The sequence below is a fragment of the Paenibacillus sp. P4_E11 genome, from assembly GCF_056401635.1.
This window is the reverse complement of record NZ_JBFUIX010000023.1, coordinates 1-57,671: the sequence shown is the minus strand read 5'-3', so window position 1 is coordinate 57,671 and position 57,671 is coordinate 1. Positions and strand designations below refer to the sequence as shown.

53 protein-coding genes and 1 pseudogene (1 of these 54 running past the window's edge) are annotated in these 57,671 nt (G+C 51.5%); 31 read left to right on the top strand and 23 right to left on the bottom strand.

The window, feature by feature from the left end:
• From AC1DWB_RS11755 to AC1DWB_RS11745, 3 genes are all read left to right on the top strand, one after another.
• Positions 1-237: the 3' portion of a (2Fe-2S)-binding protein gene (locus AC1DWB_RS11755; RefSeq protein WP_477541250.1), read on the top strand. It extends 564 nt beyond the left edge of the window; 237 of the gene's 801 nt are visible here — the last part of the coding sequence; its start codon lies off the left edge, out of view; it ends in the stop codon at positions 235-237.
• Between the two features lie 120 nt (positions 238-357).
• Entirely contained in the window at positions 358-1,374 is a 1,017-nt protein-coding gene (locus tag AC1DWB_RS11750; protein ID WP_477541249.1) for an ABC transporter substrate-binding protein, read from the top strand.
• A gap of 11 nt (positions 1,375-1,385) precedes the next feature.
• Complete coding sequence (locus AC1DWB_RS11745) at positions 1,386-3,449, top strand: iron ABC transporter permease (RefSeq protein WP_477541248.1); 2,064 nt, start codon at positions 1,386-1,388, stop codon at positions 3,447-3,449.
• Positions 3,450-3,557: 108 nt separating this feature from the next.
• On the opposite strand, the gene AC1DWB_RS11740 is transcribed toward AC1DWB_RS11745, so the two are convergent.
• Complete coding sequence (locus AC1DWB_RS11740; protein ID WP_477541247.1) at positions 3,558-4,460, bottom strand: amidoligase family protein; 903 nt, start codon at positions 4,458-4,460, stop codon at positions 3,558-3,560.
• Positions 4,461-4,732: 272 nt separating this feature from the next.
• Here AC1DWB_RS11740 and AC1DWB_RS11735 point away from each other — a divergent pair, with 272 nt between their 5' ends.
• The 4 genes from AC1DWB_RS11735 to AC1DWB_RS11720 all read left to right on the top strand — a co-directional run bounded on the left by AC1DWB_RS11735 (position 4,733) and on the right by AC1DWB_RS11720 (position 9,155).
• The gene (locus tag AC1DWB_RS11735; protein ID WP_477541246.1) at positions 4,733-6,592 is read left to right on the top strand and encodes a hypothetical protein; all 1,860 of its coding nucleotides are present in this window, start codon (positions 4,733-4,735) and stop codon (positions 6,590-6,592) included.
• Positions 6,593-6,657: 65 nt separating this feature from the next.
• On the top strand, positions 6,658-7,404 hold the full coding sequence (locus AC1DWB_RS11730) for a class I SAM-dependent methyltransferase (protein WP_477541245.1): 747 nt from the start codon (positions 6,658-6,660) through the stop codon (positions 7,402-7,404).
• A gap of 23 nt (positions 7,405-7,427) precedes the next feature.
• Positions 7,428-8,426 (top strand): MBL fold metallo-hydrolase, encoded by a 999-nt coding sequence (locus AC1DWB_RS11725; RefSeq protein WP_477541244.1) that lies wholly within the window; start codon positions 7,428-7,430, stop codon positions 8,424-8,426.
• Positions 8,427-8,465: 39 nt separating this feature from the next.
• Entirely contained in the window at positions 8,466-9,155 is a 690-nt protein-coding gene (locus AC1DWB_RS11720) for an AlkZ-related protein (protein WP_477541243.1), read from the top strand.
• 227 nt (positions 9,156-9,382) lie between these two features.
• Here the strand turns inward: AC1DWB_RS11720 and AC1DWB_RS11715 are convergent, their stop codons facing one another.
• The 4 genes from AC1DWB_RS11715 to AC1DWB_RS11700 form a co-directional block, all read right to left on the bottom strand.
• Positions 9,383-9,685: a hypothetical protein gene (locus AC1DWB_RS11715; protein ID WP_477541242.1), complete on the bottom strand. Its 303-nt coding sequence runs from the start codon at positions 9,683-9,685 to the stop codon at positions 9,383-9,385.
• A 124-nt stretch (positions 9,686-9,809) separates the two neighbouring features.
• Positions 9,810-10,370, bottom strand: a complete 561-nt coding sequence (locus AC1DWB_RS11710) for a PadR family transcriptional regulator (protein ID WP_477541241.1) — start codon at positions 10,368-10,370, stop codon at positions 9,810-9,812.
• A 23-nt stretch (positions 10,371-10,393) separates the two neighbouring features.
• Positions 10,394-11,233, bottom strand: a complete 840-nt coding sequence (locus AC1DWB_RS11705) for a lysophospholipase (protein WP_477541240.1) — start codon at positions 11,231-11,233, stop codon at positions 10,394-10,396.
• A gap of 40 nt (positions 11,234-11,273) precedes the next feature.
• Entirely contained in the window at positions 11,274-12,110 is an 837-nt protein-coding gene (locus AC1DWB_RS11700; protein WP_477541239.1) for a hypothetical protein, read from the bottom strand.
• A gap of 227 nt (positions 12,111-12,337) precedes the next feature.
• Here AC1DWB_RS11700 and AC1DWB_RS11695 point away from each other — a divergent pair, with 227 nt between their 5' ends.
• The gene (locus tag AC1DWB_RS11695; protein WP_477541238.1) at positions 12,338-13,585 is read left to right on the top strand and encodes an S-layer homology domain-containing protein; all 1,248 of its coding nucleotides are present in this window, start codon (positions 12,338-12,340) and stop codon (positions 13,583-13,585) included.
• Between the two features lie 63 nt (positions 13,586-13,648).
• Here the strand turns inward: AC1DWB_RS11695 and AC1DWB_RS11690 are convergent, their stop codons facing one another.
• Positions 13,649-14,245 (bottom strand): TetR/AcrR family transcriptional regulator, encoded by a 597-nt coding sequence (locus tag AC1DWB_RS11690; RefSeq protein ID WP_477541237.1) that lies wholly within the window; start codon positions 14,243-14,245, stop codon positions 13,649-13,651.
• 152 nt (positions 14,246-14,397) lie between these two features.
• Between AC1DWB_RS11690 and AC1DWB_RS11685 the strand changes: the two genes are divergently transcribed.
• Both AC1DWB_RS11685 and AC1DWB_RS11680 read left to right on the top strand, forming a co-directional pair.
• Positions 14,398-15,279: an ABC transporter ATP-binding protein gene (locus tag AC1DWB_RS11685; RefSeq protein ID WP_477541236.1), complete on the top strand. Its 882-nt coding sequence runs from the start codon at positions 14,398-14,400 to the stop codon at positions 15,277-15,279.
• Positions 15,276-16,088, top strand: a complete 813-nt coding sequence (locus AC1DWB_RS11680; RefSeq protein ID WP_477541235.1) for an ABC transporter permease subunit — start codon at positions 15,276-15,278, stop codon at positions 16,086-16,088. The genes AC1DWB_RS11685 and AC1DWB_RS11680 overlap by 4 nt, the downstream gene beginning before the upstream one ends.
• On the opposite strand, the pseudogene AC1DWB_RS11675 reads toward AC1DWB_RS11680, so the two are convergent.
• The 3 genes and pseudogenes from AC1DWB_RS11675 to AC1DWB_RS11665 all read right to left on the bottom strand — a co-directional run.
• A pseudogene (locus tag AC1DWB_RS11675) lies at positions 16,078-16,239 on the bottom strand (STAS domain-containing protein); the annotation flags it as partial. The gene AC1DWB_RS11680 and the pseudogene AC1DWB_RS11675 sit on opposite strands and share 11 nt — an antisense overlap.
• Positions 16,240-16,245: 6 nt before the next feature.
• Positions 16,246-16,551, bottom strand: coding sequence for a hypothetical protein (locus AC1DWB_RS11670; RefSeq protein ID WP_477541234.1), 306 nt, complete (start codon positions 16,549-16,551; stop codon positions 16,246-16,248).
• A gap of 131 nt (positions 16,552-16,682) precedes the next feature.
• Positions 16,683-17,057: a hypothetical protein gene (locus AC1DWB_RS11665; protein ID WP_477541233.1), complete on the bottom strand. Its 375-nt coding sequence runs from the start codon at positions 17,055-17,057 to the stop codon at positions 16,683-16,685.
• 555 nt (positions 17,058-17,612) lie between these two features.
• On the opposite strand from AC1DWB_RS11665, the gene AC1DWB_RS11660 reads away from it, so the two are divergent.
• The gene (locus AC1DWB_RS11660) at positions 17,613-18,569 is read left to right on the top strand and encodes a cation diffusion facilitator family transporter (RefSeq protein WP_477541232.1); all 957 of its coding nucleotides are present in this window, start codon (positions 17,613-17,615) and stop codon (positions 18,567-18,569) included.
• A gap of 189 nt (positions 18,570-18,758) precedes the next feature.
• Positions 18,759-20,105, top strand: a complete 1,347-nt coding sequence (locus AC1DWB_RS11655; protein ID WP_477541231.1) for an Nramp family divalent metal transporter — start codon at positions 18,759-18,761, stop codon at positions 20,103-20,105.
• 173 nt (positions 20,106-20,278) lie between these two features.
• Here the strand turns inward: AC1DWB_RS11655 and AC1DWB_RS11650 are convergent, their stop codons facing one another.
• Complete coding sequence (locus AC1DWB_RS11650) at positions 20,279-20,812, bottom strand: phosphatidylglycerophosphatase A family protein (RefSeq protein WP_477541230.1); 534 nt, start codon at positions 20,810-20,812, stop codon at positions 20,279-20,281.
• Positions 20,813-21,027: 215 nt separating this feature from the next.
• On the opposite strand from AC1DWB_RS11650, the gene AC1DWB_RS11645 reads away from it, so the two are divergent.
• From AC1DWB_RS11645 to AC1DWB_RS11620, 6 genes are all read left to right on the top strand, one after another.
• The gene (locus AC1DWB_RS11645; protein ID WP_477541229.1) at positions 21,028-22,068 is read left to right on the top strand and encodes a GerMN domain-containing protein; all 1,041 of its coding nucleotides are present in this window, start codon (positions 21,028-21,030) and stop codon (positions 22,066-22,068) included.
• Between the two features lie 173 nt (positions 22,069-22,241).
• Positions 22,242-23,006 carry a ribonuclease PH gene (gene rph / locus AC1DWB_RS11640; RefSeq protein ID WP_477541228.1) on the top strand — a complete coding sequence of 255 codons (765 nt, stop codon included), beginning with the start codon at positions 22,242-22,244 and terminating at the stop codon, positions 23,004-23,006.
• Complete coding sequence (locus AC1DWB_RS11635) at positions 22,990-23,739, top strand: non-canonical purine NTP pyrophosphatase (protein ID WP_477541227.1); 750 nt, start codon at positions 22,990-22,992, stop codon at positions 23,737-23,739. The genes rph and AC1DWB_RS11635 overlap by 17 nt, the downstream gene beginning before the upstream one ends.
• 358 nt (positions 23,740-24,097) lie before the next feature.
• Positions 24,098-24,529 (top strand): GNAT family N-acetyltransferase, encoded by a 432-nt coding sequence (locus AC1DWB_RS11630; RefSeq protein WP_477541226.1) that lies wholly within the window; start codon positions 24,098-24,100, stop codon positions 24,527-24,529.
• A 4-nt stretch (positions 24,530-24,533) separates the two neighbouring features.
• The gene (locus AC1DWB_RS11625; RefSeq protein WP_477541225.1) at positions 24,534-25,073 is read left to right on the top strand and encodes a GNAT family N-acetyltransferase; all 540 of its coding nucleotides are present in this window, start codon (positions 24,534-24,536) and stop codon (positions 25,071-25,073) included.
• Positions 25,074-25,225: 152 nt separating this feature from the next.
• On the top strand, positions 25,226-25,729 hold the full coding sequence (locus tag AC1DWB_RS11620; protein WP_477541224.1) for a hypothetical protein: 504 nt from the start codon (positions 25,226-25,228) through the stop codon (positions 25,727-25,729).
• 70 nt (positions 25,730-25,799) lie between these two features.
• Here the strand turns inward: AC1DWB_RS11620 and AC1DWB_RS11615 are convergent, their stop codons facing one another.
• Together AC1DWB_RS11615 and AC1DWB_RS11610 are read right to left on the bottom strand one after the other, a co-directional pair.
• Positions 25,800-27,404, bottom strand: a complete 1,605-nt coding sequence (locus AC1DWB_RS11615; RefSeq protein WP_477541223.1) for a sensor histidine kinase — start codon at positions 27,402-27,404, stop codon at positions 25,800-25,802.
• Positions 27,401-28,099, bottom strand: a complete 699-nt coding sequence (locus AC1DWB_RS11610; RefSeq protein WP_477541222.1) for a response regulator transcription factor — start codon at positions 28,097-28,099, stop codon at positions 27,401-27,403. Before AC1DWB_RS11610 ends, AC1DWB_RS11615 begins: the two co-directional genes overlap by 4 nt.
• A 115-nt stretch (positions 28,100-28,214) precedes the next feature.
• Here AC1DWB_RS11610 and AC1DWB_RS11605 point away from each other — a divergent pair, with 115 nt between their 5' ends.
• The 5 genes from AC1DWB_RS11605 to AC1DWB_RS11585 all read left to right on the top strand — a co-directional run bounded on the left by AC1DWB_RS11605 (position 28,215) and on the right by AC1DWB_RS11585 (position 34,467).
• Positions 28,215-29,087: a carbohydrate ABC transporter permease gene (locus AC1DWB_RS11605; RefSeq protein ID WP_477541221.1), complete on the top strand. Its 873-nt coding sequence runs from the start codon at positions 28,215-28,217 to the stop codon at positions 29,085-29,087.
• Between the two features lie 236 nt (positions 29,088-29,323).
• A complete protein-coding gene (locus AC1DWB_RS11600; RefSeq protein ID WP_477541220.1) occupies positions 29,324-30,208 on the top strand; it encodes a carbohydrate ABC transporter permease in 885 nt (294 codons plus the stop codon).
• A gap of 34 nt (positions 30,209-30,242) precedes the next feature.
• A complete protein-coding gene (locus AC1DWB_RS11595) occupies positions 30,243-31,412 on the top strand; it encodes an efflux RND transporter periplasmic adaptor subunit (protein ID WP_477541219.1) in 1,170 nt (389 codons plus the stop codon).
• Between the two features lie 44 nt (positions 31,413-31,456).
• Positions 31,457-32,962: an ABC transporter permease gene (locus AC1DWB_RS11590; protein ID WP_477541218.1), complete on the top strand. Its 1,506-nt coding sequence runs from the start codon at positions 31,457-31,459 to the stop codon at positions 32,960-32,962.
• 71 nt (positions 32,963-33,033) lie between these two features.
• Complete coding sequence (locus AC1DWB_RS11585; RefSeq protein ID WP_477541217.1) at positions 33,034-34,467, top strand: ABC transporter substrate-binding protein; 1,434 nt, start codon at positions 33,034-33,036, stop codon at positions 34,465-34,467.
• Between the two features lie 128 nt (positions 34,468-34,595).
• Here the strand turns inward: AC1DWB_RS11585 and AC1DWB_RS11580 are convergent, their stop codons facing one another.
• Complete coding sequence (locus AC1DWB_RS11580; RefSeq protein ID WP_477541216.1) at positions 34,596-35,468, bottom strand: helix-turn-helix transcriptional regulator; 873 nt, start codon at positions 35,466-35,468, stop codon at positions 34,596-34,598.
• 95 nt (positions 35,469-35,563) lie between these two features.
• On the opposite strand from AC1DWB_RS11580, the gene AC1DWB_RS11575 reads away from it, so the two are divergent.
• Positions 35,564-36,373: a hypothetical protein gene (locus tag AC1DWB_RS11575; RefSeq protein ID WP_477541215.1), complete on the top strand. Its 810-nt coding sequence runs from the start codon at positions 35,564-35,566 to the stop codon at positions 36,371-36,373.
• A gap of 86 nt (positions 36,374-36,459) precedes the next feature.
• Here AC1DWB_RS11575 and AC1DWB_RS11570 read toward each other — a convergent pair whose 3' ends face one another.
• On the bottom strand, positions 36,460-37,971 hold the full coding sequence (locus AC1DWB_RS11570; RefSeq protein WP_477541214.1) for a sulfatase family protein: 1,512 nt from the start codon (positions 37,969-37,971) through the stop codon (positions 36,460-36,462).
• A 141-nt stretch (positions 37,972-38,112) separates the two neighbouring features.
• On the opposite strand from AC1DWB_RS11570, the gene AC1DWB_RS11565 reads away from it, so the two are divergent.
• Positions 38,113-39,036: an AraC family transcriptional regulator gene (locus tag AC1DWB_RS11565; RefSeq protein WP_477541213.1), complete on the top strand. Its 924-nt coding sequence runs from the start codon at positions 38,113-38,115 to the stop codon at positions 39,034-39,036.
• Here the strand turns inward: AC1DWB_RS11565 and AC1DWB_RS11560 are convergent.
• The 3 genes from AC1DWB_RS11560 to asnB all read right to left on the bottom strand — a co-directional run bounded on the left by AC1DWB_RS11560 (position 38,997) and on the right by asnB (position 41,640).
• Positions 38,997-39,218: a CD3324 family protein gene (locus AC1DWB_RS11560; RefSeq protein WP_477541212.1), complete on the bottom strand. Its 222-nt coding sequence runs from the start codon at positions 39,216-39,218 to the stop codon at positions 38,997-38,999. The two genes, AC1DWB_RS11565 and AC1DWB_RS11560, sit on opposite strands and share 40 nt — an antisense overlap.
• Positions 39,219-39,228: 10 nt before the next feature.
• Positions 39,229-39,708 carry a hypothetical protein gene (locus AC1DWB_RS11555; protein ID WP_477541211.1) on the bottom strand — a complete coding sequence of 160 codons (480 nt, stop codon included), beginning with the start codon at positions 39,706-39,708 and terminating at the stop codon, positions 39,229-39,231.
• An 81-nt stretch (positions 39,709-39,789) separates the two neighbouring features.
• Positions 39,790-41,640 carry an asparagine synthase (glutamine-hydrolyzing) gene (gene asnB / locus AC1DWB_RS11550; RefSeq protein WP_477541210.1) on the bottom strand — a complete coding sequence of 617 codons (1,851 nt, stop codon included), beginning with the start codon at positions 41,638-41,640 and terminating at the stop codon, positions 39,790-39,792.
• A 317-nt stretch (positions 41,641-41,957) separates the two neighbouring features.
• On the opposite strand from asnB, the gene AC1DWB_RS11545 reads away from it, so the two are divergent.
• Positions 41,958-42,863: a helix-turn-helix domain-containing protein gene (locus AC1DWB_RS11545; protein WP_477541209.1), complete on the top strand. Its 906-nt coding sequence runs from the start codon at positions 41,958-41,960 to the stop codon at positions 42,861-42,863.
• 76 nt (positions 42,864-42,939) lie between these two features.
• Positions 42,940-43,941 (top strand): phytanoyl-CoA dioxygenase family protein, encoded by a 1,002-nt coding sequence (locus AC1DWB_RS11540; RefSeq protein WP_477541208.1) that lies wholly within the window; start codon positions 42,940-42,942, stop codon positions 43,939-43,941.
• A gap of 95 nt (positions 43,942-44,036) precedes the next feature.
• Here the strand turns inward: AC1DWB_RS11540 and AC1DWB_RS11535 are convergent, their stop codons facing one another.
• Positions 44,037-45,761, bottom strand: a complete 1,725-nt coding sequence (locus AC1DWB_RS11535; protein WP_477541207.1) for an ABC transporter ATP-binding protein — start codon at positions 45,759-45,761, stop codon at positions 44,037-44,039.
• Between the two features lie 310 nt (positions 45,762-46,071).
• Between AC1DWB_RS11535 and AC1DWB_RS11530 the strand changes: the two genes are divergently transcribed.
• Both AC1DWB_RS11530 and AC1DWB_RS11525 read left to right on the top strand, forming a co-directional pair.
• Entirely contained in the window at positions 46,072-47,076 is a 1,005-nt protein-coding gene (locus AC1DWB_RS11530) for an N-acetyltransferase family protein (RefSeq protein ID WP_477541206.1), read from the top strand.
• Positions 47,077-47,287: 211 nt separating this feature from the next.
• A complete protein-coding gene (locus AC1DWB_RS11525) occupies positions 47,288-48,592 on the top strand; it encodes an extracellular solute-binding protein (protein ID WP_477541205.1) in 1,305 nt (434 codons plus the stop codon).
• A 55-nt stretch (positions 48,593-48,647) separates the two neighbouring features.
• Here the strand turns inward: AC1DWB_RS11525 and AC1DWB_RS11520 are convergent, their stop codons facing one another.
• The gene (locus tag AC1DWB_RS11520; RefSeq protein WP_477541204.1) at positions 48,648-49,550 is read right to left on the bottom strand and encodes a D-alanyl-D-alanine carboxypeptidase family protein; all 903 of its coding nucleotides are present in this window, start codon (positions 49,548-49,550) and stop codon (positions 48,648-48,650) included.
• A 214-nt stretch (positions 49,551-49,764) separates the two neighbouring features.
• Between AC1DWB_RS11520 and AC1DWB_RS11515 the strand changes: the two genes are divergently transcribed.
• Positions 49,765-51,660 carry a ligand-binding sensor domain-containing protein gene (locus AC1DWB_RS11515; protein ID WP_477541203.1) on the top strand — a complete coding sequence of 632 codons (1,896 nt, stop codon included), beginning with the start codon at positions 49,765-49,767 and terminating at the stop codon, positions 51,658-51,660.
• A 77-nt stretch (positions 51,661-51,737) separates the two neighbouring features.
• Here the strand turns inward: AC1DWB_RS11515 and AC1DWB_RS11510 are convergent, their stop codons facing one another.
• The 4 genes from AC1DWB_RS11510 to AC1DWB_RS11495 all read right to left on the bottom strand — a co-directional run bounded on the left by AC1DWB_RS11510 (position 51,738) and on the right by AC1DWB_RS11495 (position 56,766).
• Positions 51,738-53,126: an ABC transporter substrate-binding protein gene (locus AC1DWB_RS11510; protein ID WP_477541202.1), complete on the bottom strand. Its 1,389-nt coding sequence runs from the start codon at positions 53,124-53,126 to the stop codon at positions 51,738-51,740.
• Positions 53,127-53,242: 116 nt separating this feature from the next.
• Complete coding sequence (locus AC1DWB_RS11505; RefSeq protein WP_477541201.1) at positions 53,243-54,901, bottom strand: SGNH/GDSL hydrolase family protein; 1,659 nt, start codon at positions 54,899-54,901, stop codon at positions 53,243-53,245.
• 67 nt (positions 54,902-54,968) lie between these two features.
• Positions 54,969-56,072 (bottom strand): sensor histidine kinase, encoded by a 1,104-nt coding sequence (locus AC1DWB_RS11500; protein ID WP_477541200.1) that lies wholly within the window; start codon positions 56,070-56,072, stop codon positions 54,969-54,971.
• Positions 56,062-56,766: a response regulator transcription factor gene (locus AC1DWB_RS11495; RefSeq protein WP_477541199.1), complete on the bottom strand. Its 705-nt coding sequence runs from the start codon at positions 56,764-56,766 to the stop codon at positions 56,062-56,064. Before AC1DWB_RS11495 ends, AC1DWB_RS11500 begins: the two co-directional genes overlap by 11 nt.
• Before the next feature lie 451 nt (positions 56,767-57,217).
• Here AC1DWB_RS11495 and AC1DWB_RS11490 point away from each other — a divergent pair.
• The coding region (locus AC1DWB_RS11490; RefSeq protein ID WP_477541198.1) for a serine aminopeptidase domain-containing protein at positions 57,218-57,671 on the top strand (454 nt) is incomplete at its 3' end.

Genomic DNA, 57,671 nt, shown 5'->3' with positions numbered 1-57,671 from the left:
TATCAAGTGTTGACGGAAGGCATCGAGCCTTCGGTGTTTAACCGTCGGCGAAACCCTTTTCGCCATCTGAAGCCAGTCTACTTGGACAGTCCGCATGAAGCAGGCAAGAAAGTTCTGCTACGATCTTCCTGTTGCATGTATTATTGCCGAGAGGGTGGGGAGTTGTGCTACAATTGCCCCCGAATGACGGAATCCGAGCGGCTGCAGCGGAAAGAAAAGATAGCGAGTGGCAAATGACTCTGACTCAAGAAAGGTTTTTCGTGTAGAAAATGGGTCGAAACACATCTTTTGATGATAATAATAATCAATATCAATAATAGTTTTAATCAAACAATACCTAGCTGGAGGTTCTGATTCATGTTATCTCGTATTCGGATTACTTCTTTATTGCTCATAGCCATTTCTATCTTTCTGGCTGCTTGTGGTGGTGGAGCTGACAAGCCTTCTTCATCGACGAACGGATCAACTCAATCACCAAGCCCAACTGCGTCAACCGAAACTGCCCGTTCGATCAAGGATGCGCTTGGAACGGTTGAAAATAAAGGCACCCCGAAGCGAATTGTTACACTTGAATGGACTTATACTGAGAATGTGTTAGCGCTTGGCGGCCAATTGGTGGGTCATGCAGACATTGCGGGCTTTAACAAAAATGTGAAAATTAAAACGGCCCTCCCAGCTGATGTCCAGGACGTAGGAACTCGCGAAGAGCCGAATTTGGAGAAAATTGCGGCCCTGAAACCCGATCTAATCGTTGGCGTTAAATTCCGTCATGAGAAAATAATAAATCAATTGAAGGCGATTGCGCCTACACTGTTGTTCGATCCTTATTCTGCGACTGCGTCAGCAGACCAGTACAAGGAAATGGAAGAAACGTTCCTTACTATGGGCGATGCTCTGAACAAGAAGGTGGAGGCTCAGAAGGTGTTAAGCGACCTGTCGACTGTGATCAGCAAGGGTGCGGAGAAGTTGAAGGCTGCGAATAAAGCGAATGCCGAATTTGTATTGACCCAAGCATTCAGTTCCCAGAACACAGCATCGTTCCGGCTGTTCACGAACGAATCACTGCCGGTCAAGGTACTGAGCAAATTGGGATTGAAGAACGGCTTCAGTGCTAGCAAGATCGAGACATACGGATTCAGTACAGCAGGTGTAGAAGCATTGACGGCTGTCCAGAATGCCAGTCTGTTGCACATGGTACAGATGCAGACCGATAATATATTCGAGAAATTCCTGAACACTAACCCGGTGTGGAAAAGCTTGACCTTTGTCAAAGAAAACCGTATCTACGCTTTAGGCGGCGACACTTGGCCGTTCGGCGGCCCGTTCTCGATGGAAACATTCGTTGATCGCGTTGTCACCACCTTTGCCAAATGAGCACCAGTAGGATGATGATACCGGCAACCGATCGTCCCTCCGGACTGTTGCTAACATGGCTCCGATATTGCTTGGTATTCGGTGGGGGATTGATCCTGCTCCTCGTCTTGTGGCTGTTACATATAACCCAGGGCGAGGCGCATATAAGTGCCAAGATGGTTCTGGAAGCGATCTTCTCGCCTCAGGATTCCGCTGAACACCACGTCGTGAGGACTCTTCGAATGTCGAGGGCAACGTTGGGGGTCATAACGGGGGCGGCGTTAGCTGCTGCAGGTGTGTTACTGCAGACCATTACACGCAATCCACTGTCTTCCGCTTCTACATTAGGTATTAATTCTGGCGCATTTCTGGCGGTTACGGTTGGGCTAATCTTCTTCCCTACCTTCTTGAGCAACCATGCGCTGGCGGTAGCATTCATCGGAGGAATCGCAGCCTTGGGGCTCGTATATGCGATGTCGGGCGGGCGCTCGGCTTCACCTGTGCGGTTGACATTGGCTGGTATGGCGATTACGATGGCGATCGCGGCAGTAACTGGTGCGCTGCAACTGCTGTACGAGACAGAGACTGCTCGATTGTTCCTCTGGGGGTCGGGTTCACTCCATACAACGGATTGGAGCGGGGTTGTATTCATTGCTCCCTGGATTGCAGGAGCGGTAGTTATTGCCCTAGGGCTGGGCAAGTCGTTGGACCTGTTCCAGATGGGCGATGAGATGGCCAAAGGCCTGGGACAACGTGTAGGCCTAGTTCGAGTCGCGACACTGCTAACCGCTGTCATGCTCGCCGCTACAACAGTAAGTGTGGCAGGCGGCATCGGATTCATCGGCCTGATCGCCCCTCATCTGGTCAGGCTCTTCGGGATACGACGTCATCTCCCGCTCTTGATCGGCTCTATGATATGGGGGGCGGCGGTTCTGGTCGGAGCCGACGTATTCACCCGAATGTTCCGTGATGCTTATGGTGAGCTACCCGTAGGGGCGGTCACGGCTATGATCGGAGCTCCGTGGATGATATGGCTGGCCCTGCGAGCGCGAAGTGGTGGCAAGCCCATCCAACAGTCGAACGAAACTAGCCTCACGTCCAAGATGGCAGGCAGGTTGCCTTATCCTTTGTTGGTCAGTCTCTTGTCGGCAGGAGCTCTAGCAATCTTGATCGCAGGCCTTGCGCTCGGTGGTTTGCGTCTGCCCCTTGCTCAGGTTGTCGACGTCTTAACTGGCGGCGGCGAGCCGCTGTCCCGCAATATTATGCTTAACATGCGCCTACCCCGCATGCTCATTGCCGCCTGCGCCGGAGCCGCACTGGCTATTAGTGGTGTGCTGCTGCAGGGCATCGTACGCAATCCGATGGCTGATCCTTCGATTGTCGGCGTCACTTCGGGCGCAGGTGTAGGTGCGGTATCGCTGCTTATATTATGGCCGACTGTCGGGATATCCTGGATCCCCGTGGCAGCGTTCGCCGGGGCAATAGTAAGCGCCGCAGTCGTCTACCTAGCGGCTAGACGGAGTGGCTTGCAGCCTGCGCTGCTGGCCTTGGTCGGGATCGCGGTGTCGGCGCTAGGATCAGCAATCATTCAATTGCTAGTCGTGAAGGCGCAGTTCCGTGTCGGCTCCGCGCTCGTCTGGTTGGCGGGCAGCACGTATGCCCGTACATTGCCGCAGCTGTGGCCTCTGCTAGTCTGGCTCATCGTGCTGCTGCCGATGGCATGGTCGCTGCACCGCAAGCTGGATCTACTCGGGTTGTCCGACGAAGCTTCGACGGGGCTCGGCATCCGGGTGCCCCGCACACGGCTGTGGGCCGGAGTTGTCGGAGTAGCGTTGGCCGCCGCGGCCGTCGCTACAGTCGGTGCAGTCGGCTTCATTGGGCTGATCGCACCGCATGCGGCCAGGCTGCTCGTCGGGCATAACCACCGACGGTTGCTGCCGGTCGCTGCGATCATGGGGGCGCTGCTGCTGATGGGCGGCGACCTGGTCGGTCGGGTGGTGCTCAGCCCGAAGGAAATTCCGTCGGGGCTCGTCGTAGCCCTGCTCGGCGCCCCGTACTTTATCGGGCTGATGCGTGCCTCGCAACGCGGCAAATAACGGAAAAGCCTTGCAGCTCATAGTCCGAACGGATCATGAGCTGCAAGGCTTTTTGCATGTTACAGGATACACAAGTGGTTATCCCCAATCAGATTAGTAGCTATTGCGCTATTCTCGCAGGAGCTCCCAGCCTGAGGAGGTTGGCCGGAACAAGAATCGCCGGAGTTCGCCGGCTCCAACCTCAACGGCCACCAGTATTCCATCCGGCACGGGCAGGATGTGATGCACTTCACCACGGTCCACAAGAGGCTCCACAAGCGGGCTCAACACAGGCAGCAGCGCCTCCTCAAGCCAGATTCGCTCCTTGTACCACTGGGGTGGCGTAGAGGCAGGGGGATAGCCGCTTACTGGCACACCCAGCTCGCTGGCTAGCTGTGCAGGATCATTTGGAAGCGTCCGTCCCGCGCCGATCGCAGCAACGAACCGCAAACATAACTCGACGGTGCGTATGACTTCGTCATAATCCACGGAACCATTCGCATAGCGAATCTCCACGGTTTGCACATCGAACCAGGCCGCCGCATTGATTCCGCAGCGGTGCGACTGAGGACGTCCCCAATGGCGCAGTGTTAAGCGGTCATCGGGATTCATGACGTACTTCTGTACCATCTCAGTCGTCATAGCCGGGCAATAGATCAGTCGGTGCGTGCTCGTCTGTAGTAGCGTTCTCAGACCTTCCTGCATCGTCAAAGCCGCTTCCGCCAAAGGCTGTACTATCGCTTGCCCCCATGGCTCCAAGCCGACATGGACATGAAGGCCGCAGCTCCAGTTGGCCTCGGCACCTTGTTCTTGCAGCCGTCGAAGCATCTCCCGGATCTGCTCCCGCTCGGTCCAGCGCAGGGGAGGCGGCTTCAGCTCGCTTCCGGATTCGACGCCAGTCACATCCAACTGCCGCTCATCTAGTGACATGATCCACCCGGGCAGCAGCTCAAGTTCTTCCGGTCTTCCATTAATAAACTCTATCTCCACTCCAAATCGTAAATCTTGCCAATCTACACGGTTCGGCCACATCGATAATCCACCTCATCTTCATCATAATAGTTCGTTCCAAGCTTGAAGAGTGAGGATGATGGCGGACCACGGGCTTAGCGGGGAATGTGCTCAGGTGTCATAGCTGGCTCCTCCTATAGGCGTTCCTCTATTAATGTCAGTGTACACGAAACCCGTTCATTTTGCACAATTAAGTGGGGCGGAGCAGATCCAAAATAGTCGCACTTAGACCGGAACTATTTTCCAAATATATGCGTCAATACAGATGTGGATACACAGAGGGAGGATGTAACATGATGCGAAAGTCGATTGCTGCGCGCGGGATTGTCTTGCTATCTATGGTCTCGGTGTTGTTGCTGCTGTCCCTACTGCTGGACTCGATCATCAATCAAAAAAGTGAACCGACTGTTGAGCCGATTAGCACCCCGAATCTTGTTCAAGGTGGAATGTCGATCGTGCAGCCTGCTGAAATCCTGACATTAACTCCAACTGCTTCACCAGTTCCAACTTCGACGCCGCAGACTACTTTCCGCACAGCTTTGCGGGAGCTGTCTTTTGGGCAGATCAGTGATAGGCTTGGATATGTCTTTCGTACACTTCAATACAATGAGCTCCCGAATCAGCCGTATGCTATCGTTCGACATTTGGATATAGAATTCAATATAGGTGTTACCTTGGATGCTGTTGGCGGGAAGCAGTGGGAGGAACTGCTTCAGGATATACGAGTGGAGGGTAAAGCCAAGCTGGTCATCGAGGGCAGAGATGCGTATCGTGTGCTGCGATTGTCCGAGATGGGGGATTCGTTCAAGGTGATACTGGGCGATATACCTCCTATTGTGGTGACGAAGCTGCCTCCGTTGACGATTACATTGCAGAGAGAGCGTACTTCGGATAACTTGACCGCGATGTTCGCGTACCCTCCATCGGACCAATTGACACGTGCAACTGCCTTTGTACCGAGTCAAGAGAGAGCGATTGTGATACGATTCTCAGAGGAAATGGATACGTCTTGGACGAGGGGGCTGCCGCCGGGGAAATGGCTGGATAATCGCAGGTTCTCTTGGGATATAGGGGGCGAAATACTTCCACATGGCCCTGAACGTGTAGGTACCGGGACGAGTGTGGAAGGGTTTCGGTCGACACGGGGCAATTATGTGGGTGCTTATGGCTGGGAAGTACAGGTACAGCGGGTGCAGGCTGGGGAGTGGAAGTCCTTGCTCACGGATGAACGGGTTGGCTGGTCCGAATGGGATACCTATTATGAAACGATGACGTTCTCTCCTGATGGGAGCCGTTATATCGGTGCAGCGATGGTGGCAACCCCGGAAGGTGACGGTAGCGGATTGTATGAGACACTCGTACTTGAACAGAAGGGGAAGCCACCGGTCACAATCGAATCTTCGATCTACTTGAACGTATTCCATGCAGGTGCACCCATCCAGTGGATCGATGACAATCGCATCTTGTACGCGGATTATCGGAACGTCTATGTCTATTCCTTGACTGACGGAAAGAGGCGGGTCGTGTACGATTCGATGAATACGGGGTCGTCCGTGATGTATGCGGCTTATGACCGGTATTCTAAGGAATTGAATGTGTTGACACAGACGTATGAAGTAACGAAGGAAGGGGAAGAACGTTTGCCTGTCGATCTGTACGTATACGAGGATGTAGATCGATTGAAGAAGATGGAAAAGCGCTGGTCGGAAGCTTATTTTACCCAAAGTTATGTAAGGCCATTGGTGGTCTTCCCGGTTCAGAACGGTGTATTCCGTACGGTAGTCAAGGAAAGGAAGACATGGACGCTGTACGAAGCCAGGGATGGTAGTGTGAAAGAGCTGCCCGGCGAAGTCCGCTATGCCGACAATCAGCTTGCGCTGTTGCTCGAAGAGACGCCAACGGCCCAAGGATTGGAGCAGAAGTTATGGGTGTGGCAGAAGGGGTCCGAGCCTGTCCTAGCGCCTTCTCCCGGTGGTGAGACTTGGATTCGTTTTGCCGGCAATCGGGCGATTGTTGAGATGGAGTCGACCTACCTGATATATGACATGGCAAGTAACAGTTGGATAGAGTGGGGGCAAGGCAGCGGTATATTGGCCGTCTCTCCCCAGACCGCGATGGGGATGTACAAAACAGCCGTCCAACCGAATCGTTGATCGGGTGAATGGATTGCGTATAGGTGTCCATATGGTGTTAAATAGAGAACGGAGGCGATAAACGGATGAAGGCTTGGTATGAAGAAAGTTTCGGTAAAGATTATTTACTTGTATATAAACATAGGGATGTAGCAGGTGCCTATGCAGAGGTGCGCACTATGATCGGCTGGCTGGATCTTCCGCAAGGGGCATCCGTGTTAGATCTATGCTGCGGGATGGGACGTCATTCACTGGCGCTTGCTGATGCGGGCTATCAAGTATCGGGCATTGATTTGTCGGGGGTGCTGCTGAATGAAGCTATGAAGTTGGATGAGCAGGAACGTGTCGAGTGGCATCAAGGCGACATGCGGCAGTTACCGTTTGGCGGAATAGACAAGGATAAGGAAACTTTCGACGCCGTTGTGAATCTGTTCACCTCATTCGGCTATTTCGATCTGGATGCGCAGAATGTCCAGGTGTTGAAGGAAATGCATCGGGTACTGAAGCCCGGTGGACGATTTATTATGGATTTTCTGAATGCCGAATATGTTCGTACACGTCTAGTGCCTCATTCGGTCAGAACGGACGAGGGACTTACAATAGAAGAGAACCGCAGGATTGAAGACGGATTTGTTCGCAAGCAGATTGTTGTACGGGAGCAAGATCAGCCGGACCGCTTGTACAGTGAGCAGGTAAAGTTGTACGGCTTGTCGGATTTCCGCACCATGCTGCAAGCGGCTGGATTAAGCTTGGACGATGTGTTCGGAGGTTATGATGGACAGCCCTTCGATCCGGCGAAATCGCCGAGACTGATCTTGATTGGAACGAAATAGCAAGAGAAAGGGACATATCAGACATGATGCGAACGACAAGATCTGTACTACGGGATGGCCTAATTCAAGTAAAGGTGCCGCTGCCGTTCCCGCTTCGCTGGGTGAACAGCTACGCTATTCACGGCGTTGACGGCTGGACGATTCTCGATCCCGGTCTACATACGCCAGAATCTGAGGCACTCTGGGTGGATACGATGACAGAGCTAGGGATTGGCATGGGCGATATTCGCCAGATCGTGCTTACACATCATCATCCCGACCATTACGGGCTTAGTGGATGGTTCCAGGCGATGAGCGGCGCACCCGTCTACTTATCCGAGATCGGTCAGCAGCAAGTGCGTGCGTTATGGGGGGAATCGGAACCGATGAATGATCGGCTGATGCAGGTGTTCTTGCTTCATGGCTTGGACAAGCAGCTGGCGGAGCCAATGCGCGATCATATGCACAGCTTTATCCCGCAAGTATCTCCACAGCCGGAATTGTCGCTGATCGAACCAGAGGTGCCATTCCAACTCGGGGCACGGCTATACAGGCCTATCCATACACCGGGCCATGCTGAAGGGCACTTGAGCTTTTTCGACGAGGAACGAGCTGAGTTATTCTGCGGTGACCATGTTTTGCCGCATATTACACCGAACGTCGGCTACTTGCCCGGGTTCGATCCGAACCCGCTCGGCACGTTCCTCACGAGTCTGCGAGAGTCGGCGCTGCTGCAAGTAGAGCGAGCGTTTCCAGGTCATCGCGAGCCGTTCACCGGCTATGCGGAACGGGCGATAGACATTATTCGGCACCATGAAGAGCGACTGCAGAAGATGCGTGCGCTGTTGGAGGAGCAGCCTCTCAGCGCTTATGCGCTTTGTCGGGCTCTGTTCGGCGACAGGCTGTCTGTGCATCAGCTTCGGTTCGCCTTGTCGGAGACGATCGCGCATGTGATTTATATGCAGGAGCAAGAGCAAGTCCGCGAGTTGCAAGCCGAAGACGGCACTCTGCTGTATAGGAGTCGCGCAGTTGGCCGGGAGTAAGAATGTTCGTGATTAAGAGATTGAGGGGAGAAGGAACTCATGGCAACGCAAATGATGGAATGGAACACGATTGAGTCGTATGAGGAAGCAGCAGCAGTGATTGCCAAGGTAGGCATATTGCCATTATCCGGCTTGTTCCCTGAATATCCATCACTTGAGGCGATCACTCACCGTGAAGCATGGCACACGGGTCAACAGACTGATCCATGGCTGTGGCGAGACCGATTCGCAGGAGAAGGAGTTGCTGCCTACGGTCGGTTCATGGCGAAGAAGCCGATACTGGTCGATGCGGCGTGGTTTCCACTGCTGCAAGCGGCGCTTAAGCCGGTCAAGAGCTTGCGCAGCCGCTATGAAGACGGAGTCGTCTCGAAGGACGTGCTGCGGCTCTACGATCTTATCGAAGCGCACGACGGTATTGATGTGAGGGAGCTTCGCCGTTCAGCCGGTCTGCAGAACAAAGAGTCGAAGAAAACGTTCGATGATGCGTTGATTGACCTGCAGAGTACGGGTGACATCGTCATCTCGGGCATCTCGGAGCGTCTGAATGAGCTCGGCAATAAGAATGGCTGGAACAGTACCTGCTACTCGCTGTCCAGCCATTGGATGGCTCGACACGGCATCGAGCCCCTGCGGCTGGATCGTCAAGATGCGAAGGACGAGCTGCTTGCCCGATTCGCCGAGGCTGCGAGCGAGGCAGCCGTGCAGAAGCTTGCCAAGCTGCTGCGCTGAGTCCGTAGCTGTAATGGCTGGGCTATACGGCCGGTTTCAAGCTGTCGAATAACTGTGGATAGAAGCTAAGACGGCCGTTCCGAGTGAAAAAGGACCCTTCTGCTCAAACATCTTGTTTGAACCTCTTTGATTGTATAAGGGATTCAGCGGTGGGAGGTTCAAGCCAAAACTCGCCAGGGTCCTCTTTTTCACTCTCCACTCCTCTTGTCCACAGTTAATCGACTGTCTCAATTCCGGCCATCGAGCACTGCGAGAAGCGGATTCACGAGCTGAAAGGCCGATTTTCGGCCTTCGAGCGCCGCAAGAAGTGGAATCACGAGCTGCAAGGCCGAATTCCGGCCTTCGAGTGTTGCGAGAAGCGGATTCACGTGCTGTAAGGCCGATTTCCGGCCTTCGAGCGCTGCGAGCAGCGGATTCACGAGCTGCAAGGCCGAATTCCGGCCTTCGAGCACTGTGAGAAGCGGATTCACGAGCTGCAAGGCCGAATTCCGGCCTATGAGTGCAGCAGGTAGCGGAATCACGAGTTGCAAGGCCGAATTCCGGCCTTCGAGCGCTGCGAGCAGCAGGAGTGGAAAGTGAAAAGAGGACCCGGCGAGTTTTGGCTTAGTTTGAGCTCACGAGGTCCTTTTTCACTTGGAACGGCCGTTTCCGCTTCTAGTTCTCCTTTCCCTCCGAATTCCCCAAAATCTGAAGCATCCATTCAATCCATTCCAGGTTCGTACGAGTAAGCATTAGGCCGCGTTGTACCAAGGCATAAGCTCCGAAATACCGGGAGTTCATCTGGAGATACTCGGAACCTTCCTCGACCATGCCATGGATTTTGGCCATTGACTTCTCCAATCGACACATCTTGTTCCGATACATCGTTTCCCGTTCCAGCAGCAGCTGCCTGGCGGACTGAGGGTCGCTGATCCATACGCAGAACAGCTTGAGCGTGAATTCGTCACGAGTAACCGGATCGGCAGTGGGCTGCGGAATCCAACTCCTCACAGCGGCTTCTCCGCTCTCTGTGATGGAGTAGACTTTCTTATCCGGCTTATTCGTTTGCTCCACAAGCTCGAATTCAACCAAGCCTTGGCGTTCCAGCTCGGCAAGCAGCGGGTAGATTTGACTATGTTTGGCTTGCCAGAATAGATGGATGTTCAACATCAAGTCATACCCGGAGCAAGGAGCTACCGTCAAGATACTCAACAATCCGTATGAAAGTGTATTCAAATTAGGATGATCCCCCGTTGCCATTAATGTAGATGTTGATCCAGCCATTCGACCATGGCGGCGAACACATTCGTCCGGTTCTGTTCGTTATGCAGCTCATGCTTGAATTGAGGCCATTCTCTGAATTCGCATTGCTTGTCGGCCTGCTCGGCGAACTGCTTGCTCGCCTTGATGGACGTCACTTTGTCGTCCCCACCATGCATAAGCAGCAGCGGGACGGACAGCTCGGAAGCGTGCTGCAACGCCCAGTTCCCAGCACGTACAACTCCGAAGAAGTACTTGGCTGTAATGTATCCGTGCCGCTCAGTATCTTCCTGAATGCGTCGAAGCATCTCCGGATCTGAGGTTAGATTGTGCGGTTTCATGGGCCGGTGGTTCGAGAATCTAGGGTAGATCGACTCGAGTACTCTCGCGACAGCCAGCATGGCAGTGGGTGGTTCGAATGCAAGCTTCAACCAAGGGCCAGACACAATCGCCCCTTGAAGGGCGGGTTTGCGCCTTAGCAAGTAATTAAGGGTAAGATTTCCCCCCATACTGTGGCCATACAGAAATTGGGGTGCACCGGGATACCTCAATTCAGCTTCGTGCAGAAGATGATCTATTCCTTCAAGTAAATGCTCATAGGAAGGCGTATGGCCGCGCTGACCTCTCGTACGTCCATGCCCGCGTTGATCGAACATTAGAACCGCATAGCCATGTGCATTGAACATCTCTGCTACATGGAGATACAGGTCGGTGTGCTCTCCCATTCCGTGTACGATACCAATTACTCCCTTGACCGAACTACGCTCCTCTGGGTTTGAGGCGCATGCATACATAAGCGTCCCGTCCTGACACTGCCACTCGAATGATTCGTATGCCATTTCCGTCACCATTCCTTTCTGTACGTCATACGTTCCTGCTCTATTCCTTCAAGGTAAGCATCTGATACACTTGACGGTGGTCTCCTGCAAGATGCGCTTGCTTGCTGTTCAACTGGGAGGAGCCGTCACCGTCTAGGAAGATTCCGTCCACGAGATGGCGTTCACCAAGCTTTTCTATGATCGCGGAGCGGAACTGTTCGATAGTGCAAGGGGTCGGTGTTACTATCATGTATATATTTTGTTGAGCGTCGTATACGAGTCCAGTACGCATATGCGCTTCCTCATAAGCTGGCATCTGCTCGGGGATCATGCTCTGGTCCCAGGTTCGTTCATTGGATAGTCCCATGCTGACTCCGCCTTGTGCCCAATAATGCTGTTTGTCGGTTACCTGGAGTTCTCCTGCTTCTAGGACGACCTGGACGGAGAATCGTCTTGCGATTTCGTCCCATACGAGTGTGCCCCGCTTCAAATCAGCCTGAACCCCCGTATTGTACCAACCGGACCCATAGTCACCGGGCAGCCCCTTCAACGGTTGATCGTTCACAACTGCAATGCTCAATAAAGCGCCTTCCCAGAAAAAACCGCCATTGATTCCATAATAGGGGGTTCCGGTTACATTCGTTTCGATTGTGCGCAGTTGGACATTGTCCGGCGTCGTCTCGAGGGTGTACAGCACTACACCGTTCGCCGCCCGCAGCTTCCGGTATTCATACTGCTCTGGATAGTTGTCATCGTGTCGGATGTTATAGAACAAGAGGACGGATAGCAGTAAACCAACGAGGAAGCCGGCTACGAGAATAGCGGGGTACCATCTAGGCTGGAACGGCAGTCGCTGGACAACAGTGGACCAGAATGGCGACAATTGGGATCGTTTCAAGGGTCAGTTCCTCCAGACTTTGCTACTTCGAATTATACTGTATTTTTCCATACATACAAAGCTTGAAAGTGCCGCTACGAAAGACCTATATCGACATCGTTCAACAAACGACAGGAATGTACCAGGTTCGACAAGATAGGTATTAAGCAGCGTTCCCATTCCGGGAAAAACCGATTATTCTAGTTGATGGACTACTCGGATACGGAACAGACAACGGAGGCTGCAAGATGTTTAGAAGAATAGGGGTTATGGTAATTACGCTCGTGATGCTGCTCGTGTCCGCCCGGATAGAGGGGGCTGCGGCTGCCGATTTACAGGGCGCGAACTTCACGGATATTAAGGGCCACTGGGCGGAGCCGACGATTGTGAAATTGGTGAATGAAGGTATTCTTGACGGCTATCCGGACGGTACGTTCCGAGCGAATGAAACGGTTACAGTGGATCAGTTCCTGAAGATCCTGTTGCTGTCATTCTCCCAGAAGCATCCGAACGGGGAACGCAGCTGGACGCAATCGTTCAAGATGTCGTTAAGCTCTGCCAATCAAAGTGTATTGAACCAGGACTATCGGGATTTCAACTTCAGACCGAACATAGTGGGCTATTGGGCGAAGCCTTATATCGATCTGGCAAGCGACTTGAATCTGATCAGTAAGACCCAGTTTCCTGATTTCAAAGCGAAGCTGACCCGTGAGAAAGTAGCGGAAATCGTCTATTACACGATGAAGGAAACAGAGTTTCTTGAGGACGAGTCTTACGGCAAGCTGCTTACAAGCGCAATCGGTGATTTCCAAAGCGCAACGAGCCGGGAGCAGAAGTTCATCTCCGAAGTGTTCGCGAAGGGGATTATGGAAGGATACCCGAATGGGTATTTCGGAGTGGGAGTGTTCGTATCTCGTGCAGAAGCGTTGACCGTAATGGAACGGATTATCGATAAGAGCAAACGGATTGTGGTAAAAGGGGATTCGAAGGTTCGGTATGAGACGGTTGTGCCTACCCGAGATGGAAGTTACAAGAAAATTATGTTTCCGAGCGAAACGATGTTGAAGGCGTATAACGTCATGCTGGAGGCGGGCAAGCTCCGGGGCACGAACTATGATATGTCGGAAACAACCTTGCGGCTGTTCAAGAATGCTGATACCAAAACAAATGCATTAAGCCTCCATCCTGATCCGGCCATTCCGGCTGATGAAGCTTCACTTTGGTTGGAGCCTGCGTATCATACATATGGCATCACTTTAAGTATGCAGGACGGAGCATGGGCTCGCAATCAGGAAGTGATCCGAACATTCGTCCGCTATTTGTTCAGTTACGACGCTGCGAAATTCGAGGAGACGATCGATAGCGTATACAACAAAGTGTCGAATAAACAAAAAGTTGAAGATTTCTCGATTGTACTGGGCGGCTATACAGTTGAGATAAAAGTAGCGAACAGTCAAGGTCAAGCAATCGTGTTCAGCATCGTACCGAAGAAGTAAGCCATAGAGTCGAATAGAGCCTTTCATGCAGATGAAGCATGGAGGCTCTTTCTTTTGCCGTGTTCACTCATTCTGCTGGTTCAATAGACCGTAGAAGAACAGATCGATTAGCTCCTCTAGCCCGCCTGGCTGTCCCATCCGAGCCATCTCCTCTTCCGTTACAAGCGATACCGCGTGGCTGAACATGTTCAGATAGACCAATAGCATCTCATCGTGCACATTACTGCGCAACCGGCCGCAAGCCCGGCCTTCCTGAATGAATCGCAGGAAGAGGGGAATGGAATTCTCATGGGAATAATGCTGGACGAATGATTGCATTTCGGCATCGGCATTCAACAGTTGGACGTATGTGTCGGAATGGACTTTAGTGGACGCGATTCGCTTGATCAGTACGATTTGCTTCAGCTTATCATCGAATGGAAGAGGGCTGTCTATTAGATCCTTGAAATGCGTAAGCTGCTCGTCGAACAGACGTTTAAGCGCTGCTTTCAATAAGGCTTCTTTGCTCCCATAGTAATTGTAGATCGTGACCTGGGAAACCCCTGCTTGAGCGGCAATTTCCGCTATCGTTATTTCCGGGATCGGCTTGATGAGAAGCTCGATCGCGCATTGCTCAATCTGATCCATCTTAGCTTTCGTCCGTTTTTGGAATCCGTTCACCGGTTCACCCCCTGATAGCTCAACTATAGCATATTTTGAAATATATTTGCATTCAGAGTTTAAAACCTCTTCACAAGTGAAGGGAGTTGATGTATATTATGCTTATGTTTTGAAGTTTAAGTGACATTATATTTCAAAAGTAGGTGTGGGAAATGATCAAGCTGGATCGGTTGACACGTGCTTTCAAGAATGGCAAAGGGATTTTCGACGTTTCGTTCGAGGTGCGTCGAGGAGAAGTGTTCGGTTTCATTGGTCCGAATGGGGCAGGGAAGTCTACAACGATTCGCCATCTGATGGGCTTCACCAAGGCGGATCAGGGCAGAGCTAGCGTGAATGGGTTGGATTGCTGGAAGGATGCGACGGAGATTAAGAAGCATGTCGGCTATTTACCCGGCGAAATCGCGTTCCTTGAACGGATGACTGGAAGTGAATTTCTTCAGCTGTTGGGCGATATGCGGGGATTGAGGACGACGAAGAAACGCGGAGAGCTGATCGATCGATTCGAATTCGACCCAGGAACGCCTATTACGAAGATGTCGAAGGGGATGAAGCAAAAAGTCGGCATCGTGGCGGCATTCATGCACAACCCGGAGACGGTGCTGCTGGATGAACCAACGTCGGGCCTCGATCCGCTCATGCAGCAACGATTCGTGGAACTGATTACGCAGGAGAAGCGGGAAGGGAAGACGATATTCATGTCCTCTCACATATTCGCTGAGCTGGAGAAGACGTGCGACCGTGCGGCTATGATTAAGGAAGGCCGAATCATCCTGGAAGAGACGATCGAGTCGATTCGCGCGAAGCGGAAGCAGAAGCTGCTCGTGACCCTGGAAGATACAGAGGGGTTGGCTCGATTAAGTGATAATCCGTTAACGGTATCCGTTCAAGATCGTGTCGCAGAGTTCCACATCGAAGGCAACTTGAATGAGATCATCCAACTTCTCGGTACGGTACAAGTAGCGAAGATTCATACGGTGGAACAGGATCTGGAAGATTTGTTCCTGAACTATTACGGGAAGGGGGGAGCGAAATGAGCTTAGTCTTATTCAGAGCACTGCTGAAACGAAATTTGAAATTAATCCTGGGATACGGTCTGGGATCATCGCTCTACTTGCTATTGATGGCTTCAATCTATCCTAGCATGAAGGAGACGATCGAAGCGAAGATGGAGATGATGACCGACATGCCGGAAGGCTTCCGGGTTGCCTTCGGGATGCAGCAAGGGGCAGCAATCAGCAGCGTAACGGACTTATTGTCTTTGCAATATTACAGTCTTATCTTCCTGCTGCTGATGACGTTGTTCACCCTGTCGCTTGCTGCGAAGATGCTGGCCCATTTCGTCGAACAGGGTAGTATGGCGTATTTATTGTCCGTTCCGGTTAGCCGGCTGAAGGTGCTAGGAACTTGTATCGCTGTCTTCGTCGCCTCTCTATTCGCCGTCATTGTTCTGAACGTGGTTTTCTGCTTCGCTGGAGGTTATATGGCAGGGGAGCCGATTGAAGCCGTCGGCCCGTTCCTCGCCCTGAACGGGATCGGCTACCTGTTATTCCTGGCCATTGGTGGTTACTGCTTCCTTCTTGCAGCGTTCACAGTAGATGAGCGTAAGGCTGTAGCATATGCAGGCGGGTTGACACTGTTGTTCTATGCGTTGGACTTAATCGGCAAGCTGAGCGAGAGCTTAGCCTCGAAGCGATACGCTTCCATCTTCTACTGGTTCCAGCCTGCAGAAATACTGGCGGGTAATCAGTCACTCTTGCCTGCCGTGCTAGTATATTTGGGCTTGGGTATACTGGGCTATGCCATCGCCCTGTATGTGTTCCATCGCAAAAATCTTAATTTGTAGGAAAGGCAAGTCTCGATTGTTCTACTAACCGTCGACTTTCATCATTCAACCCCGATATGTGTACCTCTTTGCCTAGCTGCCTGTATTTGGCGACCACTTTGACGATGGCTGTCACCGCAGAGTGGTCCCATACATGCGAGGCGCTGAAATCGTTTGTTCACGATACACTCCGAATCAACGCCGCGCAATGGTCACGAATATAATCACGGACAAGCTCTTCTTCGGCTGGGGTAAATTGATACTCACTGTCGCAGCCTTCGTCCTGAATCACGATTTGAACCACTTCACCTATCGGCACACAAATCACGAGTACGCTTGGGGAGACAAGCCCTTCGGGCATTATTTCCCCGTCTGCAAGTTGCATCGCCAGCTCGACATCCACCCATTGTCCGCGTTTCTCTACTCCGAGACAACGAAGCGTGAACGACTGCGCGTCATAGCGTTCTTGGCCGTATTTTCTCATTAGTGTCGTTCCTCTCCTTCTCTGTATTATCCGCTACAGACTTACTTATTCTAGCACACCTTTGTTTTAGGCGGACGTAGTCCACCAATTCTCTAGTCGTCGCTAGCGTTCCGGTTGAATATAGCTCTGGATCAGTTAGGCAGAGTAAAGATAGAAACACTCAACTCCCCGGTTGATTCTGACATTGTCCAAAAGTGTACTTCATCTCCGACGACATATGGAATCTGGAACTCATTCAGGATATTCTTATAATCTCCTGTATTTTGTCCTGAATCAGGATCAACGGTTACTAGATTCATCGTAGTCTGACCTTCATTGGTAGCAGCATAAAAATGATATAGCATATGATTTCGATAAAAAAGTTGTCCGCCTATAACTTTGTTCTCAGTTGGAGCTTTCGGGTAGACTTGGTCAAGTAATCCTGTTTGAATATTCAAGCGTACCACAATTGATGTATTAAAGGGATCTCCCTGGAAGGTCAGATAGGTATGGGTTTCGTCCAACATGGTTGGAAGTCCACTCCTAAGATTAGAAAGATACTTGGCATAGAAGGGGGAATCTATGATTGGGATTGGTTGATCTAATCTATCGAGAAAGTATATATGTCGACCATTCTCTTGTCCCCAAATCACGCCTTGCTTAGTAAATTAATGTTAATTGTTAGATCAGTATCATCTGCATAGGAAGGTGATGAAATACCTAGACAAACAATTGAAAGTAAAAGGAATAATACGACCGTATTCTTCAAACTAATCCCCCTCAGAAATCATCTAAATGCCAATAGAATAACAAAACATTCTACAGTGCCTTGTTTATTCCCTCTAATGATGTAAGCAAACTTTTTCTGGGTGAAGGTGATAGGCGACTCCTTGAACATCAATAGGCACTACAGTGACTCGGAGGAAACGAACGACCAAAACGATTGACAGATTGATACAATTCCATTATAACTAATATATGATCAATTGTTCATGTGTTTGTCGAGAAGTTATGGGAATCCTATATACTTCCTGCAGCATACGTAATGCCATATCGTTTATTAAGGAGGCGTCATCCCTACTATGTCACACAACCATTCACATCCAAACAGCCACAACCATAGCCACGATCATGATCATAGTCATGGTCATCATGGACACCACCATCACGGATCAGACGGAAGCCGCAGAGGATTGGTCATCGCGCTTATCATTACGGCTGGCATCATGTTTCTGGAATTCGCAGGAGGGTTGATTACCGACAGCTTGGCGTTGTTATCCGACAGCGGTCATATGCTTAGCGATTCGGCTTCACTGTTACTTAGTCTAATCGCGATCGGATTTGCAGCCAAGCGACCATCCGCAGGCAAATCTTATGGGTATTATCGGTTCGAAATATTGGCTGCACTTATTAATGGCATCACACTTGTGGCTGTATCCGGATTTATTGTATGGGAAGCGATTGGGCGGCTGCAACAACCACCTGTTGTTAGCAGTAGTACGATGATTGTCATTGCCTGTATCGGGTTGTTGGCTAATCTGGCAAGTGCATGGTCACTCTTAAGGCAGGGCAACATAAAGGAAAATATTAATGTTCGAAGCGCTTATCTGCACGTTATTGGCGATGCCCTAGGTTCGATCGGTGCGATTGCAGCGGGTATCGTGATGTCGCTATTCGGTTGGTATATTGCCGATCCCATCATCAGCATGATCGTGGCCTTGCTTATTCTGAAAAGTGCTTGGGGCGTATTAAGCCAATCCGTGCACATTCTTATGGAAGGTACACCGTCCCATGTCGATCAGACGGAAGTTAAGAAGGCGTTACTCGGAATCGAAGGAGTGGTGAATGTCCATGATTTGCATATATGGTCGCTTACTTCCGGTATGGATACGTTCAGCTGTCATCTGCTAATCGACGATCATGCAGACAGTCAATCCGTCCTTCAGGCTGCAATAGAACGGATGGCACGTCAGTTCAATATTACACACACCACCATTCAAGTGGAGATGGCMCATATTCAGCATACGGATCTGCACTAGAGAAACATTGGAATTAACCCAAAAAGTTGCGTTTGACAAACTTTCTTTGCTGAGTACAATAAAGATAGGAAACATTATGCGGGCTACAGAATATGCTATTATAAAGGCTTCATTTTTTTTGTCGCAAAAGTTGGTCTTGGCCAACATTATTAGTCTAGCACAATTCATAATAAATCGAGGTGAGTATCGATGAGTGAGAACTCTTCAACTATATCAACACCGGAACCAGGGTGGCAGCAGGCAAGAACGACCCAATCGCTTCCTGAAGTACATCGTTCCATGCGTATTCCTACCAAAGGTTCTGTTTTCAAAAAGTTTCTGGCATTTGCAGGACCGGGTTATTTGGTTGCCGTTGGCTATATGGATCCTGGTAACTGGGCAACCGATATAGCAGGCGGTTCTATGTTCGGCTATGCCCTGTTATCTGTCATTCTTCTTTCCAACCTGATGGCCGTGCTACTTCAGACCCTTGCAAGTAAATTAGGGATCGTCACGGGCCGGGATTTGGCACAAGCCTGTCGCGATCATTATAGCAAGCCAGTCTCAATGGTCCTCTGGGTATTATGCGAGTTGGCAATTGCAGCGTGTGATCTGGCCGAGGTCATCGGTACCGCCATCGCCTTGAATTTACTATTCGGCATACCGCTCATATGGGGCGTCATCATAACAGCTGTTGATGTACTGGTCGTTCTCCTTTTGCAAAATAAAGGCTTCCGCTACATCGAGGCTCTTATCATCACACTGATCGGTACTATCGGCGTCTGCTTCCTCGTTGAAGTGATCTGGTCGAGACCCGATGTTGGGGGCGTTCTGCAAGGATTTGTCCCTACCATGGAAATCATCAAAAATCCGGAAATGCTCTACATCGCTATCGGCATCCTGGGAGCAACGGTAATGCCTCATAACTTGTATCTGCACTCTTCCATCGTGCAGACGCGCCAGTATGAACAAACTCCGCTCGGGAAGCGGCAGGCGATCAAGTTCTCGACATGGGATTCAACCATCGCTTTATTTTTTGCCTTGTTAATTAATGCGTCGATTCTGATCGTATCTGCAGCAGCGTTCCATACAGCTGGTTATACGAATGTCGCGGATATCAATGATGCGTATCATCTGCTCACTCCGCTTATGGGCTCTACGATCGCAAGCATTTTGTTCGGAGTGGCCTTACTCGCGGCAGGCCAGAGTTCAACTCTGACTGGAACGTTGGCCGGGCAGATCGTCATGGAAGGCTTCCTGAATATTCGTCTCCCTGCTTGGCTCAGACGACTCATTACGCGGATGATTGCGATTATCCCCGCCGTCATCGTCACGGCTGTTGCCGGGGAGAGCGGGACGATGGATTTGCTCATCTTAAGCCAAGTCATCTTATCGTTCCAACTATCGTTCGCGGTCATTCCTCTGGTTAGGTTCACGAGTGATAAGAAGAAGATGGGCGAATTCACCAATCCGTTGTGGATCAAGATATTGGCTTGGACGGTGGCCGTCTTTATAGCTGTGCTGAATGCGTACTTGCTGATTCAAACGGTGTTCTGATTATTACCGCCATACAACGCTCAGGTGCTTAACGTATCCTGAGCGTTTTTGACAATAAACCCCGCTTCCTGTGCATTTGCACTAGGAGCGGGGTTTATTAGCGTGTGCCAAAGATTATTCGCAGACTTCTATCCTGCTTGCAGTTGGTGATTACATCCGCTCACACATACACCTTACAGCGGTTCGCCTATCGCCGCCTGCTCGGCTTCCTTCTCTGCCTGCTTGCGGTGAGCAATCCGGCTGCTTGCCGCTGCGGCGATCGCCCCTACGATGTCGTCCAGAAACGTATGAATTTCGCCGGTTGACTTGTCGTTCAGACGTTTCAGAATCCCAGGCTTGAGCTTATCGATATATCCGAAATTCGTAAAGCCAATGCTGCCATAGACGTTCACGATCGACAAGGCAAGAACTTCATCGCAGCCGTAAAGCCCTTCGTCGTTCTCGATCATCTCCTGGAGTGGGGGAAGCAGCTTCCCCTCGGCTGCCAGCATATCGAGCTGGATGCCAGTAAGAATAGCGTTCTGCACTTCACGCTTGGACAATACACGTTCAACGGTTTCTAGGCACTCGGCTGGAGTTAAGTTAGGGAAGTATGGCTGCTGGAGGAACATGACGAGTTCGGCGATCGCTTCCTTTTCTACACCGCGCTCCTTCAACCAAGCGTGAGTCGCGATTTCTACTTTCTGACTGTTCAAGCTGTAGGCCATTGTACATACCTCCTCAGACGATTGCAACTGCCTTGACCCTGGTGGGGAGACGGTTCATTGTCTCAGCATACCATATTGTGGATCAAACCCAAAATGGGACAACCCAAGGCTAAACATCACTTTGTATTAGGCTTATTCAAATTGTAGGTATATAACTTGTCAAGGCTCGTATACATAGTAGTACCTAGTCCTAAGAAACCATAAGGAGGATTCCAATGAAGCCGAGCAACTGGATAAAATGGGGAGCGATCGCAGGCGTCACTGTACTGCTGACTTCCGGCTGTTCCCTGATGAAATCAAGCGAGATCGATCCCCCGCCTGCTGATGTCGTCGTGAACGGTACACAAGGAGGTGCTGTGAGCGTATCCGCTGGGGTACAAGGTCAGACCCAAACCGCAACGTTGTATTTGAAAGACCGCAACGGCATGATTGCGCCGGTCACGATGAACTTGCCGAAAGTAGAGGGCATCGCCCGTAAGGCGATGGAGTTCATGGTGGAGGACGGCGCCTCGAAGGGGCAACTCCCCAAAGATTTTCACGCCGTGCTGCCGAAGGGGACACAGGTTAAAGGGTTAGATATTAACATGGAAAAGAAACTTGCCGTCGTCGACTTTTCCAAGGAATTCAAGAACTACGCGGTCCAAGACGAGCGCAAGCTGCTGGAAGCCATCACTTGGACACTGACCGGGTTCTCCGGCATCGACAACGTGCAAATCTGGCTAGATGGCAAGGCGCTCACGCAAATGCCTAACGGCGGAACTCCGATTGACGGATTGCTGACCCGGACCATGGGCATTAACCTCGAACGTGCGGAAGGCGTAGAATATGGGCAATCGACGCCGGTCACCTTGTATTTCCAAGGGGAAACGAGCGATAAGACCAAGTACTATGTCCCGGTTACCCGACTTGTGAAGCGATCCGACGATAAAGCTAAAGTGGTCATGGAGCAGCTCATCCTGGGACCTACTGCCAAGTCCAAGCTTCAGTCCGTACTAGCGCCGACGTTGGAATTACCTAAGCTGGAGCTCGGGGCAGACGGCGTGATGAACGTTAACTTTACTGACAAGCTACTCGGTACGGATAAAAAAGCGCCTAGCGCTGCGGTGCAATCCGTCATCCTATCCTTAACGGAGAACGCAGGCGTCTCGAAAGTACAAATCAAGGTTAATGGCAATGCGGCAGTTACTTCCACGGATAATCAAAATTTAAGCAAACCGGTCACCCGTCCTACAGGACTGAACCCGATCAAGATGTAAGTTTACGCATATAGCGAGAACCTGGCCCTGCAAGATTGGGGGCTGGGTTCTTTTGTTGTTCCAAACACGAAGAAATATCGGGGTAATGCTTTTCTTGCGGGACTTTGGTAAAATGAGGTGGTTCAGCGTACAATAGTAAGGTTGGATCGGAATAGGAATGGAGGCTGTATGGTATGGATACAAGATTTGACGGCAGAGATTTCGCGGAGCCGCGTTCAATCGCGATTACTCCCCACTATATTAAGCATGCGGAAGGATCGGTGCTCATTGAGGTCGGCGATACGAAAGTAATATGCACGGCGTCGATCGAGGAGAAGGTGCCACCTTTCATGAAAGGGCAAGGCAAAGGTTGGATCAATGCAGAGTACTCCATGCTGCCGCGCGCTACTCAAGTCCGCAACCAACGTGAAGCAGCCAAAGGGAAGATTGGCGGCCGGACGATGGAAATTCAGCGCTTGATTGGACGGGCTCTTCGTTCCGTGATCCAACTGGAGGCACTCGGCGAACGAACGATTACGATTGATTGCGACGTTATTCAAGCTGATGGCGGCACACGGACAACTTCAATTACAGGAGCATTCGTCGCGCTATGCTTCGCCATCCATAAGCTGATGAAGGATAATAAGCTGAAGAGCTCACCTATTACGGATTTTCTAGCTTCGATCAGTGTAGGGATTATTCAAGAGAAAGCGTGTCTTGACTTGAATTACGTCGAAGACTCACAAGCGAAGGTAGACATGAACGTAGTGATGACGGGTCAAGGCAAGTTCGTCGAGGTGCAAGGAACAGGAGAGGAATCCCCCTTCTCGCGGAATGAGTTGAACGAGTTGCTGGCCTTAGCGGAGCATGGCATCGAGCTTATGATCGAGAAGCAGAAGGAAGTTCTGGGACCGCTCGTGTCTGTTGTTGGCGGTGGGAAATATGCGGCCAAATCCTGAAGGTAAAGTTCTCGTGATCGCGACTCGTAATGCGGGCAAAGTGCGAGAGTTTGCGCACCGCTTCGGTAAGCTGGGGATCACGGTGCGAAGTCTTATTGATTACGGGGAACTACCGGACATCGTCGAGGATCGCGACACGTTCGCCGGCAATGCCGAGAAGAAGGCGGTCGTCATCGCGCAAGTACTCGGCTTGCCCGTGATGGCCGACGACTCCGGCCTGTGCGTCGACGCGCTCGGCGGTGCGCCGGGCGTCTATTCGGCGCGCTACGCCGGCGAGCCGGCCGACGACGCGGCGAACAACCGCAAGCTGCTGCAGGAGCTGCAGCGCATGCGGTTGGCGCCGCTCGCGGCGGGCGTGACCGAGCGCAGTGAAGGAGCAAGTAGCGGGAGCGAGGCGAGCGCGCAGCAGGCGCCAAGCGCCAAGGGAGCGCCAGCGCAGGCTGGCGATCTCTTGGCGGCGCAGGCGCTGGAGGGCGCGCGAGCGCTCAGCAAGGCGCGCTTCGTCTGCGCGCTCGCGATGCACGATCCTGCGAGCGGGACGACGCTGCACGCGGAAGGCGCTTGCGCGGGCTGGATCGTCGATCGCCCGCTGGGCGACAACGGCTTCGGGTACGATCCTTTGTTTTTCGTACCTTCCTATGGCAGGACGATGGCCCAACTGACGATGGATGAGAAAAATGCAATTAGCCACAGAGCGATAGCAATCGATCGGATGCTGGAGAAATGGCAGTAAGCATGTTATTCCTTTATCAGTTGCATATCCGGAATGAGTAGCTTCTCTTCGATTCTTCGGCATGCATCCTGAGCGGAATCCATCTGCATCCAGAGAAAGGTCAACTCCATGGACCATTATACCATTTTCACTCGACGCACTGACGGCAATTCCACTGCCGACCAGAGCGTCGCTTTTTTTACTCATCTTGTCCCCCAGCTCATAGCACTTGTGGCAGTTGGCATTTTTACCAGGCAGTACGGGTACCTACGAAACGATTCCGCGTTTTGCTATACGCCTCTGAGATGTTCCAAAAAAATATTGCCAAATTGTCTGCTGCTTGATATGATACCCCTTAAAAACCTGGGAGGGGTACGGAATGGAATTATTGATTAGCACAGATAAATCTCGGTTGGATGTAGATGTGATCCAAGGTTTCTTGCAGAGGAGCTATTGGGGGCAGCATCGAGCGAAAGCGAGCATTATTCAGACCTCGATCGACAATTCTTTGTGCTATGGGGTCTATGACGGTGAGAAACAGATCGGCTTTGCTCGAGTGATAACGGACTTCGCCACGACCTACTACCTTTGCGATGTGTTCATCGACGAAGACTACCGGGGCAGGGGAGTGGGGAAGACACTCATTGAGGCTATTACTACCTCGGAGGAATTGAAGAACGTTCAGGGCATTTTGGGGACGAAAGATGCGCACGGGTTGTACGAACAATATGGGTTCGCTCGGGATGCGGAACGATTTATGCGCAGAGTACCGGATTCCGTAAGGAAACGGCTAGAGGGCGATCAGGGGTGAGAGAATGATGGATCGGTACAGAGAGCCTGAGCCTCTGCCCAGGCGAATTGAGCTTCGGGAGCTGTCGGCCGTTGCAGATCTTGAGCTTTACACGATGATCCAGGAGATTGGACCAGGCGAGAACGGATTTAATAATGGACTTTTTCGAGTGTCTTATGAGCAATATCCTGCCGAGATGGAAAAGCTCCAACGCATGGCGAAAGGTATCGATTTGGCGACGGGTCTAGTCCCGCAGACAATTTACTGGATGTACGTGGACGATCAGCCGGTGGGGTACGGCAAGCTTAGGCCTCATCTGAATGAAGCGCTGCTTCAGTCCGGCGGCCACATCGGCTATGTTATCCGTCCTCAAGCGAGAGGAAATGGATATGGGAAGCTGCTCCTGCAAGGTCTTGTAGAGCAAGCGCGCGAGCGGCATTTAGATGAAGTGCTGCTCACGTGTCAACCCGACAATTGGCCTTCACGCAGAGTGATTGAAGCGAATGCAGGGGAGTTGGTAGAACAGTCCGACAGCTCTTGCAAGTATAAAATTCGGATAAAATAATTGATTATTCATCCACCGGAAGGTGGTTTTTTGTTGTGACCCACGACTACAGAAGTTTTGACACAAGAACAAATGTTCGCTATAATTAGAGGTATACCACAAATCAGACTCCCATGTTAAACTATGATTAGTTAAGGGAAGGTGTGAGCGGAATGGAAGCTCTGATTCAGGAAGTTCTCGTTCGTCTGGACCGGATGGAGTCCGGCATGAACGAGATGAAGGCAGATATCCACGAGATAAAGGCTCAGGAAGTTCTGGTCCGGTTGGATCGGATAGAGTCTAGCATGAATGATATGAAGGGTGATATCACAGGCTTAAAGGGTGATATCACAGGCTTAAAGGGTGATATCACAGGCTTAAAGGGTGATATTACAGGCATGAAGGGTGATATCACAGGCATGAAGGGTGATATCACAGGCTTGCAGCATGATTCGACAAGCTTAAAGTCCGAACTTTCTAGCCTGCGTCAAGAAATGAACGAGCGGTTTGACCACCTCAACCGGAAATTGGACGATTACCAATCTGAGAATATTGCAGCTGACGAGAAGCTTCTCACGATGATTGGTGTCACGAATGACCGACTCGATTTCCAACTTAGTAGGGTGGTCAAGTCCGAAGAAGAGATATTCCTACTTAAGCGGAGTAGACAAGCCTAGATAATAGGAATCACATATAACCTCAAGCGATACACGCCCCATCGCTTGAGGTTCTTAGTTTTGGTAAGCCTTATGCATAAGTTCTTTCCTCGGGTGGAGCCAACTGAAGCGTAAAATAAAACGTCACGCCGGTTGAGGTATTGAATACGCCGAACTTGCCGCCATGCAGGGTAAGAATGTTGTGTACGATAGCTAGTCCGATGCCTGAGCCGGCATGTTCGCGATTGTGCGATTTCTCCACGGTGTAGAAAGTTTCCCAGATGCGCGGCAAATCTGCCTCCGGTATAGGTGCCCCCTCGTTGAATATATCGACCTGCACGTCCTCGTTCACAGTTGAAGTCCGGATTCGAATGTTGCCACCTGCTGCTGCATGCTTACTTGCATTGGACAGCAGGTTCGTCAACACTTGTCGAATACGAGTAGCATCCCCGTAAGCAACAGCGGGTCCCTGTAGCTCCAGCAGGCATTGAATCCCTCTGCGCTCAAATTCCATAAACATGTTGTCAACGGTCGAGTGAATAAGTTCATGAAGCTGGAACTCAGCTACTGTAAGTGTGAACTTGCCTGACTCGAGCTGCGATAAATCCAGCATATCCTGCACAAGACCTGCCATCCGTCCGCTCTCCTCCAAGATTACATCGAGGTAATCTTCTCTTCGCGCTCCCGACACGATGCCATCCTTGAGTCCTTCAGCATAGCCGCTTATTAAGCTAATCGGCGTCTTCAGCTCATGGGACACACTGGCTACGAATTCACGACGCAGCTTCTCCAGTTCCTTCTCCTTCTCGATATCCGCCTTTAGTTGCACATTCGCGGTATGTAGTTGGCCAAGCGTTTCATTCAAATTGCCTGACAAGAAATTCAACGTTCTGCCAAGGCTGCCGATCTCATCCTGCGACTGTACCTCGCACTTGACGCTGAAGTCCAGCTTCGCCATTTGTGCTGCGGCATTGTTCAATTTGATCAGGGGCCGGGAGATCATCCGGGAATACATATAGGTTAGCAACAGGATGGCGAGAACCGCCAACAGTAGGAAATACAAGTAAAAGTCTTTCATGATTCCAGCGGCTTCCCCTACCGGCTGCAACGAAGTGACGGCTAATAGCAACGAGTCCGTCATACCCGTTATACCGTCTTTGGATAACGGTACAACTGCGGCGATATACTTGCCGGACCTGTCAGATGTGCGAGTCACGTAGCTCGCGGTCTCCCCCAAGTCGACAACTCGCCGGGTCAGGTTGGTGTCGCCGCGAAATTGATTAATGGCCGTCATCAAGCTCATCATCGTTTCCGGTTCGAAGGCTGGCAGTGGAGAAATCGAGCTGTTGACTATTTGACCCGTCTTATCTATTTGGATGATGGCCTTCGTCTTTGTTTGCGGACCAGTCGTCACGAGCCCATCCCGAAGCTGCATTATCGCAGCCGTGGCGGAGAGGTTCTTTTCCAATTCCGGGAATAGCTTGGGCAATGTGCTCAGATCGGCTGGAGATTTATAGTAAAGACTCTTGAAATTAGCCAAGCCTTGCTTGAGTTGATTCATCTTCTTGGATTGATAATACGATTCGAAAAAGGTCGATTGCACGAGCATCAGCACGGTCAAAAAGGCGATCAGCAGCACGGAAGTGAGGGCAAAAAGCTTAGTCGAGATACTTTTAGGTTTCCACCATCGTCTCATCGCTTCACCGCCTTAAACATATAGCCGAACCCTGTAACTGTAGCGACAAAATGGGCATACGGAGCGAGTTTGTGACGTAAGCGTCGCACATGCGTATCTACCGTCCGGGCATCCCCTTCATAATCGAAGCCCCACACATGATCGAGAATTTGCTCGCGGGACAGCGTTTGGTTCCGGTTGCGATATAAGTACATGAGCAGCTCATATTCTTTGCGCGTGAGGGTGACACCTTGACCGTCCAACTTGATCTCATTCGAGTCCGAGCGGAATTCGAGCCCGTCCAGCTTCACGACTACCGTATCGTCAGCAGTGACTGAAGACGTAAGCTCTGAGTTGATCCGTTTGAACAAAGCGCGGATTTTGGCCATCAGCACTTTCGGACTGAACGGCTTGGTTACGTAATCATCCGCACCGAGTTCATAGCCAGTCAGTTTGTCATACTCCTCTGCCTTGGCCGTGAGTACGACAATCGGCACATCGGAGCGCGAGCGCACCGTACGGCACACTTCGAAGCCGTCCATGAACGGCATCATCACATCAACAATAAGCAGATCCACATGGTGGGCACTCAGCTTGCTTAGTGCTTCCTGACCATTCGCAGCCTCGATCGCCTCATACCCCTCGTGCTCGATATAATCGACCAACAGCTTGCGCATTTTCAACTCATCTTCGGCGATCATAATCGTTTTGCTCATTATTCTCCCGCCTCCCGCCAACATTGTAGCACCTTGTCACACGGTTGTCACATGGACACTTTACGATACGATTAGCCGAAATTGGCGAATTATGAGAAGGCAAGGAGGACCCGTCATGCGCCACATTTTCCGGTTACGCGATGGGTGGATTGCCGCACTGTTTCTGGCACCGAGTATGGCCGGGTTTGCTGTGTTCTTCGCGGTGCCGTTCGTGATCGGATTTCGCTACTCGTTGCTCGACACGCCCATAGACGGCACATTCGTGGGACTGCGAAACTATGCGGAGTTGCTGAACAATGCCATCTTCCGCCGGGCGGCGTACAATACGTTCCTATTCACAGCCATCAGCGTACCGCTTAATATGGCGTTATCGCTCGGACTTGCGATGTTGTTGAACCGGAGCTTGTACTTCCGCAACTGGTTCCGGATTGCATTCCTGGCTCCACTGGTCATACCGGTCGCTTCGATCGTGCTGATCTGGCAAGTGCTGTTCGACTTGAACGGGACGCTGAACAGCTGGCTGAACATGCTGGGCGTGGCCCCCAGGGATTGGATGGAGAGCAACGCTGCGCTTACGGTCGTCATTGTCGTGTACTTATGGAAGAACGTTGGGTACAACATGGTACTGTTCCTGGCTGGTTTGCAGAATATCCCCTCCGATTACTATGAAGCCGCCTCGATTGACGGAGCGGGGGCGTTTCGCAAGTGGCGATCGATTACGCTCGTCTACATTACCCCGACCAGCTTTTTCGTGTTCATCATGTCGATTATCAATTCGTTCAAAGTGTTCCGCGAAACGTATACGATTGCTGGGGAATATCCGCATGACAGCATCTACATGCTGCAGCATTACATGAACAATATGTTCAAGTCGCTCGATTATCAAAAACTGACCAGTGCCGCTTTCTTGATGGCGCTCGTCGTGGTCGTGTTAGTGCTGGTTCTATTCGTGGTGGAGCGGCGCATTAGCCGGGCCATTGGGGGGTAGCGCATGGGGACCGTCGAGAGACTGTCGTGAGACTGTCGAGATACTTAAGTGCTACGAACAATAGTAGGGTTCCGACCGCTGTTGAAATCACGTCGCAGGATTGTATATTTCAGAGGAAGCGACGTGATTTCAAAGGCTGGCACTTCGTTTCTCCACTCCTACTTTTGTTCTCCGCAAGCGTATCTCGAAAGTCTCGCCAAGATATGGTCCAGCTAATGCGAGAGGGGAGGGTAGGAATGAAAAAAACAATAGGGAAAGTAGGATTAACAACGCTGATGGCGGCGCTTGTGGTCATATTCCTGTTTCCCATCGTGCTGACGTTCACGAATTCGCTTATGAGCGAAAACGAAATCTCGACTAACTTCTATGCGATTTCTACCAATCGGACCGCCCAGAACGCCAGCGACCCCAGACTGCAAGATGCTTATGTAACCATGAAATGGATTCCGGACCGGGTCACCTTGTCGCAATATTACAATGTACTGGTCAAGAAGCCGCAATTCCTGTTCATGTTCTGGAACTCGGTCCGCATGACGGTGCCGATTATCGCGGGGCAGATCGTCGTGGCGTCGCTCGCGGCTTATGCTTTCTCGCAGTTGCGCTTCCGGCTCAGGGAGCCGCTCTTCTTCGTCTACATCGTCACGATGCTCATGCCGTTCCAGGTGACGCTCGTACCGAACTTCATTATGGCTGACAAGCTCGGGCTGTTGAATACATACGGCTCCATCATTCTTCCCGGCATCTTCAGCGCGTTCGGCGTCTTCCTGTTGCGGCAGTATATGATCTACATTCCGTATGCGTATATCGAGGCGGCGCGGGTGGACGGGGCAAATCATTTGAGGATATTTATACGAATTATTTGGCCGATGAGTCGGACGGGCATTGCGGCACTAGCCATCCTGGTGTTCATCGACAATTGGAATATGGTGGAGCAGCCGCTTATTTTCCTGCACGATGCGATGAAGCAGCCGTTGTCCGTTTACTTATCAGTCATAAGCGAAGGGGAGCGGGGGCTGGCCTTTGCCGCTTGTGCCTTGTATATGCTGCCGATGCTGTTCGTCATGCTGTACGCGGAAAAGGATTTGATCGAAGGCATTCAACTGTCTGGAATCAAAGGATAATCAGGCTATTTGGATAGAAAAGGGGGAAGGGACCATGGAATCGATACAATCGGCATTCGAGCCGTCTGCATCGGTTGAATCGCAGAAGGGGGCTGGCAAGCGCGGTATCCGTCTCGCCATCCTCGTATTTGTGCTGATGATGATTGCGCTGACCCTGCTGTCGAATACGCTGCTGACGTATTCCTTGCCGCAGGTAAACGTTGAGAAGGCTGCCCCCGGCATGCTGTCGCATGACGTTAGTGGGTCGGGTGTTATCGGGCCGGCTGAGACGGTCGATCTGATCGCAGATTCACGCCTGATCGTCGATCAGGTACTCGTGAAAACGGGCGACATCGTGACGATCGGTCAGCAACTGCTCACGTTCCGGACTGCGGATATGAGAAGTTCGTTGCTCGATGAGCAAGCCCGCTATCAGCAGAAGAAGTTGTCGCTGGAGAAGATGATGGACAATTATATTGAAGCACAGAAGTCTGGGATGGAGAAACAAAGTCGTGATTTGATGCGAGATATAGAAAGTGCAAGGCTCGATCTGCAAATCCAGGAGCGTAAAATCGCACAGCTGCAAGACCAAGTTAACGGAGGTGCGACGCTCGTCTCGACGGTTCAAGGCGTGGTAACTGAGGTGAACGCAACTGCGGGGCTCACGGTTGGAAGTGGTCGTGCGGCCGTTCGGGTCACCAATCAAGACAAAGACTATCAATTCAAGATGACGGTGGATAGCGAGAAGGCCAACTATTTGACCATTGGCGACGAGATCGAAGTCATCCTAAAGTCGCTCAGTAATGCGCGAATTAAAGGCAAGCTGACTGCCTTGAACGACCCGACTGGGACGAGCGGACAAACACAGAGCGGCAACTCGACAGCGGCGACAGGACGCAAGGAATTAGTTGTTGACCTGAAGGACAGTCGACTGAAGGGTGGAGAAGCGGGCGAAATTCTTTTTTCGAAGAAAATGCCGCAAGCCCGTATGCTGCTGTCCAATCAGTCGATTCGAGAAGACGACCAAGGCAAGTACGTTTACGTGATGAAGGAAAAGAAGGGAACGCTCGGCAACGAGTTCTATGTGCAGCGAGCCAACGTGACCGTCAGCGACTCGGACGATAGCAAGTCGGCGGTTGATAATGGCATCACACCGCTAGACCAGATCATCACGTCCAGCAGCAAGCCGATCAGCGCCGGTGATCGAATTATGATGGCCGACTAACGACTAATAACCTGATTTTATCCTGGAAGAAGGAGGAATGAGCGATGAGGATGCAATCGAGACTGTCATCCTGGATGGTGTTCGCGGGTATCGCACTGCTGCTGGCCGGAACCGGCCTTGCCGCTGCTTTCGCCGACCAGTGGGAGCAGGCTAACGGCGCGGTCGGCTTGAAAAAGGTGGCCGCTACGGTCGATCTGGCGGCCGACCCGAGCGGTGCGGCTGGACTGACGGCCGCCGACATGGAGGCGCTCGACCGAAGGTGGAGCGCCGGGCGCACGTCTTACATGGCGCGCACCGCCGCCATGATCAAGGCCGGCGCGCGCAGCGCGAGCGCCGATCTATTCGGTGTGAACGCCGGCTATGCGGCGTTCCATGGGCTGCAGGCGCAGCCGGGCAGCACGTTCGGCGCCACGTCGGTGGCGGAGGCGAGCCGCGTAGCGGTCGTGAGTGCGGCGCTGGCCGAGCGGCTGTTCGGCTCGCAGCAAGTCGTCGGCCAGACGGTGCAGCTGTTGAACGAGCCGTTCCGCATTATCGGCGTGTCGGCCGAGCCGTCTGCTAACTCCCTGCTGCAGCGCATGACCGACAACGGCACGCCGGACGTGTACATCCCGGTCACGACGCTGCTCGAGCTTGACCCCCGAGCCCGTATCGGCACGGTGGAGCTGGAGATCACCGCTGGCGCGCTAGTGGGCGGCGAACAGCAGGTGCGGGCTGCGCTCACCGCGCTTGGCAAGCCGCCGAGCCGCTTCACGTACGTGAACTACGCGCGCGAGCTTCGTTGGACGGAGCAGAAGCCGGCGCTCGTGCGCCTCGCGCTCGGCGCGGCGGTGGCGCTCCTCGCCGTGCGGCTCGCCGTCGGCCGTGCCCGCCGCATCGTCGCGCTCCTCGCCACCGGCTTGCGTCGCCGCGACTGGACGGACCTGCTCCGCGCCGAACGCGCGGTGCTGTCCCGGCTGGCGCTGGCGACGGCCGCCTTCGGCGCTTGCGCAGCGGGCGCGGTCTGGTGCTCCCGCTACAGCTTCTACATCCCGCCGCAGCTGCTGCCCGACGAGCTGATCGACGTCTCGTTCTACGTCGATCAGCTTCGCCAGGCCTGGCAGCACCAGGCAGCCGATATCGGCTACGTGCCGTCGCCGCACGAGTGGCTGTGGCAGCGCACGGACAACCTCGTCACCGGCTTGTGTGCCGCCGGACTGCTGCTTGGTTACCCGCTGCTGCATCTTGGCGTGCGCGAGTGGGTGCTGCTCGGCCTGCCAATGAGCACCCGACTCATCCGGTTGTGCCTCGCACTGACCGCTGGTGTCGGGCTGATCGCTGCTGTCGCTGTGTGGGCGGGTACGTCCTACGTGGTACGCCCCGGCGAGCTGTTCCTGCTCGGCGCATTAAGTGGGTTATCGAGTGGGGTTCACCCCAAGAGAGGCGTGAGTCTCGATGGGCAACAATCATTGGCTGCCCGAGCCAGACAATCGCAAGTCGCTTCCTCGGAGCGGCTCATGATCGAGGGTGGACAAATGTCTGCTGACAATGCCCGTGACACGGTCGGACTCTGACGGCTCTGCCGAACAGTTCACCCCTAATTACAGAGCAAGATGAAACTATTACATATTGGAGAGGATTGATTATGACAATGACTAAGTTCAAGATTGTGTCCAAGAATGGGTTCAGAACCGCTGCGACGACAGCGACCATCACAGCCATGTTAACGTTAGCCGCTTGCGGAACTTCCTCCGGCACACCGGATGGGAAAGGTAGCGAGGCCAATCCGTCTGCCGAACCAGGTGGTACGAAGACGATTACGCTGTCTGTCATTACATCCAACCGCTATCTGGAGACGGCCAAGACGAATTTCGAAACCGCACACCCAGGGGTCAAAATCGAGATCAAGGAAACGTTGGCCGCCCCCAAGACGGACGGGAACAAGCAAATGGTCATGATGGGACCGAAGGATACGAAGAGCGCGGAGAAATATTTGTCGACAGTGAGCACGGAGCTGATGAGCGGGAAAGCATCCGATTTGTTTATCCTGGATGAACTTCCCTATAAGAAGTATGCGGACAAGAAACTGTTGGAGAATGTCAACGATCTGATTAAGAACGACGCTACTTTCGACCGTAATCAATACTTTACTAATATTTTGGACGCGATGAAATACAAGGATGGCATGTACGCGATTCCGATCAAAGTTTCGTTCAACCTATTAGTCGGTAACCAGGATTTGCTTTCAGGAGCCGCAATCGACGACAGCAAGTGGACGTGGAAAGATTTTAAGGCGGTAGCCGACAAGTTGGTGAAGGACGATAACAAGGACGGAGTTCCCGACCATTCGGCGTTAGCCAACATGACCGAAGCTACGTTCATCGGATTGCTATTGGATAGTAGTTATACTCAGTTCGTTGATGCAGGGGCGAAGAAAGCGAATTTTACCGGCAAACCGTTCCTCGACATGCTGCAGATGGCCAAAACGATGTTCGATACCAAGCAAATTGCCCCGAATAGCACGGACCGCTCTGTTAACATGTTCCAATCGTTCACTCCAATCCAGTACGAGGATATACTGCTTCTGCCGCAGATGATGTTTAACGGCAACAGCACCGCTTACTACAACATGCCGACGGAGAATGACAAGAAAGGACTGTCCTTTAAATCCGACTTGATGCTCGCGATGAACAGCAAATCGAAGAACAAGAAGGAGGCTTGGGAGTTCGTCAAATATTTGTTGTCCGAGGAGATGCAAGCTTCTCGCGATCTGATGGGCTTCGCCGTCAATAAGAATGCTAACAAGATACGGATGGAGCAGATTGCTTCCAACACAGGCAAATCCAATATGAAGCTGATGGGCAAGGATGGGAAAGAGATCGTGCAGAAGCCAGCCGATCCGAAAGATGTAGCCCGGATTGAAGCGCTTTTGACGGGCGTCCAATCGTTTGGCGAGACCGATCCGAAAGTGCGGACAATCGTGCAGGAGGAAACATCCGCTTTCTTCAGCGGGCAGAAGTCGGCCGAAGAGACAGCGAAGGTCATTCAGAGCAAGGTCAGTACGTATTTACAGGAGTAGACATCTAGGTATCAATGGCTATTAAACCGAACAGACCCCGTTGCCGGCTCCAAAGTGGAGTTGTAGAAACGGGGTCTGCCTGTATGTCCGGGTGTATATCCTAGTCATTGGCTACCTTCTGTCACTTTCTACTTGCGTCTGTACGATTGCGGGGTTTGGCCGATCTTCTTCTTGAACATCGTACTGAAAGTGGTCTGCGAAGCGAATCCGAGTTGCTCGGCTATTAGAAGAATCGAATCTTTCGAATGTTTCAGCCGGTCCTTGGCCTCTTCAATTCGAATGTCGGCCAGCTTCTGCCGAAATGTGGTTCCATACAGTTGGCACAGAATACGGCTCGTCTGGCGGGGGCTGAGCAGCAATTGTTCCGCCAAGTCCTCCAGATTCAGGTCCGAGCGATATTGATCGAAGAATGCATCGATGACCTGACTTCGTCTGTCGTCACTCATCCGACTTGGCATCTGAGTCGGTGCATGCACCTGGCTCGCAGTGGAGCGAATCACATTTACGATAATTTGGTTGAACAAGGATTGCAGCTTGGCGTAATAACCTAAGGGTTGGACGTCCAATTCACGCACAATGTGATGAAGAATATCGATGTTCCCCGACAGATCCCGTTCTTCCCAATAGGGCATACCCATCAACGCAGTTCTCAAGGATGCCGCTTCGTTCGCGGGAAATACTATCCCATTCTCCTTGTGCACAGTATAATCGAAGCGAAATGTATACTTACGCAGCCCACCCCGTGCAATAGGTATTATCGCATGATAAACACCTGGGGGGATGACATAGTAATGGTCAGGCTGCAGCTCGATTTCATCCCGATTCAGCACGAGTCGTCCACTGCCTTCTACAACAAAATGGAGCTCATAGCTGGAATGGTTGTGTCGGTTTGTACGGCTTGGTCCCTGTGCGGACAGAAACGTTCCGTCGAGATGAATATCGAAGAGCAGCGGACCGATCCGGGTTTGAATATTGTAGTGTTCGGACAATTCACGGTTCATCAGGTTCACCTTCTTGTTTTTGGATCATGAAGGATAGGGTACCTGTATAGTATATAGCTTTTGGCGAAACCGACACAATTCCGGAAGGGTATTCATTGAAAAAGTTTATAATTGGCATGCTAGCAGGGATATCTCACATGGGAGGAGCTCTGAGCTACAACGAACAAGAGCAGTTGATTTCCATACTATCGAACAGGTCTCCATCTTTGCTGCATGATCCGGATTTCCCGGAGGTGTATATCGGCGATCTTCAAGTGACTCCAAGTGAAAAGGGCAGTCTGGTGAGCGGTTCTATTCTATGGGATGATGCCCAGTCGATTCGTTCGCTGGATGATCGCGGAGTCACCTTCTCCGGAATGATCGTATTCTATGACGACCACAAGACCGTGATAGGAAAAGCGAACTTCATGCACAGTTTCAACCGTACTACTGCAACTCGTATCCAACATTTTGAAGTCCCGACGGAAGCTGTGATACCTGAATATACGAACTATAAGCTGGCAGGGGGCTATATCTTAGCTCCGAATGAAATTGATAAACCGCCCATTCCGTCTGTGTCGATCAATGGTAGTGCCGATTCTAATGTAGAAGTAGAGATCGGAACGTATTGCTGGTTCAGTTGTATAGACAAAGCAGGTATATCGCAACTGTTGTCTGACAACGCTCCGTTGGAAGTTGCAAGCGGAGCGTTGATCCCCCTCACATTCAAGGGCAACAACAAGCCAACCAGCGTATTAGCCGCAAGCATACATGATCAACAAATGATCCCAATCAAGCTGGACAACGGTACATTCTCGGTCCCGACAGAACGTGGAACATACTATTATGCCTTCTCCGCTAAATGGTCGGGCTCAGACGGATGGGGCGGAGACGCAGAATACGGTTTGGTCATTAAAGTCGTCTGAATTCAGTATAAGTTCCGGGGCCCTCGAAAAGGATTTCGCCATGAAATAAGCTTCGAAGGCCTTATGTGACTTAGTAGAGCGTTACCTTATGCATGCCAGATACGTGGCATCGGCATCGATTCCTTGCCCAGCTCCGCCCAAATGTATTTTAGCAACAGTTCGGATTTCAGCGCAGCTGAGGCGGGATCGTCCCACAAGTTATTTATTTCTCCCGGATCTTGCTCTAGATCGAATAGCTCCCCGTATGTTTGATTGAAGTACACAGTGATCTTGTATCGGATGTCCACGTAAGTTTTCTGATGAATTGTAGTAGGCTCGTGGCGGAATTCGCATATCGCATGGTCTCTTGCTGCGCTCTTCGCACCTTTCCACACATCGCTCTGATCAACGCCTGTCATGGCGCTTGGGATCGGAAGCCCTGCTATACTCAGGAAAGTTGGAGCCAGATCGACCAACGATTGAATCGCATCAGACTGATGCCCTGCCGGCACTTGTCCTGGGTAGCGAACGAGGAACGGTAATTTGATCAGATCCTCATAATGAAAGCCGCCTTTGGCCTGCAGACCATGTTGACCGAAGAAATGACCGTGATCGGTCGTGAAGACGACTAAGGTGTTGTCTGCAAGTCCCAACTCGTCCAACTTGTCGAGAATACGGCCGATGTGTCGGTCCATCAGGCTCGTCATCGCATAGTAAGTCGCTACCAGTTGCTTGCGTTCATCCGCCGGAAAGCGAGTGTGAGAATGGTAGCCGTGAATGCCATGACCGCTTTCCTTGAGCATAGTGAAGTCCGGATTCGGCAGCTGAGTCATTTGGAAATGTGGAGGGTTGCGATCATGCTCACCTGGAGTTGCCTGCGGTATCGTCAACTGTTCCGGATCGTACATCATGTCCCAAGGCTCCGGAACCAAATAAGGTGGATGCGGGTCGAAGAAGCTGGACCACAGGAAGAAGCTATCGTCTGCATTCTTATACTGCTCTAGCATGGTGTTCGTTCTCTCCGCAATCCAAGTATCATAGTGGTATTCCTCTGGAATCGGCCATTTGTGCTTGATCGTCGGGTCCATTGTACCGGTCGGTGCCAGGAAATAATCCCTCCAATTGGTACAACCCTTCTCCTCCAGCCAGAGCGCATAATGCTGACCCGCGTGAGCTTCGTTCGTATGATTGCGTGCCAACTCCACATGATCGAACCCATAGAACGGTTCGTCGAATGACTTCCAATACTCCAGATCCTGCATGAGCGGATACGATTCGATGGATGGATAATCTTCCGTCGATTTCAGCGGCTGAAAATGCGCCTTACCGATCAATGCCGTCCGATATCCGCCAGCCGTGAAATCTTCCCCAACCGTATGACGGTCCTCTAGCAGCTTGGTGCCGAGCGCCCACGCGCCATGCTGGCTAGGATACATCCCGGTAATAATAGAAGCCCGTGTCGGTGTGCACGTGGGATTCGGACAATAGGCTCTTGTGAACGACGTGCCTTCCCTGACAAGACGATCCAAGTTAGGCGTCGCGATCTCTGGATTGAAGGCGCCGATCGTATTCCAATGCTGCTGATCACTTGTGATTAGCAGAATGTTTGGTTTCTTCATGTGCATGCTCCTCCGTTTTGCTATAATGAAACAACTAGTTATTAGGCTAATCATAGCGAATCGAGCGTTGGAAGAGAACGGCGTTTTGTTGGGCCGGTTTATCTTTTTGTCGCTTTTTACGAACGATAGGGGGCTTGCCATATGAAAGAGTATGCCCATGAATATGCTGAATTCAAATATAGAATGCCGGACGCCATTGAAACGCAAGGAGGCATATGGCCACTGCGGATGGGACGCAATGTGGCTAAGCCGAGTTATTGGGTCGGACCCAGGAGCATTGAATGCTACAGCGTACATCTGTTAGTGAGCGGAAGCTTGCGGCTGGTAACGCCGGATCAGGAGTTGAGGCTGAAGGCCGGGGATTTGTTTTGTTTATTCCCGGGTGTCTCTTATCAGTATGGACTAGATAGCGTAGATACGGGAGTTGACGAGCATCCGTTGCAATTGGCCTGGTTGGCATTTGACGGTCCTCAGGCAGCTCTGTTGTTGAAGGAAGCCGGGGTAACTCATGCAAGACCCTATATGAAACAAGTAGTAGACGCGGCTCTGATCTCGGATTGGCAAGCGTTGTTCAGCCGATTCGAAGGAGATGGAGGCGTTGGGCATATGCTTGCAATACAGAAACTGATGTACGCCTTATTCAGCCGGATCATACCAGAAGTGTCTGCCCATCCTGAAGCATCTGCCTATTCGGTGGATGCTCCGAGGTCGACCCCGTCGCAGAAGATGATCGCGGCCCAGACCTATATGAACCTACACTTCCGAGAATCGATCTCTGTCCAAGAGGTGGTCCGGCATATCGGGTTGAATCGGTCGTACTTCACGAAGAGTTTCACGGAGCAGGTTGGCGTTTCGCCGCGCGCTTATATGCAGCAGTTGCGAATGGCAGAGGCCCGCGTACTCCTACTGGACACTTCCCGCTCTGTGACGGACATCGGGCTATCTGTCGGCTATCCGGATTTGCATTCTTTCACAAGGGCTTTCATCAGAGCGGAGGGTACATCTCCATCGGCTTTTCGGGCTAGTCATATGTCTAATCCCCATTCCACTTCCAAACCGTTCTGACGGTACAGCGATTGGATTTCCATATTGCGCCTATCCAGTTGCTCGCGTGTTCCCGATTCAGTGCCCCAGCTTTTGCGCGTCTTGCGTGGGACGTATAGATGAGCGCCGTCCAGGTACTTCTGTAGTTCCTCGATTAAAGCCGGAGGGAGAATTTCTTTGGCGTTGACGTATTTTTTCATCATATTCGCGGCCCTACACGTGCCTGTACAGGGCGACTTGCCCCATCGGGGCTAATAAAAATCCTTCCGAACATAAGGCGATCATACTGAGTAAATTCCGCGAGGACATCCGGTTTCCGGCATAACGCAGCTGAAGCTGTTCCATTGAGGCTAAGACGCAGCGGACGAAACGTCTGATTTCCTCGTTTCCGCCCTTCTGTTGCAGGGTCACTATCATAACCGCTGCTATCTCGCCATCCGACTCAAGAACAAATCCCTTTGAAGAGGGCTTCCTCCGAACATTCTGATCTTGCTGCGTGGGGAAAAACTCACTTTTGTGAATGATTCTTTTGTTGTCAACGGAGTACTTGCCTTGGAAACGAACCCCGATCCGCTCGTGCCGCTTCCTGTATTCGTCTCGTACCAACCTGTCAATCTGATCGAAATCGTCACCCTCGCGAAACTCTCTTACCACTGCTGCCGCTTGCAAGTTATGGCGAAAATCGAATCGCATCCAGATGTGAGCTGGATGAGTTGGTTACATAACAAGAAAACCGTCCACCATCTGGACGGTTTTCTTCATCAAGCGAACCAATCAACCCCTCACCACCGACACGTTGTATTCTTTCAGCCACATGTTCATCATCCACAAGTAGGCGAGCAACTGCGGCCCAGACATCAACTGACCGAACCAAGGCAAGTTCATCGCAGAGGCGTCCGATTCCGCCAGTTTCCGCACTCGCTTCACATCGATAAACTCCAGGATCGGCGAAGAAGGTTCGTTCAACACTTCAATCAATTCGCTCTGCAGCGCATGCAAGTAATTCGGGTTGTGAGTCTTGGGATACGGGCTCTTCTTGCGGAACAGCACATCATCGGGCAAGATGCCCTTGAGTGCTTTGCGCAGAATACCTTTCTCCCGTTCTCCTGCGGATTTGATCTCCCACGGGATGTTGAAGACGTAGTCAATCAACCGGTGATCGCAGAACGGCACACGCACTTCCAGGCCGACGGCCATACTCATCCGGTCCTTGCGATCGAGCAGTGTTGGCATGAACCGGGTAATGTTCAGATAGGACATCTCACGCATGCGTCGGGCGGCCCCGGTCTCGCCTGCGAGCCGCGGCACTTCGGACAGCGCCTCCTCATAGCGCGCCTCCAGCACCGCCTTCGGCTGCAGCCAGTCGAGCAGCTCTGGCGCAAGGATGCTAAGCCGCGTGTCGGCAGAGAGCGACCACGGGAACGTATTCGCGTTCAGCGCTTCCTCGCGGTGGAACCATGGGTAGCCGCCGAATATTTCGTCAGCTGCCTCACCGGAGATTGCGACGGTGACGCGCTTCTTAATCTCACGGCAGAATAAGTACAGCGAGCCGTCGATGTCAGCCATGCCGGGCGTATCGCGGGCATAGACGGTTGCCTTCAATGATTCGACGAGCTCTGGCGTGTCGAAGTACACATCATGGTGCACGGTACTGAGGTGCTCCACCATGCGCTTGATCCACGGCGCGTCGCTGTTCGGCGTGAACACGCTGGACTTGAAATGCTTGTCATTGTCGACATAGTCGACCGAGAACGTCTGCAGCGCGCCGAGGCCGCTGCGTTTGTATGACTCGACCGCGATGGCGGTCAACGCGCTAGAGTCGAGCCCGCCAGAGAGCAGCGTGCCTACAGGCACGTCGGACGCGAGCTGGCGCTCCACGGTGTCGATGAGCAGCTCGCGCACCTTGGCCGCCGTCGTCTCGACGTTATCTTCATGCGGCCGGCTCACGAGCTGCCAATACGTCTTCACGCTGATGCCGCTCGCGTCCACAACCATACAGTGGCCCGGCTTCAATTCCGCCATGCCGCGGTAGATCCCCTTGCCCGGCGTCCGCGCCGGGCCGATCAAGAACAGCTCGGCCAGCCCTTCGCGGTCGACCTCGGGTTGGAAGCTCGGATGCGCCAGGATAGCCTTTGGCTCCGAGCCGAACAGAAACGTACCGTGCGTATAAGAATAAAAAAGCGGCTTCACGCCGACACGATCCCGCACCAGAAACAAATTCCGTTCTTCCTCGCTCCATACCGCGAATGCGAATATACCATTCAATCGGTCCACACAAGCCCGACCCCATTCGATGAACGAGACGAGCAGCACTTCGGTATCGCACGTTGTCGAAAATCGATGCCCACGCTGCTCCAGCTCCCGCTTCAGCTCCGGCGCATTATATAGCTCCCCGTTATATACGATCGTATACGTATAATCGCCCTTACGTCGGGTCATAGGCTGTGCGCCGTTCTCCGGGTCCATGACGCTCAGACGACGGTGACCGAGCGCGCAATGGGGAGATAGCCAGGTGCCGGAGGCGTCAGGTCCGCGCAGTGCCATCGTTTCCGTCATACTCTGCAGAATGGACGGATAACTCGTCAGATCTTTCCGATAGTCGACCCATCCCGTAATTCCACACATGATCCTTCACCCTCTTGCCTCCAAGATGTGTACATATCCATAATGCTGACGACAGGCAGCAACAATACTTAAGCGTATGCACATGGCCTGTCTTAGATGCGTGTCCCGGTTGCAGAAACGTAGGGATGCGGCATTCGATTTATCGGCTTCCAGCCGCTCGAAAAAACTTGCGTGCCCCAAGCCCAAATTGCCGGGGTGGAAGACGGTACGGAAAAAACACCGCCGCGTGACCAGTCGTATGGTATGCTGGGGGAAATGAAGCCGCTTGCAGCAACATCCACGTGGAGCCGGCGATAATACGACAGGAAGTGGTAATCGTGCAGCAACAATCGATAACGGGTCTGCTTAAGGAGGCTGGATTCGTCAGCGGCGGGGGAAGTGGCAAAGTAACCTGCGTGCCCGGCTGGCGCTGGAATCATCCGGTGCCGTTGGAGGATTTCGATATTTGGTACGTCGTGGCGGGAGAAGGTCGCATGACCCTTCGCGGCGTCGACTATCCGGTGCGACGGGGGAGCTGTATCATCATGCGCCCTGGCGACAAGCCTGATGCTGAACAGAATGAGCGCGACCGGCTGACCGTTATTTTTGCTCATTTTCATTTGACCGGCGGCGATGGTGTCTGGCTGCTCCCTCCGCGCCATACGCAGTTCGAAGACCGTCACGAGGTGGAGTGGATTTTGCACCGTCTACTAGAAGCTGACGAGAGGACAGACGGCTGGCAGCAGACCGAGTTCGACGGGTGGTTGCGCATGCTGTTTGTTCAGCTGTTCAAGCGTTCGGAGGGCAGCGAGCCGAACGAACTGAACGCGCATCAAACCGGCATGATGAGGGAAGCGGCAAGGCTCATACAGGAACGAGGCGGTCATATCGCCGTACGGGAGGTTGCGGAAGCGTTCGGTATGTCCGCTCCTTACTTGAATCGGCTGTTCAAACGGCATGCCGGCTTATCCGTCAAGGCGTTCCTGGTTCGCAGCAAGCTGGAGCGCGCCAAAAGCCTGCTGACCGAATCTTCGATGACCGTTACACAGGTTGCGCTGGCGCTCGACTACGCTGACGTGTACATTTTCAGCAAATTGTTCCGCAAATATTTTGGCATGTCCCCATCACAATATGTCCGTACGACCCGCACTGCCGGTACGGCGGAAGGAACGGGCGCTCTTTCTCAAGCACCCGAATCGGTCGGTATTGTTACGGATCTTGTTCGTTTCACGACATCAGATTGATGGATTACGCCATTTGCCTGGACGGCTCCCGTTGTTATGATGTACACATCAGACAAATGAAGGGAGTTGCTTACTAATGACAAGCGTCAAAGGTATGGTGCAAGGCTTTGAAGAAGAGATTATGAAGGTTGTTACCGATTACAACGTATGGTATGATTTTCCGATTCCAGCTGATCGGCCGCTCGTCGGCGAACGGGTGGAGGTCCAAGTCCGAGACGGGAATGACCCTGAGCTTGTGATGTTGAACGAGAAGCCGCTCACGCAGCAGGAGGCGGCGCGGCGATTATATCGCTATGATCAAATCGAGCAGGAACGTCACCGCACGGCGGATGATATTACGGACGAGGACATTGTCCGGTTCTGGGAACGCGGCTACATGGTCGTAGACCAGCTACTGACGCCGGACGAAGTGGCCGCCGCTGTCGCCGGCGTCGATGATATCGTCCAGGGACGCATCGTCGGCCCTCGCGTACAGGTGATGAAGAATGCGACATGGAATACGCCGGAGGAGCGCGAAATGGTGACACGCAAGCTCCATAAATTCGTCGATTTCTCGCCGGCGCTGCACCATGCGTGCTTTTCTCCAACTGGGCTGTCGTTGTTGCAGCGCATATTCGGCGAACCCGCCAAATTTCTCGAGGATCAGGCGATTCTGAAACCGCCGTCCCCGGATGCAGGGCTGGAGAAGCCGTGGCATCAGGATATGGCATATGGCAACCTGTCGCAGTCGAAGATGGTATGCGGCCTTTGGATTGCGCTCGACGAGGCAACGCTCGAGAACGGCTGCATGCACGTCATCCCCGGTTCGCACAAAGACGGGCCGGTGCCCCATTTCGCGATTCGAGATTGGCAAATTTGCGATGCTCAGGTGGACGTCGCACGTGATGTCGCGGTTCCGCTGAAGCCGGGCGGGGCGTTGTTTTTCGCCGGGTTGCTGCACCACGGGACACCGCCGAATTTTTCCGGTAACCGCCGTCGCGCGCTGCAGTTCCACTATTGTCCAGACTCGTCGAGCAAGCTGACGCCGCAGCAGTTCAAAGAGATGTTCACCTGTGAGCTGACCGGCGCCGAATGTTAAGCCGGGCTGCACACTGACATGGATAAACCAACAAGGCCTCAACAAGGGGATCGATCTTTTCCCTTGTTGAGGCCTTGTTTTTGGAAAGGGGTCAGTTATCCTTCTTCTTCAGCCAGGTACGTTGTCCATAGACGAGTAAATTCCCCATTCGCCAGACAGAGATCGTCGAAAGTACCTTCCTCAACGATTGTCCCCTGTTTGAACACATATACATAATCAAAATATCGGACCAGATGCAATCGGTGTAGTACGCTTACTACACATTTGCCAGCCAACCGCTCGAATAATCTCTTGAAGATGAGCATCTCAGTTGCAGGGTCAACATTTGAAGTAGGCTCGTCAAGCAATACAATGCTGCTGTCTCTAATGGAGAAAAATCCTCTCGCCAAAGCAAGTCTTTGCTTCTGACCACCAGAGAGATTCACCCCTTTTTCACGAATATCGCTCTCGAGGCCGTTAGGCAATCTGTCTACAACATCACGGAACCCTGCAGCCCAGATCGCAGAATCAATCTCCTCATCACTGGAAGGCATTCCCATCGTGATGTTGTAGCGTACCGTGTTTTCAAAAATCTCAGGTTCTTGTGGAAGAAGAGCTGTAATACTTGCAAGAGAAGAATAAGGTAAAGATTCGCTATCATCCTTCGTCAAAGTCCCTTGTTGGATCGGAATTAATCCTCGCAGCAATTGAAGCAGGGTGCTCTTGCCAGCACCACTTTCACCAACGAATGCAATCCTTTTACCATGCTCCAGACGGATTGAGATTTCGGTAAGCTGGTGCTGACCATTTCCATACGAGAAGTTCATGGACTCAACATCAAGTTTGTTCCATGTCTTAAGGCGATTTTCTTGCTGTTCCTGAGTTGGTGATTGTTCGTTGAGGATTAGGTTGACTGCTTCAAAATCGGTTTTCCAGTGAATGACCGACTCATAGCCCCACGTATAAAATTGGAAGGACGACATGCATTGATGGAGATATTGGAAAATCAAAGTAACGGAGCCAATCATAATGATAGCACCGGCTTGTCGCTGGTCGTAAATATAGTAAAAGATCAAGCCAACATCCAGCAACACAATGATCAATCCTGAGATAAAACATTTGATATGCGTGATCAAATTCTCTGTAGCCAAATGCGGGAATACATGATCCATGCGTTCCTCAAGATCGTTTCTTGCCAGGTGCCCCAATCTCAGCATGATAATCGTTCTAATATTGCTAATGTAATCGAATAGGGCAGCCGCTACATGGTGCAGCCGTTCGTTCTGTGCTCGGTATTGCGGTACGGACAAGTCATAGAGCTTTTTCGTAATAACTACTATGAGAATACCGCTAGCCACAGTAATGAGGGAAATGGTTGGGGATATCGTCCATAAAATGATTAAAGGTCCCCAAAACTTCATAAAGATGTCTACATACACACACTGTTCCTCGCTGAAACGATGTATGGCATTACCGGCTTTGTTCACCCTGTCAATGACCGATCCGGAGTGATTGTCCGTATGCCAACCAATCGGCAAAGCGTGAAGATGATCATACATGGCAGTGACAAAACGTTTCCGGTTGCGGAAGGCAACATATCGTTCAATAAACCGTGCACTGCGATGGAAAATCTCAAAAATAAAGAAACACATCACATAGAATAGAAGCCATTGTACAACCTCATGGACTACAGAAGGGTCATTCTTCTGCAGGGCATTGATCACCATGGCGAATGCATAAGGCTTGCCCAACTCTCCGAGCATAGATATAGCGTGTAGAAAGAGGTATACGACCACTTTCCAGCGTTCTCGATCCGCATAGAACCACAGTTGTTTGAACATGTAGATGTATTCCAAATCACATCTTCCCTTCCCATTAAAGTTGATCCATCTAATTGATCTAGATATTCAACTTTTACTAGGAGGGCCTCGTGCGTAGCGTCAAAATCGTCAAATCATAATGGTGTCCTCCAATCAAATTATGGGAATTTTCACTTACGTTAACATGCGATTGGCCCTGAGTCAAGATATGTAGAATGGGCAAGTTTGATTCAAGATAAGCTTTCCCTAAACAGCTCCCCGATTCGTCTGTATACTTAATTTAGGTGCGTTACGCCGTAGACTAATCCTGATATCGTGAGGTGCTGATACTATGATTCAACTAAGATCTCTGCAACTACCGGACGATTATCCCCAACTCGCGCAAGTATTGAACGAATATTGGGCGGAGCCGACCACGGCAGAGAAGCTTGAAGAAGATGACAGCAAGCTGTACCAAGTGGGTAAGACGAGCATCGATGAAGCTGGACGTCTGGTCGGCTATGACCGGGAACGGCAGGTAGCGATCAATGATCGTGGCGATATTATCGGCCATGGCTGGTGCTGGCGTGCGCCGTGGACGGAGCCTGGATACTTGTACCTCACGCTTGTTGTTGCACGGGAATACCGTGGACAGGGGGCTGGTGAACAGTTATTGCGTCATGCTGCCGAATGGGGGGATAGGCTTGGAGCCTCTACTCTGATCACGGAAGTATGGGACGACAATCCGGATGCGCTGCGCTTCGCAGCGCGAAGAGGCTTTACAATCGAGCGCCATTCGTTCCAATCCGTTCTTTCGCTAGAGCACTATGACAGACAGATCGGGGCGGATGTTCTGCAACAGTTGGAGCAAGGTGGAATTCGTTTCCTCACCCTGTCTGATGAGCCGGGAGTGGAGAGCGAGCAGAAGCTGTACGAGATGTACACCGCTACCCTACGAGACATTCCAGGCTATCTGGGTGATGTGCCGAGTATGACGGAATGGCGGAAGTGGTACTTGTATCCGGATGGCGAACGTCCTGAGCTCGTCCTGATTGCAGCTGACGGTGACCGCTATGTCGGGGTTACGCACCTGATTCAGAACAAGCAGACCAAAGGCATGTATCACGAATATACAGGAGTAAGCGAAGCGTATCGGGGTAAGCAAATCGCGAGTGCGTTGAAGCTGCTTGCGATCCGCTTGGCGAAACGCCATGATGCGCCTTATATCCGGACGGATAACGATTCCTTGAATGAGCCAATCTTGGCGATCAATCGACGGCTCGGCTTTCAGCCACTACGGGGCCGGTATCGAATCGTGGCGCCGCTTGATCTGTTACTTCGCAAGATGGATGATTAGCTCCGATATGAAGTGGAGTCCAGCAAATAGAACAGTAAAAACACACCGAGCTTGGTGTGTTTTTTGCCTTGTGTGTGTAAGCCTTTTCCGGCTGTCATCTATGTGACATGAACCAACAAAACGACACCATATCTAACAAAGTCAGTCCTAGTTATAAGTCGCTACCCTTGGTACAATTTGGATGATTGCAAGAAGGGGGCGTCAATCGATCATGAAAAGATTGCTTTTGATCACAGGTATACTGTTACTTGCAACTACCGTAACTGCTTGCAGCAAGACTAAGAAACAAACAGACCCAGTAGAAATTCACTTTCAGGCTATCCTTATTAAAGGAGACCCGATGGAGAAAGTATATCAGGATGCAGCAGAAAATTTCCATAAATTAAATCCGAAGATCAAAGTCATTATCGATTACTTACCGCCCAATATAACCATGGTATCAGGGCTAGACCAAAGGAAGATGCTAGAACGAAGTGAACCGCCTGATATTGTACAGCTACCTGCTGATGAACTCATCGTGGCTGAGAAGAAAGGGTTGCTACGGAATTTATGGGAGCTGCAGAAGTCAACCGGTTCCAAGGAATTAGATATTAACAAACCAATTCTCGATGCTGCATCCATTAACGGTAAACTGCTCCTGTTGCCTTACGCGGCCTATCCGAGTCTTGTGCTGTACAACAAAGCTATGTTTGACTTGGCACATATTCCGTATCCGAACGGCGATTGGACATGGGAACATTTCAGGGACATTTCGAGGCGAATAAAGCCTGCGCTCGGATCCGTATTACTCTACAATTCTTCTACTTTAGAAATACTTATGGCCAGCACGGGGAAGAGCATCATCTCTCCTAAAGAAGGTATGGCTGTAGGATATTTGGACAGTTCGGAGGCGATCCGTTCCGTACAATGGCTTAATGCCTACTACCGCGATGATGCAGGGAAAACGGCCTCTCTTAACTTTCCAGAGCACTTTCAAAAATTGGACACGAACCAGACAGGGATGATAGTAGGAAACATCAGTATTAAGATGTCTTCGTTCCAGGGAGAGAATAAGGGGAATCTGGGATATGCCCCATTGCCGCATTTCGAGGGTGGCAAGCGAGGGAATCCGATTGGGATTTCGGGATATGGAATTTCACAGAAAAGTAAACATGCTCAAGCAGCCTGGGAATTTCTTCAGTACTTTACTCAAACTCCGAATGATGATTCGATTAATTATGCAAGTCAATATTTGACTACCAGCAAAGCAATGGCTGAAGCGACTGGCTCCGTCAAGGATCCGATCAAGACTATGGCAGCTGATGAGATGAACTACGCGGTTAAGGTATCCTCAGCTTACAATCCCTACTATAATCAGGCGTGGAATAGAGAATTGACCGCTGATTTCAATAGCCTACTTACGACGAACGATAAGGATATCCCTGACAAGTTACATCTATTGGCGCTCAAGCTAGATCAAGAGATGAACTGCTTGAAATTAGTAGATGAGCAGCAGGCTACTAGCTCCCCGAAATGACCTCCGAGAGGATCACTGCCGACCAGGCTATCCAGGAAATTCGGGAAGCTGCTGGTTAACGGGCTTTGGCAGTAAGCTTGAAGCCGTAATCGAACAGCTTGACCGTCTCGGTGAACCGGGAGTCGGCGGAATCGGCGCCCATGACGACAGTGATCAGCCGTTTGCCGCCACGTACGGATGTTCCTGTGAAGCAATAGCCAGCCTCGTCGGTGAAGCCGGTCTTGAAGCCGTCGCTGCCCGGATAGGTGTGGGCAAGTCCAGGTAGCAGCTCATTCGTGGAAGTTAACTTGATGCGGGAGTCGGTCAAGTTGACTTCCTTCAATTTGGTTACGTTCAACACTTCCGGATACGTAGTAATAAGCGCCCGAGCTAGCAGAGCAGCATCTCGGGACGTCATAACGGTCTCCAAGTTCGCGTTCTTCGGTGCGTATTCGCCGAGATCGGCTAGCGACAAGCCTGTCGCGTTGGCGAAATAAGCGCTGCCAGACAGTCCTATCTCTTTCGCTTTGCGATTCATGCGCTCGACGAACGTTTTCTCCGAGCCGGATAAGTGCTCGGCTACGGCGACCGCAGCATCGTTTGCTGAATGCACAGCGATCGCTTGAAACATTTGCTGCAGCGATAACGATTCGCCTTTCTTCAAGCCAATTTGCGAGCCTGTTACATCTGCTGCATATCGGCTTGTTTTCACCTGCTCGTCCCATTTGTGCTTTCCACGGCTTATGTCTTCGAGCAGAAGAAGCTCAGTCATCATTTTCGACATACTAGCAGGTGGCAGAGCTAGATCAGCATGATGGGCATATAGGATTCGCCCCGTATCTGCCTCCATCATAATCGCGGCGCGAGCTTGTATCTGAATGGGTGACTTGTTCCAAAATGTAAAAATCTCCGTGCGATTCATGAGTAGGAAGGCACCGCTGATTCCAACGAGCAATAAGATTACAAAACCGCGTTTCATGTCCATTCTCCTTGTAAGTGCAGCTCATCGACAGCTACAAGCTTGGTGATAAGGACAGTATAACGGTGGGTTTTTAAGGAATATGTAACCAAATCATAAGTTTTTCTTAACCTTCTATGCACATAAAAACAAATTGACAAACAGAGTGTCATCCCCTAAACTTCTACTTGTATCTTACTTGTAATACAAGGAGATAAAAGAAGGGATGAACTCAATGAACATCAGATCGCTCGGCGTACCGGTCCATACCGTTGCCATCGTTGCCGCCGCATACGACCCAGGATTGAACGGAAACCCACGTATTTACGCGGTTTCGTGCGGCCAAATAGCAACGCTTCACGTAATCGATGTCTTTTCGGGCCTCTGCATACAGAGCCTAGAGCTGCATGGTACGACGCACTCATGGGGAGTCCTTCACATGCCGGATGGTACGGTATACATGAGCAGCACAGTTGGCAATTTGTACCGGATGCTGCCTGGAGCGGATGCGATCGAGAACATGGGCAAGCCGATTGAGAGCGAAGTGTTCCATTGGCGTCTCACGTCTGATGAACGCGGCAACATTTACGGTGGTACTTGTATGAATGGCAAAATATTCGGGTACGACCCTGTTACAGAGACATTCCGAGATTACGGGCAGGTGGTCGAGGGAGAGCAATATGGCCGGAGTGTTGCCGTATCGGGCAACACGCTGTACGCGGGAATCGGTACCGTGCAGGCGCATCTGGTGGCGATTGATACCGTGACTGGAACGAAGACGGAGATTGCGCTGCCGCCAGGTTACGAGCAAGAGTCGATCGTATACGACCTGACACGAGTGAACGGACATTTGCTGGTTAGACTGTCCCCGGGTAACACATTGCTCGTATACGATTTGGAGGCCGAGACCTGGGTTGACCGAGTGAGCGGCTGCTCCGGCTTCGACGTCTCCCAGGCGAAGCCGGGATCGGATGACATCTACTTCATTAAAGACAATCGACTGCACGTCTATAATTTGATCAATCGTGAACTGCGACCAACCTCGTGGCCGTGCGATCAACCAGCCAGAGACTTCGCTTGGATCCAGTGGCATGACCAAGAGCTATATCCGGGATGGAGTCTGATCAGCGTTCAAGATGATGGTCATTTTTGGATCTATAATCCAGATACCGACCGAGGGAGCTTGCAGGAAACGAACGTTCCCGGACAGCCGAATAAGGTGCAGAGCTTGATTGTTGACAAGAAAGACCAGGTATATGCCGGGGGTTTCTTCTTCGGCGGTACTGCGATGTATGACCMACATCAAGATCGGATAACGGAATACGGCTCTGTCGGACAGCCCGAAGGCATGACGGAGTTCGGCGATTATATATACCTTGGCATTTATCCCTATTCCATTCTGTATCGGTATGATCCAGCTCGACCATGGGTGAAGGGGGTCAACCCGGAGAAGCTGTTGTCGCTTAAGGATGAGGGTCAAGATCGACCGTTTGCGTTTGTACCTGCCGGCCGGGAACTTGCCATTGGTACGGTTCCTTATTATGGGCAGTTGGGTGGAGCGTTATCGATGTACGATCCGGATTCAGGCCATATAGATGTGTACCGGCATGTAGTAGCTGATCAAAGTATAGTGAGCCTGGCTTACGAGGATGGCTTCATTTATGGGGGCTCATCCATACTGGGTGGACTAGGCACGGTTACGCCAGATTTGGAGGGCATGTTATTCATCTGGGATCCGTCTACCCGCAAGAAGGTATGGGAAGGTGTTCCGGTGCCGGGCAACAAGGGGGTGTTCGCAGTAACATTCGATACGAACGGTCAGCTATGGGGACTTACCCCGTCTCATCTGTTCCAATTCGACTCTGTCTCGCGACAGTTCACCCGTCTCGTATCGATGGAAGCTTATGTTCCGGAAGCCAAGCGGACACAATGGTTTGGCTGGCATGCGGGTGATTTGTGGTGCGAGCCAAGCGGCCATGTATGTGGCTCTTTATTAGGCTTCCTGTTCCGCTATGATCCGCAATCGGATGATTTGACGATACTGCAAGAAGAAGTAGATCATGCAATAGGCGATCGTGCAGGCCGTATATACTTCACGAAGAACACGGAACTATATGTAATGGAACCGTAAAGTAAACGTCATAAGAGCCGCTGCAGCGGGACCCGAACAGGTCTTAACTACAGCGGCTCTTCTATATTGCACCACATCTAACGGGTGGAGGGGGGAGTGAACAAGTCCATACTCTTTAATCGCTCGACCAGCGTCTCGGGCTTCTCCATGCCAGCCCAGAAGCGTTTCATCGTGTCCTCCAACTCATGCTGCAATTCCAGATTCGGAATCACCTGATGCCTGAACTTATGGCGTTCGAGGCGTTCGACCGTGATCCCGAGTGCTTCCATACGTCCTTCACCTAATTGTTGGGTGTTGATATCCGGAAATAACGACAGAAGCCCTGCTTCAGCAGCAATTATTCGTTGGATTTCCGGTTCAAGGCTGAATCGGAGGAACTGCTTGGCCAACTCCTTGTTCTTGCTGTCGCGAAGAAGTTGCAGTCCATTGACCACTAGGAGACTCATGTCTCCTAGCTCAGCTGGAAGCGGAGCGATGCCATAGTTCGTCGGAGCACTCTCCATGATGTAGGTGGACGTTAATACCATTGCGATGCGGTTCTCGTCGAACAACTCCTTGGTGAGAACCTGATTGCTGACAGCGAAGATCGGGCACACTTTGTCGCGATAAATCAACTGCTGCACATTCCGTAACGCCAGCACTAGTTCATGTGTATAGAGGGGATTGTGCCTGTCCGAACAAAAGTTGATCCACTGCTTCATCAGTAGAACGGGCCAGCGGTTAATATCTGAATTAACCGCGAATCCATACTGTTCAGTCATCCCATCATTGTCGATATCCTGGGTTAGCGCTTGGGCAATCTTGATAAAACGGTCCAATGTCCAATCGGGGCCAGGAACCTCGACTTTGTAATACTCGAATAAATTTCGGTTGTAGACGAGAAAGATCGGCGAATAGGTGAGAGGAGCCGTGTACAGCTGATCATTCCGCTTGAATATATCGATGATTTGCTTAGTAGTTCCTTCGTAGGAATCAAGTAAGTCATCAAGCGGGCTCAAATAATCGAGATCGCTTAGTTGGCTGTCTGCATCGTTTGCGAAGATCATGTCCGGATTGGCCCCCATCTCAATAAGCGACTGCAAGTAGTTTAACGGATCGTGCGGAATGGGCAGCATTTTGATCTGCACACCGGGGAATCGTTTGCGGAATTCGCGGATGATAACAGTCAACCCTTTTTTGATAAATCCCGACTCAGGAGGCGCTGCTATGATCAGTGTATTGACATGACTGCTTGGAGCACCAGCGGATGAAGACACCATCGTGCCCTTACCATGAATCTTGACGATCAAGTCTTCGTCTAGCAATTCCTGCAGTGCTTTGCGGACGGAAGTACGACTGAGATTGTATTTCTCACACATTTCATTCTCAGATAGCAGGAATTGCCTGGGTTGAATAAAGCCTGAATAAATCTGCACGCGTAGCGTATTCGCTAATTTCAAATATAGAAAGTCGGTTTCCCGCTTCATTGGACTAAGCTCCTTTACACGAAGCGAAGACGGTTCTAATAACGAACTCGTATCTTACTCGTATTCCTTATTATACCCGTATCTTAGAGACTTCCTTCCTTGTTGTCAAATAGAAGCTAGAGTTTGAAATGCCGCTTCACGAATTCCACAATCGGTGCCGGATCTTCCAGACTGTGCGGATGGTGTCCGACTCCAGGCTTCACGATTGTGACGATCTCACCCTTCATCGATTCGTACAACTTCGCTAGCTTCTCTCCGTTCTCATGGTATGGAACCGGCTTGTCGACATCGCCTGCCACTATTATGATCGGGATGCCTGCTGCGACAAGCGTACTCACTTTGTTCAGCGGATTACGATCGAATCCGCTCGCGGTTTGTTCGGTAAGCCCATAGAGAGCCATACAATCTTCCCAATTGGCGAGAGAGGAACCGCTGCCTTCCCATCTGCCAGCTGGCCAACTCCGAATGTCCAGAACTGGGGCGTCTAGGTACAGACATGACACGTCCTTAGCATATGCGGCGGCATAGTTCGTGGCGTACAAGCCGCCTCGGCTGAAGCCGAACAACGCAGCTTGTGGTGCGAGCGAGTAGGCTTGTTCGAGATACAGCTTGAATCGATGCATACTCTCTACGGCGAACGGACAACCATACATATTGCTTAGTCGATAGTAAGCGATGTGCCAGCCTTGTCTTAGCAGTTCGACGTCAGCCTGGTTGAAGTCGTACAGGAATTCGGCCCGCCACACCCAGGGGTTGCCAGGAGCAGGCTGCTTGGGACAGATTAATATCGCTTCACGGCCGTCCAGGTAAAAGTCATGCTTCACATACCCATTCCAGTCGCTCGTTCGCTCCAGTCGAGTGTTAACGGCGAACAGCTCTTGCAAGCGGAGATCCAGACCTCTGCTGCGGGTTAGCGCTTCCTCCAGAGGGAGAGCTTGCGCTTTAGTCGGATTCGTATGGCCGACATGTTCTTTCCATGCTGAACTGAGCAGACGATGTCGTTCCGCTATGAGTGCAGCAGTGTTAACTTCGTCCGAACTCTCTACGTATTCCGGCACACGCTCCAACGTGATGTTGAACAAGCGACCAAGCAATGTCTTTGCAATAATCCAATGACCGAGCGCATTCGGATGTATCCCGTCCCCGGAACGGTAGAGCGAGTCGGCATTTCGTTTTTGCTGAGTGGCGATGGATAGAGGGGTGTGAATATCGACGACCCCGTCGGCCGCTTGAGCGTCCAGCGACATAACCCACTGAGAGTATCGGTTCAATACTTCGTCGTATCCTTCATACGGTGAGTTGTAGGCATACTCGGACTTTCCTTCCGGCTGCAAGGGATTACCTTGCACAGACTGCGCATCGAATGGAGGAGGTGTCATCACGATCGCTTTACTTCCTGCCACCCGCACTTTCTCTACTAATTGGTTGATACCAGACTGGTAAGCGGCGAATCGCTCTTCCGAGAACGGATAATAGATGCCGTCGTTCATGCCATAGCAGATGACGACCCAATCGGGGCTCGTCTCGCGCAGGACGGTATCGAGTCTGTCGTGCACACAAGGACGAGGGAACGGATGCGACGGCTCGCTTGTACCGGCGGCTGTTTCACTGCTAACACCGAGATTAATGAAGGTCAATTGCTTGTCCGACATATGCTGCTTGAAGTAGGCGTCCATGTAGGAAATATAGGTACCGTTATCGGTAACACTATCGCCGAGAAAAACGACATTCAGCTTACGCGGAATGTCGCTGTTTAGTTGAAATAGGGTGGGCATATTCGCGCTCCTTCAAATACAAGATTACAAGAATTGTATCAGAAAAATCCGGGCGTGCGGCATAGGTTTACAAAATTTTGTGTGATTGCAACGGCAAGCGCACGATGAAGGCAGTTCGCTTCGAATCGCTCTCTACCTGGATCGTTCCACCATGCCGCTCTATGATGCTCTTGGAGATTGCCAAGCCTAATCCAGAGCCTCCTGTGTGCTCATTACGAGAGCGATCGACCCGGTAGAACCGTTCGAATATATGTGGCAGGTCTATGGCCGGAATAGGTTCTCCGTAATTGATCACTTCAATGACGGTTTCCTGGCCTTCTCTGCGGACAACAGAATCGAGCTTATGCCCTTCTCTTCCGTACACCATGGCATTGGAGAATAAGTTGTCGAACACCCGGAACAACTTGTCTGGATCAGCGATGATCGGCAGATCAGTTTCGTTCGTAATCAGATTACCGGTCATGCCTGCTTTTCGTAAGGGCAGTCTGTAGTGCAGGTGCATCTGCGACATGATTTCCACTGCGTTGATTGGCTTCACTTGCAGCGGAATGGCATCATGGCGAAGTCTGGTGAATTCGAATAAGTCCTGTATGAGCACATGAAGGCGTTGCGCCTTCGCATAGGCGATCTGGATATAGTGCCGCAGCTCGACCTCGTCCCGGTACCGATCTTCATCCACGAGCGCCAAGTAACCGAGAATCGAAGTCAGCGGCGTTCGGAGGTCATGGGAGACGTTCGTGACGAGCTCGTTTTTGCTTTGCTCGGCTTTGCGTTCGTCGTCCAGTGATTGTTTCAGTTGATCCAGCAGACGGTTGAATGAGGTGGCCAGCTCGCTGACCTCATGGTTGCCAGATATCTCGACTTTGTCATCCAAGTGCCCATTGGATATATGCTGAACATTCTCCGATAGCTTGGTGAAAGCCCGGAATCGCCGCCAATGCAGCAGCACCATGAACAAGATGAAGTAGAAGAAGCACAATCCTGCCATTGCCAGTGTTTGTCCGAACGATTGCTGAACGGCCTTCATAATTCCACGAAGCAGAGGAAAAGTATCTGCCAATTGTAGAAGCATGTAGGCGGTGGCGAACGCGGCAGGGAACATGGCCACAGCGCACAATATGATTTGTCCGACTAACCGTACGATCATCCGGCTCATCAAGTTACCTTTCAATTTTGTACCCTACTCCCCAGACCGTGGCGATCAGCTTATCCCCAAGCTCTTGCTCCAGCTTGTCCCGCAAGTTGCTGATATGCACCATGACCGTATTGTTTGCGTCAAAATACTTCTCTTTCCATACTTGGCGGAAAATATCTTCAGCGCTGAACACCCGACCGGGATGAAGCGCAAGCAAATGCAAAATACCGAATTCCTTGGAAGTCAGCGCCATCGGACGGCCCTCCACCTCGGCGGTGTGATTGTGCTTGTTAATCTCGAGTGGTCCGATCCGAATGACATCGTCATCTCCGTTCGACTCAGACTCCGCCATCGGTGACTTGTCTGCATAAGTGCGCCGAAGCAGTGACTTTACCCTCAGCGTCAGCTCGAGCGGATTGAAGGGCTTGACGACGTAATCGTCGGCTCCGGTCATCAGGCCGGTAATCCGGTCGATGTCCTCGGCTTTGGCGCTTACAATCAAGATGGGTACACTCTGGTGTTTGCGTATGTTGCGGCATACTTCCAGGCCGTCGATCTCGGGCATCATCAAGTCCAGAACGACCAAGTGGAAGTGTTCAGCACGGAACATCTCCAGTGCCTCGCGACCGTTAACGGCCAGCTTCGTTTCATAGCCTTCGTTTTTCAAGTAAATGTTAATGAGTCCGGCAATTTCCCGGTCGTCATCTACGATTAGAATGTTATAGCTCATCTTCGTCAATCAGGCTCCTCTCATACAGAAACGTATTTATTACTATAAAACAGTTTGAGCTGTCTGTGTAAAGAAATAGCGCATCTTAAACATTATTATGGGTTTCTTTAGGCTTTCTTAAAAAATGGAATGACGAGAAGAAGTTTAAAAAAGCAAGATTTGCAAAATAGAAAACAAGAAGTGGGAACGACAACGTGCACTAGTTTCCGTATAATGGGAAACAGAGGCGCTTGGCCGATAAACAAACCGATTGCGAAAGGGATGGAAGATGGAAGCCCATGGTGTTTTGATCGAGCTGCATATGGAGTCGAATCGAGTCATTCGAGGAGATTACTGGAAATCAACAGGTGCTCGACGTGGAATAGTAATCCTCTGTCACGGCTTCCGAGCACATAAGGATGCGCTTATGATGCCGTACATTTCGCAATGATTTGCCGAGCGGGGATTGGATGTGTTGAACATTAACTTCTCACATAACGGTGTTGGTTCTAGTATGACATACAACTCCGAGCCTGAGAAGTTTGCGGTGAATACGTACTCCAAGGAGGTGGAGGATCTTACATTCCTGCTCCAATCTATCCGAGAGAACAAGAGGCTCCCTCCGCTAGTGGAACCTTCCTTCGATTCATCCGTTCCGATCTTCGTAGTTGGCCATAGCCGAGGTGGGTTCATCGGCTTCATCACAGCGATTGAGCAGCCGAATTGTATAGCTGGGGTCGTGACTTGGAGCGGTCATTTCGACGATCTGGAGGCCATCTATACGCGAAGCGCAGTGCGGGAAATGCGAGAGTTCGGTCATTCCTACTATGGATCTCCGAAGAACGGCCTGCGGCTGGACGTGGAGCTCTTGCACGATTTGGATCGTCATCAAGAGCGCTTTGATGTGTACCGCCATGGTGCAGAGG

Bases quoted from the DNA above. Each gene is read 5' to 3' on its own strand.
- AC1DWB_RS11590 (WP_477541218.1), top strand. From the start codon at position 31,457: ATGAGGATGCAATCGAGACTGTCATCCTGGATGGTGTTCGCGGGTATC.
- AC1DWB_RS11520 (WP_477541204.1), bottom strand. From the start codon at position 49,550: ATGAAACGCGGTTTTGTAATCTTATTGCTCGTTGGAATCAGCGGTGCC.
- AC1DWB_RS11495 (WP_477541199.1), bottom strand. From the start codon at position 56,766: ATGAGCTATAACATTCTAATCGTAGATGACGACCGGGAAATTGCCGGA.
- AC1DWB_RS11560 (WP_477541212.1), bottom strand. From the start codon at position 39,218: ATGATGAAAAAATACGTCAACGCCAAAGAAATTCTCCCTCCGGCTTTA.
- AC1DWB_RS11650 (WP_477541230.1), bottom strand. From the start codon at position 20,812: ATGGCCTACAGCTTGAACAGTCAGAAAGTAGAAATCGCGACTCACGCT.
- AC1DWB_RS11750 (WP_477541249.1), top strand. From the start codon at position 358: ATGTTATCTCGTATTCGGATTACTTCTTTATTGCTCATAGCCATTTCT.
- AC1DWB_RS11740 (WP_477541247.1), bottom strand. From the start codon at position 4,460: ATGTGGCCGAACCGTGTAGATTGGCAAGATTTACGATTTGGAGTGGAG.
- AC1DWB_RS11585 (WP_477541217.1), top strand. From the start codon at position 33,034: ATGACAATGACTAAGTTCAAGATTGTGTCCAAGAATGGGTTCAGAACC.
- AC1DWB_RS11615 (WP_477541223.1), bottom strand. From the start codon at position 27,404: ATGAGACGATGGTGGAAACCTAAAAGTATCTCGACTAAGCTTTTTGCC.
- AC1DWB_RS11645 (WP_477541229.1), top strand. From the start codon at position 21,028: ATGAAGCCGAGCAACTGGATAAAATGGGGAGCGATCGCAGGCGTCACT.
- AC1DWB_RS11625 (WP_477541225.1), top strand. From the start codon at position 24,534: ATGATGGATCGGTACAGAGAGCCTGAGCCTCTGCCCAGGCGAATTGAG.
- AC1DWB_RS11655 (WP_477541231.1), top strand. From the start codon at position 18,759: ATGAGTGAGAACTCTTCAACTATATCAACACCGGAACCAGGGTGGCAG.
- AC1DWB_RS11635 (WP_477541227.1), top strand. From the start codon at position 22,990: ATGCGGCCAAATCCTGAAGGTAAAGTTCTCGTGATCGCGACTCGTAAT.
- asnB (WP_477541210.1), bottom strand. From the start codon at position 41,640: ATGTGTGGAATTACGGGATGGGTCGACTATCGGAAAGATCTGACGAGT.
- AC1DWB_RS11705 (WP_477541240.1), bottom strand. From the start codon at position 11,233: ATGGCATACGAATCATTCGAGTGGCAGTGTCAGGACGGGACGCTTATG.
- AC1DWB_RS11565 (WP_477541213.1), top strand. From the start codon at position 38,113: ATGAAAGAGTATGCCCATGAATATGCTGAATTCAAATATAGAATGCCG.
- AC1DWB_RS11505 (WP_477541201.1), bottom strand. From the start codon at position 54,901: ATGCCCACCCTATTTCAACTAAACAGCGACATTCCGCGTAAGCTGAAT.
- AC1DWB_RS11620 (WP_477541224.1), top strand. From the start codon at position 25,226: ATGGAAGCTCTGATTCAGGAAGTTCTCGTTCGTCTGGACCGGATGGAG.
- AC1DWB_RS11510 (WP_477541202.1), bottom strand. From the start codon at position 53,126: ATGAAGCGGGAAACCGACTTTCTATATTTGAAATTAGCGAATACGCTA.
- AC1DWB_RS11580 (WP_477541216.1), bottom strand. From the start codon at position 35,468: ATGAACCGTGAATTGTCCGAACACTACAATATTCAAACCCGGATCGGT.
- AC1DWB_RS11595 (WP_477541219.1), top strand. From the start codon at position 30,243: ATGGAATCGATACAATCGGCATTCGAGCCGTCTGCATCGGTTGAATCG.
- AC1DWB_RS11570 (WP_477541214.1), bottom strand. From the start codon at position 37,971: ATGAAGAAACCAAACATTCTGCTAATCACAAGTGATCAGCAGCATTGG.
- AC1DWB_RS11540 (WP_477541208.1), top strand. From the start codon at position 42,940: ATGACAAGCGTCAAAGGTATGGTGCAAGGCTTTGAAGAAGAGATTATG.
- AC1DWB_RS11695 (WP_477541238.1), top strand. From the start codon at position 12,338: ATGTTTAGAAGAATAGGGGTTATGGTAATTACGCTCGTGATGCTGCTC.
- AC1DWB_RS11630 (WP_477541226.1), top strand. From the start codon at position 24,098: ATGGAATTATTGATTAGCACAGATAAATCTCGGTTGGATGTAGATGTG.
- AC1DWB_RS11525 (WP_477541205.1), top strand. From the start codon at position 47,288: ATGAAAAGATTGCTTTTGATCACAGGTATACTGTTACTTGCAACTACC.
- AC1DWB_RS11685 (WP_477541236.1), top strand. From the start codon at position 14,398: ATGATCAAGCTGGATCGGTTGACACGTGCTTTCAAGAATGGCAAAGGG.
- rph (WP_477541228.1), top strand. From the start codon at position 22,242: ATGGATACAAGATTTGACGGCAGAGATTTCGCGGAGCCGCGTTCAATC.
- AC1DWB_RS11535 (WP_477541207.1), bottom strand. From the start codon at position 45,761: ATGTTCAAACAACTGTGGTTCTATGCGGATCGAGAACGCTGGAAAGTG.
- AC1DWB_RS11665 (WP_477541233.1), bottom strand. From the start codon at position 17,057: ATGTTGGACGAAACCCATACCTATCTGACCTTCCAGGGAGATCCCTTT.
- AC1DWB_RS11735 (WP_477541246.1), top strand. From the start codon at position 4,733: ATGATGCGAAAGTCGATTGCTGCGCGCGGGATTGTCTTGCTATCTATG.
- AC1DWB_RS11555 (WP_477541211.1), bottom strand. From the start codon at position 39,708: ATGCGATTCGATTTTCGCCATAACTTGCAAGCGGCAGCAGTGGTAAGA.
- AC1DWB_RS11680 (WP_477541235.1), top strand. From the start codon at position 15,276: ATGAGCTTAGTCTTATTCAGAGCACTGCTGAAACGAAATTTGAAATTA.
- AC1DWB_RS11725 (WP_477541244.1), top strand. From the start codon at position 7,428: ATGATGCGAACGACAAGATCTGTACTACGGGATGGCCTAATTCAAGTA.
- AC1DWB_RS11610 (WP_477541222.1), bottom strand. From the start codon at position 28,099: ATGAGCAAAACGATTATGATCGCCGAAGATGAGTTGAAAATGCGCAAG.
- AC1DWB_RS11670 (WP_477541234.1), bottom strand. From the start codon at position 16,551: ATGAGAAAATACGGCCAAGAACGCTATGACGCGCAGTCGTTCACGCTT.
- AC1DWB_RS11530 (WP_477541206.1), top strand. From the start codon at position 46,072: ATGATTCAACTAAGATCTCTGCAACTACCGGACGATTATCCCCAACTC.
- AC1DWB_RS11745 (WP_477541248.1), top strand. From the start codon at position 1,386: ATGATGATACCGGCAACCGATCGTCCCTCCGGACTGTTGCTAACATGG.
- AC1DWB_RS11720 (WP_477541243.1), top strand. From the start codon at position 8,466: ATGGCAACGCAAATGATGGAATGGAACACGATTGAGTCGTATGAGGAA.
- AC1DWB_RS11730 (WP_477541245.1), top strand. From the start codon at position 6,658: ATGAAGGCTTGGTATGAAGAAAGTTTCGGTAAAGATTATTTACTTGTA.
- AC1DWB_RS11600 (WP_477541220.1), top strand. From the start codon at position 29,324: ATGAAAAAAACAATAGGGAAAGTAGGATTAACAACGCTGATGGCGGCG.
- AC1DWB_RS11605 (WP_477541221.1), top strand. From the start codon at position 28,215: ATGCGCCACATTTTCCGGTTACGCGATGGGTGGATTGCCGCACTGTTT.